Genomic DNA, 49,294 nt, shown 5'->3' on the forward strand with positions numbered 1-49,294 from the left:
TCGCCCTGACCGGGCTGCTGCTGCCCAAGCTCCTGGCCACCCCCGGCGCCCGGGTGGTCACCGTCTCCAGCATGCTGCACGTCCTCGCCGACCTCGACTACGACGACCTCAACAGCGAGCGCTCCTACCGCCGCTGGATCGCCTACGGCCGCTCCAAGAGCGCCAACCTCCTCTTCACCCACGAGCTGACCCGGCGGCTGGCCGCGGCCGGCTCCCAGGTCGTCGCGGCCGCCGCGCACCCCGGATACGCCGCCACCAACCTGGCGACGGCGGGCGTCCGGATGGAGGGCCGCACCTCCGCCGAGCGCATGGTCGACCTGGCCAACCGCGCGCTCGCCCAGTCCCCGGAGGGCGGCGCCCTGGGCACCCTCTGCGCGGCCACCGCCCCGCACATGCGGCCGGACTCCTTCCTCGGCCCGCGCAGCGGACTGCGCGGCGCGCCCCTCCAGTCCTTCCGCGGCCCCTGGACCAGGAAGGCCGCGAACAGCGAACGCCTGTGGGCCGCCTCGGAGGAGCTCACCGGCGTCCACTACGACTTCTCGCCGCCGCCGACCGTGCTCTGACGGCGACCGGCGGGAGGCCAGCTCCTTCGGCCTCCCGCCCTCCACTCCCCTCGCGTCTCCTTCGCCCTGTCCCCGCGTCAAGAACCCGTGAAGAACACCCCGCCCCCCGCCAAAGGGCCGCCAAGGCCCGGCGACGCGGCCGGTCGCGCCCCGCACGCTGAGCTGGTCCCGCACGGTGTTGCACGGAGGTACGACGACAGATGTCGATGGTTTCCCAGCCCGATGGCCGGCCCGAGGAACCGCCGGACGGCACCAGCGGCGGCGTCACCACCCGGCGGTACGGCGCCGACGCCACCCCGCCGTACGGCGCCGGCAACGGCTCAGGCCGGCGGCCGGCCCACGCCCCGGGGGAGGCCACCGCCCATGCCCCTGCGCACGCCCCCGACTCCGCAACCGCCCCCGTATCCGCCGTGCCGCCCGCCCCGGCATCCGCCCCCGCCGCCGGCGACCGACATCGCCTCACCGCCCTCCAGGGCCTGGCCGCCCTCTCGCTCGACGCCATGGCGTCCGTCGCCTACGGCCCCGAGTCGATCGTGCTGGTCCTGGCCGCGGCGGGCGCCTACGGCCTCGGCTTCACCCTCCCCGTCACGCTCGCCATCGCCGCGCTGCTGGCCGTCCTGGTCGCCTCGTACCGCCAGGTGATCGCCGCCTATCCCCACGGCGGCGGCTCGTACGCGGTGGCCAAGACGCACCTCGGCCGCCGGCCCGCCCTGGTGGCCGCCGCCTCCCTCCTCCTGGACTACGTCCTCAATGTCGCGGTCTCCGTGACGGCCGGGGTCGCGGCCCTGACCTCGGCGTTCCCCGCGCTCTACGACGACCGGACGGCGATCTGCCTGGCGGTGCTGCTGCTGATCACCGGCATCAACCTGCGCGGCATCGTCGACTCGGCGAAGGCCTTCCTCCTCCCCACCGCCGTCTTCGTCGCGGCCGTTGGGACGATGATCGTCGCCGGTCTCTTCCGCGACGCCCCCGCCTCCACCGTCACCGCCGACGGGCACCCCTCCGCCCTCGCCCAGAACGCCACCGCCGTCGGCGCCCTGCTCCTGCTCAAGGCGTTCGCGTCCGGCTGCTCGGCGCTGACGGGAGTCGAGGCGGTGGCCAACGCGGTGCCGTCCTTCCGGGCTCCGGCGGCCAGGCGCGCCCAGCGCACCGAGGTCGCGCTCGGCGCCCTGCTCGGCGTGATGCTGATCGGGCTGTCCGTACTGATCGGCCGCTTCCACCTCCAGCCGGTCGAGGGCGTCACCGTCCTCGCCCAGCTCGCGGACGCCTCCCTCGGCCACAACGCGGCCTTCTACGTGGTCCAGTTCGCCACCATGGTCCTCCTGGCGCTGGCGGCGAACACCTCCTTCGGCGGGCTGCCCGTCCTGATGGGCCTGCTCGCCCGGGACCACTACCTGCCGCACGTCTTCGGCCTCAAGGCGGACCGCGAGGTCCACCGCCACGGCGTGCTGGCCCTCGCCGCCGTCGCCGCGGCCCTGCTGGTCGTCTCCGGCGGCGACGTCAACACCCTCGTCCCGCTGTTCGCCATCGGAGTGTTCGTCGGCTTCACGCTCTGCCAGATCGGCATGGTCCGGCACTGGCGCCTCGACCGGTCCCCGCGGTGGCGCGGCAAGGCCCTGCTGAACGGTTTCGGCGCGCTGCTCACGGGCGTCTCGGCGCTCGTCGTCACCGCCACCAAATTCACCGAGGGCGCCTGGCTCCTCGTCATCACCCTGCCGCTGCTGGTCCTCGCCTTCGAAGCCGTGCACCGCGCCTACGCCCGCATCGGCGAGCGCCTCGGCCTGGGCCGCATCCCCGAAACCCCGCACCGCGCTCCCTCCCTCGTCGTCGTGCCCGTCTCGCATTTGTCCCGGCTGACCTGCGAGGCCCTGAACGCGGCGGTGTCGCTGGGCGACGAGGTGGTGGCCGTGACCGTCACCCACGACGCCCCCGAGGACCGCCCGGCGGCCGAGGCGCTGCGCCGCGACTGGGAACTGTGGAACCCCGGCGTGGCACTCCTCGAACTGCCCTCCGCCACCCGCTCCCTCGGCCGCCCCATCGCCGCCTGCGTCAGCGACCTGACGACGCGCCGCCCCACCACCCGCATCACCGTCCTGATCCCGGAGGCCGAACCCGCCCACCGCTGGCAGCGCCTGCTGCAGAACCGGCGCGGCGCGGTCGTCGCCCGCGCGGTACGCCGGGACACGGACGCCGTCATCTGCCGGCTGCGGTTCCGCCTGGAACGGAGCGACCGCTCGTGAGGCGGAGCCGGGCATGCGGCCGCGCCGGGGCGTGAGAGGAGTGGCTCGCGACGCGGAACGGTCCGTGACGCGGAACGGTCCGTGCGGCGGAACTGCTCACCGCCCGTGACACGGAACCGCTCGTGGTGACGCTCCGTTGTCAGTGGTGCGTCCTACCGTGAGGACATGAACTCCGCAAAGCCCGCCATGGATTACGACGGCCACTGCGCCGCCCTCGTCGACCAGGCCGTCCTGCTGGCGTCCTGCCTCACGGAACGGGACGCCGACCTGACGACCACCGTCCCCTCCTGCCCCGACTGGAACCTCGCCCAGCTGCTCCGGCATCTGGGCGAGGCCCATCGCTGGGTCGAGGACCTCGTCCGGACCCGGGCGACCGAACCCCCGCCCGACAATGCCCTCCGCGTCCTCCCCCGTGACACCCACCAGTCCCCCGCCGAGGTCGCCGCCTGGCTCACCGAAGGCGCCCGACGCCTCGCGGACACGCTCCGCACCGCGGGCCCCGACGCCCGGATCTGGACCCCGCTCCCCTCCGGCTCCCCGCGCTTCTTCGCCCGCCGCATGGCCCACGAGACGGTCATGCACCGGGCCGACGTGACACTCGCCCTCGGCAGCGACTTCACCGTCGACCAGTCCCTCGCCCTGGACACCCTCGACGAGTGGATGGAACTCGGCTCCCTGCCCGAGATGTTCGACTTCCACCCGGACCGGCGCGAGCTCCTCGGCCCCGGCCGCACCCTCCACTTCCACGCCACGGACACCCCACCGGAAGCCGGCGCCGACTGGCTCGTCGACCTCACCGGTGACGCCCTCGCCTGGCGCCGCGCCCAGGAACCGGCCGCCGTGTCCGTCCGCGCCCCCCTGACCGACCTCCTGCTCCTCATCTACGGCCGCACCCCCGCCGACCACACCACCTTCGAGATCACCGGCGACGCGGAGCTGCTGGAATTCTGGCTGGCGCGGGTGCTGTTCGGATGAGGGCGGGCGTGCGGGAGGGCAGGGCCGGTGCAGGGGAGGACCGGCGTACGGGAGGGCAGGGCCGGTGCAGGGGAGGACCGGCGTACGGGAGGGCAGGCAGCGCATACGGGCACCGCGGCCGACGGCACAAGGCTGGACGGCCTGCGCCCGCGGCAACGGCCCCGCTCGGCCCTCGATGCGGCCGCCGCCCGCCGGCCGGCAAGCCCGGACGCGAACCGATCGAGCCACCGCAGCGTGAGTTAGGTTGACCCCCGCCCACAAGAACCAGCGCCGAGGAGACAGCACCATGACCGAATCCGAGCGGCCGGCCGGCACTCCCGGCCTGCCTCCCACGCCACCTCCGTTCCGCCCGCGACTCGGCCCGGAGCCCCTGCCGACGAACGAGGCCGAGGCGCTGGCGATCGGCCGGCAGCACTTCCCCGAGGTCGGCTCGCCCAGCGGCCCGTCCGCCCTTTTCGTCCATGAATTCGACATCGGCTACCTGGTCCACGCGAGCTGGCCGCGCCCCGAGGACCCCACCGCCCCGCCCGCGGAGCCCGGGGGCAGCAACGTCGTCATCTCCAAGATCGACGGCGAGGTGACGTCCGTCCCCAACTTCCCCCCGGAGAGCGCGGTGGAGCTCTACCACCAGATACGCAACCGGAGGGCCTCCTGAGACCTTCCCGGTCGAAGCGCCTGGGCCTGCGGAGAGGGACGGACCCCCCTCCTGCACCTGGTGGGCCGTCAACACGGGAAGCTAAACTTTGGCCTGAAATATCATTCGACAGCCACTACCAACACGGGGGACATCGTGGCCGGAGCTGGCGGATTCCAGACCGATGTGGAGAGCCTCAAGGCCGAGGGAACGAACTTCGTCAAGCTCGGCGAGGACTTCTACTCCTCGGTGGCGCGGCTGATGGACGGCCTGCACGCGCTGGGGGCCGGCCCGCCCAGCAACGGTAACGAGCAGGCGCCGCCGGAGAAGTCGTTCGGCCAGCAGTTCATGAGCGGCCTGACGACGTTCGACAGCAAGGACGGCGCCCCGCCGTGGGGGGACGACGACCTGGGCGAGAAGTTCGGCGTCGTCTACGAGGGCGTGCGGGACGGCATGTACGAGTCGATGGGCCACCTCTCCTCGAAACTCCAGGAGATCGGCAAGGCGCTGACGTCGATGTCCAGGAACCATGCGGAGAACGAGGACTTCAACGACTCGCTGATGAAGCAGCACGTCAAGAACGAGCAGGCGTGGCAGGACCCGACGGCCCAGGACAATGCCGTCGTCCGCACGGCGTGGAGACCTGCACAGCACTGATTCCACCTACTGGCTGCGAACACTCTGACGCGGTGGCCTTCCGACGGGCCCCGCATCCGTCACACGCCTGAATGCACGTTTTTCACGGGGGAGCTCCATCGTGTCCGTCATGCTGCCGGATCCACTTGAGTGGGTCCTGGAGATGCTCGGCTTCAACTGGCCGACCGCAGATGAAGACAAACTCATCGAATGCGCCCAGGTCTGGCGGACCTTCGCGGCAGAGGTCCAGGGACACCAGTCCCGCGGCAACACCTATGCGGGCAATGTGCTCGGGGAGAACTCCGGCGACGCCATCGAGGGCTTCAGCAAGGCCTGGGACAAGTTCGCCGACGGGTCGGGCTATCTGAACGATGCCGCGGAGGCGGCCGAGGTCCTCGCCTTCACCTTCGAGGCCGCCGCCGCGCTGGTCATCGGCATGAAGGTCGCCGTCATCGTCCAATTGGCGATCCTCGCCGCCGAAATCATCGCGGCGCAGGCCGCGGCCCCCTTCACCCTCGGGTTGTCCGAAATCGGCGGCGCGGCCGCGACCCTGGCGACCCGTGAAATGGTCCGCAAGATCCTCAAGGAAGTCGCCAAACAGGTTCTGGACGCCATCCTGGAGGCCGCCAAGGAACCGGTGATCTCCGCGCTGGAGGCCATGGCCTCCGACCTGATCGCCCAGACCGTCAACCAGAACTTCGGCGCCCAGAACGGCTACAACGTCGGCCGGACCCTCAAGGAGGGCCAGAGCGCCGCCACCGACGCGATCAAGAACACCGGAGAATCCCTCGGCGAGAGCCTCCGCGACGGCGCCGGCCACCGCGCGGGCCACCGCGCCCGCGGCGGGCTGGACCACGCGGCGGGGCGCGGCGGCGAACACGGCGACGGCGGCGGAGACGACAGCAGCGGCTCCAGCAGCTCGGACAGCGGCTCCGGCAGTGGCTCGCGCAGCGGCAGCGGGGACAGCGGCGGGTCGGGCTCCGGCGACAGTTCCGGATCCGGGTCCGGGTCCTCCGGGGATTCCGGAAGCAACACGTCCAGCGGATCGGGCTCCGACAGCGGCTCCGGAAGCACGTCGGACGGCGGCTCCGACAGCGGCGGTGCCTCCACCACCTCCAACGACTCCAGCGGCACCGGCAGTGGCACCGGCAACCGCGGCGGCTCGGACGGCGGCGGCTCCACCACCCACAGCCCCCGCGCCTCGGACAACGCGGGCACGGGCACGGGGAGCGGACCGGACAACGGTGGCGCCGGCACCAACCCGTCCTCCTCCGACAACCCCTCCCACGGCTCCGACCCCGCCCACCACGTCCCCGACGCGCAGCCCCTGCCGCCCCCGGAGCAGCGCTCCCCCTTCGACGAGGGCTTCCAGGGCGGTAACGGCAACGACAGCCCGTACGACGGCTCCCACACCCCGGACGCCGGACACACCCCCGACGGCGGGCACACCCCGGAGTCGGGTTCCACCGCGGACACGTCCCGCCCCGACGCGGACGCCCCGAGCACCCACCCCACCCCCGACACCACCCCGGACGCGGCCCGCCCCGACCCCGACGCGGTCAGCACCCCACCAGCGCCCGACCACACCCCCGACGCGGCCCGCCCGGACGGGGACCCCGTCAGCACCCAGCCCGCCCGGGACAACACCCCCGACTTCGCGCGCCCGGACGCGGACGGCGTCAGCACCCACCCGACGCCCGACCACACCCCCGAGGCAGCACGCCCCGACGCGGACGCGATCAGCACCCAACCGGCCCACGACAACACCCCGGACGGTGCCCGCCCCGCCCCCGCACCCGACCAGTCCCCCCAGCACGCCGCGCCATCGCACCCGGACGCACCCCCGTCGGGCGGCCCCGCACACCCCGACGCCACCCAGCCGTCCCCGGCCCCCTCACAGGCCCCGGACCCCGTAGCCGGCAACCCGCCCTCCTACGGCGACAGCCCCCACAACGCCCCGGACGGAACCGGCAACGCCAACGGGAACGGCGCCCACTCCGGTGACAACTCCGGCACCGGTGGCGGCCGTCCCTCGATGCCGCACGTCGGCGCCCCGCCCCAGGGCGCCCCCGTACAGCACACCCCGTCGACCGGCCAGCCCGTCCAGCAGCGCGACCCGGCGCCGGGCGACCCCATGCCGACCGTGGACGACCCCGACGACACCACCGTCACCACCCAGTCCGCGGACACCGCAACCCTCCCTCCCCCCACCCAGCACGCCCCGGACGCCGGCCCGTCCCCCACGCCCGGCCCCCAACAGTCCCAGCCCAACAGCCCCCAGGCCAACGGCCCGATGATGATGGGCGCCGTGCCGCCCCAGGGCGGCCCCGGCACCACCACACCCCGCGGCGGCACCCCGCCCACCGGCAACGGCGCCACGTCCACCCGCCCGACCAACCGCCGACCCGACGGTTCCCAGGCAATCCGCGACGTCACCCAGCAGCCCGCCCCGGACCGCCCCGCCTACAACCCCCGGCTCGACGGCCCCCGCCGGGAAGAGACCTCCCGGCCCTACAACCCCCGCCTGGACGGCCCCCGCCGCGACGCCCCGGCCACACCTCCCGGCGACAACCGCCGCCCCGACGGCTCACAGGTCGTCCAGGACCACACGCAGCAGCCCACCCCCGAGCGCCCTCCGCACAACCCCCGCCTCGACGGGCCGGCTCCCCGCGACAATTCCCGGCCCGACGGCTCCGACAGCGACCGGCCGGACTCCCCCCACCAGGACGACACCCGCCCGCCGGCCCCCGCCAACCCGAGCGGCGCCACCACCACACACCCGGACACCGCGCACCAAACGGACCCCACCCGCGCGGACCAACCTCAGGCGAGCACCCCCCACCAGGCCCCGCCACACCCGGATGCGGCAACCCCCGGCGCTCCGACCCCCAACTTCCCGCAACCACAACCGCACCCGCAGCAGCACCAGCCGCAGCCGCAGCCGCAGCAACAGCCCCAACACCAGTCGCAGCCGCAGCCGCAGCCGCAACATCAGCAAAACCCACAGCACCACCAGCAGAACCCGCACCAGCCCACGCTGCAGAGCCACACACCCCCACAGCAGCACCCCCAGCAGCAGACGCCCCAGCACCACCAGCCGCAACACCAACTACAGCCGCAGCCGCAGCATGTCCAGCAGCAGCACCCGGCTCCCCACCAGCAGCCCGCACCGCACCAACAGGGCCAGCACCCCGACCACACCCAGCCCATGCCGGACCACCAGCCTCAGCACGAGGCGCCGGTCCCGCAGCCCCCGAACCTCCGGAGTCACACCGACGTACGGATCGGGCTCAACATCCAGCCGAGCGGCCTCTATTCACCGTTCCCGCACGACCAACAGGCGCTGGAAGCGAGCTTCCCCCGGAACCCCGACGGCACGCCGCGTCCGTTCAACGACCCGTTCCAGCCCTGGGCGCAGCTCCAGAACGACGGCGGCATCGGCGTCCTCGGCCGTTCCAACAACTGCGCCGACTGCACCCGCTCCTTCATGGAGTCCTGGTACGGCAACCCGCAGGTGTCCTCGCCCCGCACCTACGACCCGGACGGCAAGGGCGGCATCGACCGCCAGTCCGGCGAACGGAACGGCACCGCCAACATCCAGGACTACGCGGGCACCACGTTCCGCAACTCCGGCCCGAACTCCCAGGACGGCTACGCCCGAATAGCCGACGAGCTCCGCAAGGCCGGCCCCGGTGCCGCGGCAGCGGTCCTGGTCACCTGGCCCGACAAGCCCAACGGCGACCCCGGCGGCGCACACGTCTTCAACGCCGTCAACCACAACGGCCGCGTCGTCTGGGTCGACAGCCAGTCCGGCAAGGTCAGCGAACAGCCCATCAACACCCAGGCCAAGAACGTCTGGCACCTGGTCCTGGACGCCAACCGCAAGCCCTTCGACCCCGCCACGGCCCAGAACCAGACCCCGCAGCAACACACCACGCAAAACCACCCCCAGAACCAGCAGCATCAGGCACAGGCTCAGCAGGCCCAGGCCCAGCAGGCCCAGGCTCAGGCTCAGCAACAGGCACAGGCACAGCAGGCCCAGGCACAGCAGGCTCAGACCCAGCAGGCCCAAGCCCAAGCCCAAGCTCACGCCAACCAGCAAGCACAACAGCACCAGCAGAACCAGCAGAACCAGCACCAGGCCTACGCACAGCAGCAGTCGCAGGCTCCACAGCAGCCGCACCCATACGCCCAGCAGCCGCAACCGAGCCCCCACACTCAGCAGCCGCAGCCTCACCAGCCCAGCCCGTACGCCCAACCGCACCAGCAGGCTCCGTACGCACAGCAGCAGCCGGGGCCGTATCAGCAACCCCACCAGCAGCAGGCTCCGCACCCCCAGCAGCCGGGCCCGCAGCAACACCAACAGCAGCAGCACAACCCGTACCAACAGCAGCCGGCACCGCACGTCCAGCAGCCCAACCCCTACGCGCAACAGCCGCACCAGCAGCAGGCTCCCCACGCGCAGCAGCAGCCCAGCCCGCACCAACAGCAGCACCCGTACGCCCAGCAGCCCCACCAGCAGCAGGCTCCGTACTCCCAGCAGCCGGGTCCGCAGCAGCAGTCGCCCCACCCGCAGCAGAACCCCTACGCTCAGCAACCACCGCAACAGCAACAGCAACAGCCGTACGCGCAGTCGCCGCAGCCTGCTCCGCACCAGTCGCAGCCCGGGCCGTATCCGCAGCAGCCGAGCCCCTACGCGCCCCCGCAGCAGCAGCCCTACACCCAGCAGCACTCCCAGCCGAACCCGTACGCCCAGCACCAGCAGCAGGCCCCCCACTCCCAGCTGCCGCAGCAACAGACGCCACAACAGCAACAGCCCAGCCCGTACGCCCAGCCGTACCAGCAGCAGAGCCCGTACGCCCCTCAGCCGCACCCACAGCAGGCTCCGCACACCCAGCAACCCAGCCCGCAGCAGCCGAGCCCCCAGCAGCAGTCGCCCTACGCGCAGCCGCAGCCTCACTCGCAGCAGCAGGCCCCCAAGACGCAGCAACAGTCGCCACAGCAGCAGGCGCCCCAAAACCAACAAGCACCACACCAGCAACAACCCCACCACCTACAGCAACAACAACAGCAGCAGCAGCAGCAGAGCCCCAACGCTCAACCGCACCAGCAGCAGCCCCACCACCAGCAGCCGTCCCAGGAACCGCCCGCCCAGGACAAGCCGTCCGCCGGCGAGGAAGGCACGGCAACTCCGCAGAACGATGCGGAGAACCCCCACAGCCTGGGCGCGATCCGCAACGACCTCCATCAGGACACCGGCGGTCTTCTCCCGCCCCACCCGCACGACCAACAACTGCTGGAGAACGCGCACCCGCGCAACCCCGACGGCACACCACAGCGTTTCGCCAACCCCTTCGACCCCTGGGGCCAGCTCCAGAACGACGGCGGCAACACCGTCCCCGGACGCAGCAACAACTGCGCCGACTGTTCCCGCTCCTTCCTGGAGACCTGGTACGGCAACCCGCAGGTCTCGGCTCCCCGCACGCCCGACACCGACGCAAACGGAAACCCGGACACCTGGTCTCCCGAGAACGACGCGAACGAGAACCAGATCCGCTGGAGCGGCGCCAGGCACACCTACGCCGGCCCGGGCAACGACCCCAACACCCCTGCCCGTATCGCCCACGACCTCCAGCAGGCCGGCCACGGAGCGGCGGCGATCGTCCAGGTCGACTGGCCCGACGACGGCGGCGGCCATGCCTTCAACGCCGTCAACCACCACGGCAAAATCATCTGGATCGACACCCAGACCGGACAGGTCAGCCACGACCCCATCCACATCGCCAACGCAGAGCACGTCTGGCACATCCCCCTCGACGCCAACCGCCAGCCCCTCCACCCCCACCAGGCCGTACCAAAGCCCGAGCCCTCACCCACTGGTCAGCAAGAGCCCCTCTCCTCCCCGAGCAACCCCGACAACGCCCCCAAGAACGGCAGCGCGAAGATCTCGCAGCACCTTGCCGAGACGCTCCGCAACGATCACAACCCGCTGCTCTACGGCAAGACCGCCCCGGCCCCGGCCCCGTCCAACGACCAGTCCACCGCTTCAGGGCCGCATCAGCAGCACGGAGCCACAGGACCGCACGCCGGCCACTCGCCCCGGACCCCCGAGGCCGATTCCGTCACCTCCGCAGCAGATCGCTCCGCCGAACAGCATGCCTCGCACCCGCCGCACCCCGACGGGGATGAACACAAGGCACCCGAGGAACCAGGTGGCGCCCCGGAAGAATCCTCCGAAGAACGATCGAGCATTGCCGAGCGCCGCAGTCAGGCCGAGGACATACTCGGTCCTACAGCTTCGAGAATCCTCGACCTGGACGCCTGGCTGGAGTTCCACCAGAAAAAGGCAAACACCGAGTTCGATCAAACACTCAACGAAATGCGCGAAGCAAGGAGACTCCTCGAGGAGAACCCAGAACACGTCCTGCACACGGCTTTGGAGCTGAACGCGCCCGTATCACCTTCCAACGAGGCACTTGCCGAATTCGACCTCGGCCTTTCCGAACCCAACGGCCCGATAATTCGCCGCGTAGAGGTGACTACCGTGGAAAGGGAAATCGAGAAGCCGAGCGACATCAGAAACGCCGTCGCTCACGGATTCGATAAGATCAACAAGCGAGAAGCGCACGGCTTCCCGCTTCCCCGTCCGCGCGATGTCAGCATTTACCTCAAGGTGAAGGCCGAGGAAAAGTCCAAGAAGGGCCTGACCACCCAGAGGAGCGCCGACGGGAGCGTCAGACTCAGCAGGCCGGATGGGACACTGATCAACGAAAGGAACCTGTTCGATGACATCATCGAAAATTTGAACAAGACACCTGATGCCAGTAAGCTGGACCGCATCATTTGCTCGGACCCGGATATAGGCGTACTCGCGGAATACATTCACAACGGCACTTCGTGGGAGCGAATTCGATGACAGACGCCAGATTGCTTGATTTCCCAGGGTCATCGATCCGCCTGGTGAAAGACGTGGAGGACTTGCCCCTGGAGCACCCTCGTCTGGCCAGGGAGGCACTTGCCGCGGCCTTTGACATGTCGAACGAGCTATGCATTCCGCTCTCCATGGAGATTTCGACGGCCTACTGGGAGGATGAATTCGACCTGCCGGTCGATTCCCCGGTACCCTCGCGCGAGTTCGGGATGCTGCGCCGGTTCCCCCTCCCTGATCGGGTATCCGCGGAACCACGTCTGCAGAACGAACAGGTGGTCACTACCGACGAGGTCAGCATGAACGCTGCGGTCGACTTCCTCGACGACTACCTCACCCCCTCCCCAAGCGACACCAGCGGGCGTTCCATCGGCTGGCAAGAGCTGCAATTCAACGCAACCATGGCGCGCCTGCCCGACGATTACCCCACGAAGGACCCGCAAGCGATCCAGCTTGAGGTCGCAAAAGGGATTGTCGTGTATCCCGTGGAACGCCACGGCGACGCGAACTGGGTTTCCGGGCCGATAGGGGCATCTGTCGTCCATGCACCGTTCGAGTATCGACTCCACAGAAATCCAGGCGAAATCGTATTCGACTTCTCCACCTACTGGTCCATCTGGGCACCCGGCGGCCCGGGTAGGCCCGCAGTAGAGAAGGGAGTGGAATTCCTTTTGGGGAACGGCTGGGAAATGGAGTGAATCACTCCGGATACCCCGGCCGAGAGTGAGCCATCCGGGCCGTTCCAACACCACAGGGAATCCAAGGCGTGAGCCCCTTCAGTCCGCAGGGCAGCCACAAAGCCCCCGGACCCCGATTCCCCTGTTGCCAGACAATGAGAGCGACAATTCTGTGACTCAAAATACCCCCGCACCGCCTTCCACTCCCGAGGAGGCGCTTGCCATCGTCCGCAGCCGCTATGCCGAGCCCAAGCTGCCCGACGGTTCGCCCGCCCCGATGCACGTGCACGAATTCGACATCGGCTACCTCGTCTACGCCACCTTCCCCCGCGTCCCGGACGCATCCGGCCGACCTCAGCCGGCCCAGCCCGGCGGGTCGAAGATCATCGTGGCCAAGGACACCGGCGAGACCGTCACCGTGCCCAACTTCCCCACCGAAGCGGCCATCGAGCTGTACCGCAAGCAGCGTCAGGCCAACACCTAGCGGGACCCGTGCCCAGGCTGGCTCCCTCGCTGGAGCGGCATGGCGCATCGAAGAAAGACGACACCGACACCGGCGACGACCTGCGCCTCTATCACCAGGGTGGACGAGTCATACCCGGCTCACGACGAAGCAAAGGGAACGATTTCACCGGTAGGTTTGCTCTCAGCCGAGGGCCGGCCCGCTCGAACTCGGCTGGGTCGGCGTGTAACTGCGTAGTGGAAGCGGCGCCCCCACACACAGATTCTGCTTGACGGAATGGCCATGCGCATCGACTACGAAGACTCCTACCGCGACGACGACATGCGCGTCCACTACGAAGAAGAGCCCTTCACCGGCGAAGTCGTCCACCGGGATGCCGAGGGCCGGATGAGTGCCCTTGTCTCCTACGTAGCGGGAGTGCCGTCCGGGCCGCAGATCAAGTGGTACCCCGATGGGTCGAAGCAGAAGGAAGGCCGGGCCAGGTGGGGTATCGCCGTCGGTGATTGGCGCAGATGGCACCCGAACGGCCAGTTGGCCGAGCATTCCGTTTTCAGTCTCCAGGGCAGGCGTGAGCGGCGCCGGCGGTGGGACAAGGACGGCAACCTCACGGAGGACAGATCATTCGCCTCCTGATCGCTCTCCGCACTCGCGAGGCCGCACATGACCAAGATCTCCCGGCATGACTTCCCCACGCGGAACATCAGCATCCTCGTCGAGATGCTGAGCCCGAAGCTCCAGCGGAAGATTGAGGGAGCTTCAGGAGATCCGGCATGGCTCACCAGCGCACTGGCCGCTGCGGTCCAGATGCTCAACGTGCGCTGCGCCGATGACCCCACGGCCGCGAAGCCCTGCTCCGCCTCGCCAGACGCAGGGCCGGCGTTCTGTTCGCGATGCCTCGCGACGGTACCCTCCACGAACCCCAGCCGCCCGGCCTCAGTCACCTGACCAGCGGCTCGGTGAGGAGCACGACTCGATCGGCCTCGACATCGAAGCCGAGCACCGGATGGCCGCAGTCGCCTTCCGGGTCCATCAGCACCGGCTTGCCCAGCCGACGCCCGATCTCCTGAAGAAGGCCGCAGAACACATCAAGTCGCACCCCGCCATGCTGCCCGGCTCACCGACCGGCGCACCCCCGTTTCCCTTGGCCCAAGGGATAGGGCACCCCGCCGCCCCCTCACGTCACCTCATCCGCCAGCAGATCCATCAGCAGCCCGTCCGCCCAGCCGCCCGTCCGGTAGTCGCGGCCGTACGCGCGCATGATGCCCACGGGCTTGAAGCCGACCTTGCGGTAGCTGCGGATGGCGGCGGTGTTGGTGGCGGCCGGGTCGATGGTCAGGCGGTGGTGGCCACGCTCGCGGATCAGCCAGCGGGCCAGGGTGCGTACGGCGTCGGTGCCGAGGCCCTGGCCGTGCCGGTGTGCCGTCAGGAAGATGTCGATGCTTGCGTGACGGAATTCCGGGTCGGTCTCCTCGTCGAACTGGATCGCCCCGATGACCTCGCCGTCAACGACGACGGCGAGCATGTCCCCGTAGTCGTCCGGCACCGACCACCAGGCCGCGACCTCCGGCTCCCGGACGATGCGGTCGAGTCTCTCGACATCGGCGTCCGCTGTCGGCCGGAGGACGACCGAGGCTCCGCGAAGCGGTTCCATGCGGTCCGGTTCCACTCGGTCCGTGCCGTCCATTTGGTCCCTACGATCCATCCGGTCCGTGCCATCCGTCCGGTCCGTGCGGTCCCTACGATCCATCCGATCCGTGCGATGTACGCGGTTCATGCTCGCATTGTCCTGCCGGCCGACCCGGCGGGGACGAGGACGAGCCACCGCTGAAGCGCGGCGACGGCTGCCGATCCACGGCGACGACTGCCGCTTCACGGCGGGACGGACGGCTGCCGCCCCCTGCCCCGTGTGCCTGTGAGCACCCGCCGACGGCCCGCCTCCCCCGCGCGCCCTTTCGTCCAGATGCCATGCGCGCTGCACAGTCGTGCGGCAGAGTGGACGGTCGCACCGTCGGTGATCGACGGTCACCGGGAGGTTACGAGCGCAGGGGGCGACGTGCCATGGCGGAGATCGGCAGGCGGCGGCTGTTGGCGGCCGGTGGTGGAGCGGTCCTGGCCGCGGGGCTGGCGACGGCGTGTGGGTCCAACACCGGGCGGGGCGGCGGTGGTTCGGGGCCGGGGATCAGTCAGTGGTACCACCAGTACGGGGAGCCGGGGGTCGAGCGGGCCGTGAAGCGGTACGCCGCCGCGTACCGGAAGGCGGACGTCGCGGTGCAGTGGCGGCCGGGCGACTACGACCGGCAGACGGCGGCCGCCCTGCTCACCGACTCGGGGCCGGATGTCTTCGAGGTCAACGGGCCGCTGCTGGAACAGATCCGGGGCGGGCAGGTCGTCGATCTGACCGCCGAGGTCGAGCCGGTCAAGGACGACTTCCACCAGGCGGTGCTGGCGCCGAAGATCTGGCAGGACAAGATCTGGGGCATTCCGCAGGTCGTCGACATGCAGGTGCTGTATTACCGCAAGAGTCTGCTGAAGAAGGCCGGGGTGCGGCCGCCGCGGACGCTCGACGAGTTGGTGGACGGGGCGAAGAAGCTCAGCGACAAGCAGGCCAAGGGGCTGTTCCTGGGCAATGACGGCGGGGCCGGAGTGCTCGGCGGGACGCCCTTGTTCGCCGCCGGGCTGAGCCTGATCACTCCGGAGGGCACGGTCGGGTTCGACGATCCGGCGGCGGCCCGGGCGCTCGGCAAGATCCGACAGCTGTACGCGGACAAGTCGCTGCTGCTCGGTGCGCCCACGGACTGGTCGGATCCGGCCGCCTTCATCCAGGGCCTGACCGCGATGCAGTGGTCGGGGCTGTGGGCGCTGCCGCAGATCAAGAAGGCGCTGGGGGACGATTTCGGGGTGCTGCCGTTCCCGGGGGACGGGAGCGGAGGGAAGCCTTCCGTTCCGGTGGGGGCCTATGCCGCCGCGGTCAGCGCGCGGAGCCGGCGCAAGCAGGAGGCCAAGGCGTTCGCCAAGTGGCTGTGGGTGGACCGCGGCGACTTCCAGCAGGACTTTGCGCTGTCGTACGGGTTCCACATCCCGGCCCGGATCTCCCTGGCGAAGAAGGCACGGCAGCTGCGGAGCGGGCCGGCGGCGGATGCGGTCCGGTTCTCGAACGAGCACGGCTATGCCGAGCCGCTGTTGTGGACGACCGGGAGCCGTACCGCCTATCAGGACGCGCTGAGCCGGATCATCAAGGGCGGCGCCAACCCGGAGAGCGAGCTCAAGGCCGTGGTGCGCAAGGTCGGCGCCGAGCTCCAGCGGGTCAAGAAGCAGTGACGGCGGGCGGGACCGAAGAGGCGGTCACAGACGTACCGGCCCCGCGTGCCGCGGCGGCGCCGGGTGCCGAGCCCCGGTCGTTCGGCGCCCGGCTGCTCGGCCCGCAGCGGCGGAACCTCTGGTTCTGGCTCTTCGTCGGGCCGTTCGCGATCGGGCTGGGTCTGTTCACGTACGTGCCGCTGGCGTGGAGCGTCTACCTGAGCTTCTTCGACGCGCACAACACCGTGAGCCCGGCCGGCTCGGACTTCGTCGGGCTCGGCAACTACGGCGCGATGCTGGGCGATGCGGCCTTCCTCGGCAGCCTGGGCACCTTTGTGCTGTTCACGGCGTTCATCGTGCCGGCCACCTATGTGCTGTCGCTCGCGCTGGCGCTGATGGTGAACCGGCTGCGGTTCGCCCGGGCGTTCTTCCGGTCGGTGTTCTTCCTGCCGACGGCCTGCTCGTATGTGGTCGCGGCGGTGATCTGGAAGCTGTCGATCTTCAACGGGGTGCGGTTCGGGCTGGCCAACACCGTGCTGGGGTGGTTCGGCACGGACCAGACCGCCTGGCTGTCGACGACCGATCCGCCCTGGTACTGGCTGGTCATCGTGACCGTACGGCTGTGGCTGCAGGCCGGGTTCTACATGATCCTTTTCCTGGCCGGGCTGCAGCGGATCTCGCCGCAGTTGTACGAGGCGGCGGCGGTGGACGGGGCACGGCCGGGCTGGCAGGTCCTCCGGCACATCACCCTGCCGCAGCTGCGTGCCACGTCCGTCGCGGTGGTGCTGCTGTTGGTGATCAACGCGTTCCAGGCGTTCGACGAGTTCTACAACCTGCTGAGCGATGCGCGCGGCTACCCGCCCTACGCCCGGCCCCCGTTGGTCTACCTGTACTACACGGCACTCGGACGGGACCAGAACCTCGGGCTGGGCAGCGCGGGTGCGGTGATCCTGGCACTGATCATCGCGGTGGCGACGGTGGTGCAGGCCCGCTGGTTCGGCCTCGGCCGCAAGGAGGAGTGAGCACCGATGCACGACGCGCTGACCAGGGCCGGACGCGCACTGCGGCTCGCCTCGCTGATCGTCCTCGCGCTGCTGTTCCTCATCCCGTTCTACCTCCTGGTGCGGAACGGGCTGGCGACCGAGCGGGACATCACGGCCCCCGGCTGGACGCTCTTCCCGCACACCCTGCAGTGGTCGAACCTGACCGAGGTCTTCCGGGACCCGAACCTCCCCCTGGGGCGGGCGCTGCTCAACTCCACGCTGATCGCGGTCTCGACGACCCTCGGTACGGTCCTGCCGGCGTCGCTGGCGGGGTACGGCCTGGCCCGCATCCCCTTCCGGCGGGCCAATGTGGTCTTCTACGCGATCCTGGGGACGCTGATGGTCCCGGCGGCCGTGACGTTCGTGCCGAGCTTCGTCCTGGTGTCGTCGCTCGGCTGGATCTCCACGCTGCGCGGACTGGTCATCCCGACGCTGTTCAGCGCGTTCGCCTGCTTCGTCTTCCGGCAGTACTTCCTGGGCTTCCCGAAGGAACTGGAGGACGCGGCGCGGGTGGACGGGCTCGGCTACTGGCGGACGTACTGGCGCATCGTGGTGCCCAACGCCCGGCCGGTCTTCGCGGCCGTCGGCACCATCGTCTTCATCGGCGCCTGGAACGCGTTCCTGTGGCCGCTGGTGATCGGGCAGGACCAGGAGGCCTGGACGGTACAGGTGGCGCTGTCGACGTTCACCACCGCGCAGAACCTCAATCTGCACGAGCTGTTCGTGGCCGCGGGGGTCTCGATCGTCCCGCTGGTGGTGGTCTTCCTGCTGCTCCAGCGGTACATCGTCGCGGGGGTGGAGCGCAGTGGGATCGACGACTGACGGAGGGGCACCGACGGATTGAGCACACCCGCCCGAGGAGGTACGGTGCGTGGCATGAGCACGCACCCGACCGTCCGTGAGGTGGCACCGCGCGAGCGCGGCCCCCGCGGCGAGTGCGCGCCCCGCGGCCTGAGCTTCCTGCGCCGCCGCGGCCGGGTGGGGTCTCCCCCGGCCCGCTGTCTCTGTACGGCCTGACGGCTTCCCGCGCCGACGTCCGGCGGCCGCTGGTTCCACGGCCCCAGCCGCCTACGCCGGGGCCACCGCGGCCGCACGACGCTCCCGCCCTCCCCGCGCGCCACCTCCCGCTCCGCTCCCGCTCGTCAGGAGCACGGCCGCCGGCGCGCGCTCCCCCTCCCGCCGCCCCTTCTCCCGTTCAGGAGGACCAGTTGACGACGCTCGCCCATTCCGCGGCTCCCCCGGCCCCCGCCCTGCGCCCCCACCGCATCCCCGCCGACGGCCTGTACGAAGGTCACCGCATCCTGCGCCGGACTCCCGAGGACTGGGAGGACCGGCCGTACGAGCGCTTCGAGGTCGTGCCACAGGCCGCCACCATCGGGGCCGAGATCCGGGGCCTGGACCTGTCCCGCCCGCTGTCCGACGGGCTGCGCGCGGAGCTGAACCGGGCGCTCCTGGAGTGGAAGGTGCTGTTCTTCCGTGCGCAGCATCTGAGCTCCGCGGCACAGCGCGAATTCGCCCGTAATTGGGGTGAGCTGGAGAGCAACCCGTTGCTGGCGCGCGGTGATTCGAAGGATGTGGTGCGGTTCGACAAGGCGGCCGGCGGGGTCGCGACGTTCGAGAACGTATGGCACACGGATGTCACGTTCCGGGAACGGCCGGCGCTGGGCGCGGTGTTGCAACTGCGGGAGGTGCCGCCCGCGGGCGGGGACACGATGTGGGCCGATATGGCGGCGGCATACGACAATTTGCCTCCGGAAATCCGGGCACGGATCAATGACGCGCGGGCGGTGCACGACTATCTCCCGGGTTTCGGGCGCTTCTACTCCGCGGCTCAACTGGCGCCATTTCAGGAGGAGTTCCCTCCGGTTGAGCACCCGGTGGTGCGCCGGCACCCGGAGACCGGGCGGCGGATGCTGTTCGTCAACGCCTCCTTCACCACGCGGATCGTGGGCCTGGCGGAGGCGGAGAGCGACCGGCTGCTGCGGCTGTTGTTCCAGCAGGCGCAGGTGCCGGAGTTTCAGGTGCGGTGGCGCTGGCGGGCGGGGGACCTCGCGTTCTGGGACAACCGCGCCACCCAGCACTACGCGGTGAACGACTACGGGCCGCACCGCCGGGTCGCCGAACGCGTCGCCATCGCGGGCGACCGGCCCTGCTGACGGATGGCCACCTCGTGCGGCCGGCACCCGTCGGGACGTATCGGACGGGCGCGGGGACGTCCCAGGAGGGCGTCCGGACGCCCCCGCAGGACGGCGGGACGTCCCCGGAACACAGCAGGACGCCCCCGCAGGACGGCAGGACGCCCCGGTACGCCCTGGGCAGGACGAACCCCGCGCCCAGGCCGCCCCCGGCGCGCGGCCCGAAGCGTCCCGCGCGCCCGGTGGCGTCCTTGGCGCCGCTCACCCCAGGCGTTCGTACGCCGCCGCCTCCGCCGGGCGCGCGCCGCGCAGCAGGGCCGCACCCAGCGGGGTGAGGGTGTGCAGCACCGCGTTGCCCTGCCGCAGGGTGACCAGCAGGCCGGCGTCGCGGAGCACCGTCGCGTGCTGGCTGGCGGAGGCCAGCGACACATCGGCCCGGCGGGCGAGTTCGCTGGTGGTGCAGCCGACGCCGACGCCCTGGAGTATCGCGGAACGGGTCTGGCCGACGAGCCGGCCGAGGGAACGTTCCGGCGGGACCTGCGGGGTCAGCCGCGGCGTGTGGTGTTCCACGGGGTAGACCAGCACCGGCGTCAGATCCGTGTTGTGGAAGGTGACCGGGGTGCGGCGGCAGAAGTACGACGGCAGCAGCAACAGCCCCCGGCCGCCGAGGTGGAGGTCGCGGTCCACCGGATAGTCGGCCTCCAGGACGGGCGGGCGCCAGCGCATCATCGGCGGGAGCGAGGCCAGCAGCCGGTCCGCGCCGCCGTCGAGCAGCGCCCTGCCGCGGGCGGCCCGGTCGGCCTCGATACGGCTCTGGACGCGCGGCCAGTACGGGGCGACGGCCGCCTCGTAGTAGCGCTGGAGGATGCCGGCCAGCCGGCCGAGGGCACGGGTGTCGCCCTCGGCCATCTCCCGTATCCACGACGGGAACGGGCGGGTGGCCGTGGAGAGCCGGGCGAGTTCCTCGTGCAGCCGGGCGGCGGGCGTCTCGCGCAGCGCGGCGAGCGCGTCGGTCATGCCGAGGAGCCCTTCGGCGGGCGTCAGGAAATCGGGAAAATACCCGCGGGTGGGCACGAGCGGCGCCAGCAGACGCGCTTCGCCATTCAACCTTCCGCGCGTTTCCGATCGCCATTTGCCGAACGCCGAATCGTCCCGGCGGTCGCGCAGGCGGTGAAAGCTTAAGACGGTCTCCCACAGTGCGTCCGGGCGTGCCGCAATGCGCACGCGGGCCAGATCGAGTCCACTGAAATGGACGCGTAACACCGAACCCCACCCCTGGTTTGCTCCGTCGGCCCCCGGCACGCCTGAGTATGCACGCCAACACGTGCGGTCACCATGCCCTTTTGGCCAGACTTGAAAGTGCTCGCGCGTCCGGGCAGGTCAGAGGAAAGCTTGTACTCAATTCGGCGGCGGCGCGAACGGACCGGGTTGCTCGATCCCGTGGGGGGTGATGGGCAACCACCCGGTCGCTCGCCAGCCCCGCTGAAGGCCGCCTTCCCGCGCCGACCGGGGTGGCGGCAGCTCCCGAGGGGGGAGTCCGGAGAAAGCGAGGGCGGCACCTCCGCACAGGTGCCGCCCTCGTCCATCTGACCTGCGAAAAATACCGAACTGCGGAGCCTGTGGGTGCTGCGCAGCCCATGGGCGCTTCGGCGGCACACCACTCGGACCGCGTACGGAAGGGCCCGCATCCATCGCTCGGATGCGGGCCCGCTTCGGCGCCTGGGGTCAGTTGGTGCCCCGGACCCCACGCTGACGGCGCACGGCGAAGACCGCCCCGGTGCCCAGCAGCACGGCGCCGCCGCCGGCGAGGGCGAACTGCGGCACGGCGGGCGACGCACCGGTGGTGGCCAGGCTTCCGCCGGTGACGGCCGACGCCGGCTGGGCGGCGGAGGTGGAGCCGGCGGAGGTGGAGGAATCGGCCTGCGCGGCCGGCTTCGGCTTCGGGCGGTCCTTGTCCTCGATCTTGCCCGGCTTCGCCGCGTCGACCGTGCCGGGCTTGCTGCCGGCCGGCAGCACCGTGAAGTCGTAGCGCTTCATGGGTCCGTGCACGCACGGGTTGTACGCGTCGGAGGCGTCTCCGGCGAAGAGGGCGAAGCCGTCGATGGCCGGGGCCGCCGCTTCGAGCGTCATCCGCATCTTCACTTCGGTGCGGGCGCCGGGCTTCATGTCCTTGAGGCCGGCGAGGTGGGAGGGGCTGTTGGGGTCCAGGTCGTGCCAGCCGGAGCCGTCGGCCCACCGCACCTTCATGAAGTGCTGCTCCTGGTCCGTGGAGTTCAAGCGGAAGAACACCAGCGGGTCCACGTCCAGCGTGCGGTCGGTGGCGTTGGCCACCGTGAACGAGAAGTCGACCGTGGTCCCGGCGACCGCCTTCGAGGGCAGACGGTTCGCGAGGACGGTCAGGCCCGGCACGCGTACACAGTCGGCGGCAGCGGCGAGCGCGCGGTCGGCCGCGTCCTTGGCCTTGCGGGCCTCGGCCGAGGCGTTCAGGACCTTGTTCCACTCCCGCAACGCCGCAACCCGGGCGTCGTCCCACGCGTCCTGGGCCGTCTTGCGTTTGGCGTCCGCGTTCGCCTTGGCCTCGGTGGCGGTCTTGGCGCGGGCCTCAGCGACGCCGAGCGCCTCCTGGGCCTTGGCCTTCCCGGCCTCGTCCTCGGCCCCGTCCAGGGCGGCCCTGGCGTCCGTGACGGCCTTGTCGGCGGCGGTCTTGTCGGCGGCGGCGGCCGTGGCCGCCCTGTCCGCGGTGAGGAAGGCCGCCTTGAGCGGGTGGGAGTCCTTGTCCAGGGCCGTCATGGTGGCGTCGATCTTCTCGCGGCCGGCCTTCTCGGCGGCAACCGCGTCCTCGTACGCCTTCTTCGCGTCGTCGGCGGCCTTCTTCAGTTCCGCGTAGGTCGGCTTCTGCTGCGTCTGCGCCGGAGCCTTCGGGGCGGCGGAGGCAGCGCTCGCGGAGAGCAGGACCGCGGGCGCGGTCACGGCGGCGACGGCGGCGGTCGCGAGGGTACGGCGAAGGTTCACTGGAGACCTTTTCCTGGTCAAAGAGGAGGGAACCCGCCGCGTGGGCGTGGCGCTCAGGCGTGCGGGATGCCTGGGATCTTATGACCGGCATAAGGCCTGACGGCCAGGAAATTACGTGGCACATGCGCTCCCGTACCGCGCCTCCGCGGGGTAAATCGGGGCAATACCGAGCAGTTGCCCTCTTTGCCGCAGACATTTCTGTGATCTAGCCAACGGGTCCTGCCGACCGGCCTTCGCCTGGCCCCGTCCGCCCTTCGACTGCGTGGCACCGCTGAGGCGTTGCGTCACCCCGAACCGGCCGGAGCACGCCGGCCGGCCAAAGACCGAGGGCGGCACCTCCGCACAGGTGCCGCCCTCGTCGGGGTTCCGGAGCCGACAGCCGGGAGGCTGAGGGTTGGACCCGTACCGCCGGCTCCGGTGGTGGTGTCAGGCCACCGCAGGCGCGCTCGGCGCCCGCGGCGACCGGTGGGGTCGGCGGTGAGTACCGACCCCGGTGCGGTCAGCGGCTGTCGCTGCCCTTGGACTCCGCCGCCGCGCGGCCCGCCTCCAGCCGTGCGACCGGAATGCGGAACGGGGAGCAGGAGACGTAGTCCAGGCCCGCCTCGTGGAAGAAGTGGACGGACTCCGGGTCACCGCCGTGCTCGCCGCAGACACCGAGCTTGAGGTCCGGGCGGGTGGCCCGGCCGGCCGCTGCGGCGTTGCGGACCAGCGAGCCCACGCCGTCCTTGTCGATGGTCTCGAACGGGCTGACGCCGAAGATGCCCTTCTCCAGGTACGCGGTGAAGAAGCTGGCCTCGACGTCGTCGCGGCTGAAGCCCCAGACCGTCTGCGTGAGGTCGTTCGTACCGAAGGAGAAGAAGTCGGCGGACTCCGCGATCTGACCGGCCGTGAGGGCGGCGCGGGGCAGCTCGATCATCGTGCCGAGGGTGAGCTTGAGGCTGACGCCGTGGGCCTTCTCGACCTCGGCGATGACCTGCTCGGCCTCCTCGCGGACGATCTCCAGCTCCTGGACGGTGCCCACCAGCGGAATCATGATCTCCGCGCGCGGGTCGCCCTTGGCGTTCTTGCGCTCGGCCGCGGCCTCGGCGATCGCCCGTACCTGCATGGCGAACAGACCGGGGATGACCAGGCCCAGGCGCACGCCGCGCAGACCCAGCATCGGGTTCTGCTCGTGCAGCTTGTGCACGGCCTGGAGCAGGCGCAGGTCGTTCTCGTTGGCGTCCTTGCGGGCCTCGGCGAGCGCGACCCGGACCGACAGCTCGGTGATGTCGGGCAGGAACTCGTGCAGCGGCGGGTCCAGCAGCCGCACCGTCACCGGCAGTCCGTCCATCGACTCGAACAGCTCGATGAAGTCGGCCTTCTGGAGCGGCAGCAGCTGGCTGAGCGCGGCGTCCCGGTCGCTCTCGGTGTCGGCCAGGATGAGGCGCTCGACCATCTCGCGGCGCTCACCGAGGAACATGTGCTCGGTGCGGCACAGACCGATGCCCTGGGCGCCGAACCGGCGGGCGCGGGCGGCGTCCTCGGCGTTGTCGGCGTTGGCCCGCACGCGCAGCCGGCGCACCCGGTCCGCGTACGCCATGATCCGGTGGACGGCCTTGACCAGCTCGTCGGCGTCCTCGGCGCCGGCGTGCATCCGGCCCTCGAAGTACTCCACGACCGGGGACGGCACGACCGGCACCTCACCGGCGTAGACCTTGCCGGTGGAGCCGTCGATGGAGACGACGTCGCCCTCTTCGATGACGGTGCCGTCGCTGGTCGTCAGCCGGCGGGACTTGGTGTCGACCTCCAGCTCCTCGGCGCCGCAGACACAGGTCTTGCCCATGCCCCGGGCGACGACGGCGGCGTGCGAGGTCTTGCCGCCGCGGGAGGTGAGGATGCCCTCGGCGGCGATCATGCCGTTGAGGTCGTCGGGGTTGGTCTCGCGGCGGATCAGGATGACCTTCTCGCCGGAACGCGACCACTTGACCGCGGTGTAGGAGTCGAAGACGGCCTTGCCGACCGCCGCGCCCGGGGAGGCGGCGATGCCGCGGCCGATCGTCTCGGACTTCGCACCGAGGTCGAAGCGGGGGAACATCAGCTGCGCCAGCTGCGCGCCGTTGACCCGCTGGAGGGCCTCGGCCTCGTCGATCAGGCCCTGGTCGACGAGCTGGGTGGCGATCCGGAAGGCGGCACCGGCGGTGCGCTTGCCGACCCGGGTCTGCAGCATCCACAGCTTGCCGCGCTCGATGGTGAACTCGATGTCGCACAGGTCCTTGTAGTGCGTTTCGAGCGTCTCCATGATCTGCATCAGCTCGTCGTACGACGCCTTGTCGATGTTCTCGAGGTCGGCGAGCGGCACGGTGTTGCGGATACCGGCGACGACGTCCTCGCCCTGCGCGTTCTGCAGGTAGTCGCCGTAGACGCCCTGGTGGCCGCTGGCGGGGTCGCGGGTGAAGGCGACGCCGGTGCCGGAGTCCGGGCCGAGGTTGCCGAAGACCATGGAGCAGACGTTGACCGCGGTGCCGAGGTCGCCGGGGATGCGCTCCTGACGGCGGTAGAGCTTGGCGCGGTCGGTGTTCCACGAGTCGAAGACCGCGCGCACGGCGAGGTCCATCTGCTCGCGCGGCTCCTGCGGGAAGTCGCGGCCGGTCTCCTTGGACACGATGTCCTTGAAGTGCGCGACCAGGCTCTTGAGGTCGGCGGCGTCGAGGTCGATGTCGACGCGGACGCCCTTGGCCTGCTTGGCCTCCTCCAGTGCCTCCTCGAAGAGCTCGCCGTCGACGCCCAGCACGGTCTTGCCGAACATCTGGATGAGGCGGCGGTAGGAGTCCCACGCGAAGCGCTCGTCGCCGGCCTGCGCGGCGAGGCCGGAAACCGACGCATCGGAGAGGCCGATGTTGAGGACCGTGTCCATCATGCCGGGCATGGAGAACTTCGCCCCGGAACGGACCGATACGAGCAGCGGATCGTCGGCCTGGCCGAGCTTCTTGCCCATCTGCTGCTCAAGGGCGTCCAGGTGCTCGGAGACCTCGGCACGCAGTGCCGCGGGCTCGGTGCCGCTGTCGAGGTAGACCTTGCAGGCTTCGGTGGTGATCGTGAAGCCGGGAGGGACGGGAAGTCCCAGGTTGGTCATCTCGGCGAGGTTCGCACCCTTGCCGCCGAGGAGGTCCTTGAGCTCCTTGTTGCCCTCGGTGAAGTCGTAGACGAACTTCACGGACGAAGGCTGGGTTACGTGGGGATCTTGCGTTTCCGGCACGGCACTGACTCCTCGCCGACGGGCTGCCCTGACGGCGAGGAACATACCCAGATCGAAGGCGTATGGGTACGTCCACTTGGTCGACATACCCGTGTAACCAGTCGTCCGCCACCAGATCGAAAGTGATCATGCATTTGGCGGTCACTTCATTACCTGAATGCATCATTGCGCTGCGCATCCGAGGATGGCTCGTATGCTACTCAGCGCAACGAAATGCATCATGAGTCAAACGCACTAGCGGTGGCACCCGGTGCCACCATTGGAGACATGGAACCCCGCACTCACCGCTCATCTGAGCGCACCCCCTATCAGGGGTGGCGAGAATCACGCGCTCATGTGTGACCAGGTCCCATCATTTGGACCCTCGTCGCCAGCTCGCTCCACCCCCTGATCAAGGAACGCGTCGACCGGAACGCGCACCCTTTCCCGCACGGCCGGCAGATCCACCCGCAATCCGGCCACCCGCGGCTCCCGGTGGAACCGCACCTCCGTGTCGGGATCAGGCCATAGTTCCCGGGTGCCGGAAGCCCGGCACACCCGCCACGCCGCAAGAGCCCGCCGCGGACACGGAAAGGCGCCCGGCCGGGGGTGTCCCGGCCGGGCGCCTTCTTCCTGGGGAGCGGAGCGCCTAGTTGTAGTCGGCCGTCCACCACTTGCGGCTGGTGCGATGGCCCGGGGTGCAGACCACGTTGCCCTTCGCCGTCACCTTCAGGAAGCAGCGGGCCACGGGGTTCCCGTAGGGAGTCTTGTCCCCGTCATGCATCGAGCCGACGCTCCACGACAGCGACCACTTCCGCCCGTCGGCGTTGCACGCCTTCGTGTAGACGTAGCCGCCGGTCGGCTTCCGGGTCGTCAGGCACGGGCCCCAGGTGGAACTGGAGGCCGTCGAGATGATCTGCTCGCCGGGGTTGGGCGCCCAGTTCTGCTTCGGGTCGCTGGTGCGGCACTTCACTGCCGTGACGCGCGTGTCGAAGCCGTTGAACTTGAGGCACTTCTTCGTCGCCACGTTCTTGATGTTGAACCCCGGCACCGGCGCGGCGGTGGCCGAGGTCGCGGTGACAGCCGTCATCCCGACCGCCGCGACACCGGCGATCAGCAGGCTGGCCCTGCGCTTCATATGTCCCCCTGAATCACGTGGTTCGTCGGTCCCCCGAGCTGGTCGGCCTCGAGGAACGGTCGTGCCGGGGGCGCCGGAAGCGGTCGCCGTGCGGACGCACACGCTGCGCCGACGGCTCCCCCGAGACGCAACGATGGTATCCACGGCGCCGGGAAATTGATCAAGAAACGAATCAGCCAACCCGGGGCTTGAGACCGGTGGCGGCTCGGGCGGGGACATGGGTGACGGCACAGGTGGTGACGCCCGCAGCGGGGCGCGAGGGCAGGTGCCCGGCCCCCTCTCCCGGCCACTCTCCCCTCCGCTTGCCGTCCTCCCCTCCCCCTACACCCCGTCTGCCCCTTGCGCCCCCCTCACTTCCTGTCCCTCGCGCCCCGTCGACTCCGGGGTCTTGGCGCGTCGGCCGCTGCGGCGTGGGCGGGGGTCCTGGCCGTCCAGCAGTTCCAGGCGGCGGTCCTCGCCGCGGGTCTCGACCTGCACCACGATCCGGCGCAGCAGGTCCGCGAGGTCCAGTGCCTCGTCGTCGCTCAATCCCTGGGTGACGAAGACCTCTTCGGCGTTGAACTCCGGGAAGACCCGGTCCATCAGCCGCTCGCCCTCGGGGGTGAGCGCGAGCAGGGCGAGCCGCCCGTCGTTCGGGGGGACCTTGCGCTCCACGAGGCCGCGGGCCTGGAGGGTGCGGGCGACGCCGGTGAGCGTGCCCTTGGAGATGCCGGCCTCCTCGGCGACCCGGCGGGTCTCCATCTCGCCCCCGATCCACACCACCCAGAGCACCACGAAGGAGGTCCAGGTCAGCTCGGCACCGCGCAGCACGGAGTTCTCGAAGTGCTGCCGTACGGCGGCCGCGGCGCGGTAGATGTTCGCGACCGCGGCCATCTGCTCGTGGCGGACCGGGGTGTCGCCGAGCTTGGCCCGGACGGCCTTCTCGGTGTCGTCGGTGGAACGGTGCCCGCTCACCACGGCGTCTCCCTCAGCGTCGTCCGCGATCCCGCCCGACGCGCGCCGGAGCACGGTCAGGGCCGTGCGGGCTGTCGGCGGGCTGCCGCGGCCCCGCTCCCGCGTCCCGTATCCGGGAGACGTTCCGGTACGCGCGCAGCCCCGTAAGGACTCAAACGGTATCGAGCGCCGGCCGGTCCGCCCCCGCTCGTCGCACCGACACGCCGACAGACCGCCCGCTGCGCCCACGGGAGCCGGGCTCGCGCTCGGTCTCCCGTCCGCCGCCTCAGCCGCCCGACGTGTCCAGCTCCGCGTCCGCGTCCACGCCCGCGCAGTCGTAGGGGTCGTCGAGCCAGCCGTCCGGCAGGACGACGCGGTTGCGGCCGGAGGTGCGGCCGCGGGGGCCGTCCGCGCCCGTCGGCCACGGCTGGTCGAGATCCAGCTCCGACAGCAGCGCGTCCAGCTCGTCGAGGGACGAGGTCACCGCGAGACTGCGGCGCATCTCGGAGCCGATGGAGAAGCCCTTGGTGTACCAGGCGACGTGCTTACGGAAGTCGATCACGCCGCGGGCCTCGTCGCCGATCCACTCGCCGAGCAGCGTGGCGTGCCGCAGCATCACCGCGGCGACCTCCTTGAGCGTGGGCCGGGCGTACCCCTCGGAGGGGTCGCCGCCGGTACCCGTGCCCTCGAAGGCGGCGACCAGGTCGCCGAACAGCCACGGCCGCCCCAGGCAGCCGCGCCCCACGACCACCCCGTCACAGCCGGTCTCGCGCATCATCCGCTTCGCGTCGTCGGCCGACCAGATGTCGCCGTTGCCGAGCACCGGGATCTCCGGGACGTGCTCCTTGAGGCGGGCGATGGCGTCCCAGTCGGCGGTGCCGCCGTAGTGCTGGGCCGCGGTCCGGCCGTGCAGGGCGATCGCCGTGATGCCCTCCTCCGCGGCGATCCGTCCGGCGTCCAGGAAGGTGATGTGGTCGTCGTCGATGCCCTTGCGCATCTTCATGGTCACCGGCAGCGACCCGGCGTTCGCCACCGCCTCGCGCAGGATCGAGCGCAGCAGGTTCCGCTTGTACGGCAGCGCCGAGCCGCCGCCCTTGCGGGTCACCTTCGGGACCGGGCAGCCGAAGTTCAGGTCGATGTGGTCGGCGAGGTCCTCTTCCGCGATCATGCGGGCGGCCTTGCCGACGGTGTCCGGGTCGACGCCGTAGAGCTGGATCGAGCGCGGCTTCTCGGTCTCGTCGAAGTGGATCAGCTGCATGGTCTTCTCATTGCGCTCGACCAGCGCCCGTGTCGTGATCATCTCGCTGACGAACAGGCCCTTGCCGCCGCTGAACTCCCGGCACAGCGTCCGGAACGGGGCATTGGTGATCCCGGCCATGGGCGCGAGGACCACGGGCGGCTGCACCGCGTGCGGACCGATCTGCAGCAGAGTCATGACGGCAATACCTTCGGCTTTCTTCGGCGTCCTTCGACCGGGCGGGCGCGGCGCTCACGGGCGGCCGGCCGCTGCGGTCTCCCATTGTCCCGCACCGCGCGAGTGGCCCCGCCAGGGCCGGAGGCACGGGATCGTTGTAGCGTTCAACCATGCCTGAGCTCAGCCGTCGACGGCGTCTCCTGGTGCTGGCGATCTGCTGCATGAGCCTGCTGATCGTCAGCCTCGACAACACCATCCTCAACGTCGCCCTGCCGTCCATCCAGCACGAGCTGCACGCCTCGGTCTCCGGCATGCAGTGGACGATCGACGCCTACACCCTGGTCTTGGCGTCGCTGCTGATGCTGGCCGGCTCCACCGCCGACCGGCTCGGCCGGCGACGGATCTTCCTGGTCGGCCTGGTGGTCTTCGCCGTCGGCTCGCTGCTGTGCAGCCTGGCTCCCGGCCTGGAGTGGCTGGTGGTCTTCCGGATGGTGCAGGCGGTCGGCGGCTCGATGCTCAACCCCGTCGCCATGTCGATCATCACCAACACCTTCACCGAACCGCGCGAGCGGGCCCGGGCGATCGGGGTGTGGGGCGGCGTCGTCGGCATCAGCATGGCGGCCGGGCCGGTGATCGGCGGGCTGCTGGTGCAGAGCGTCGGCTGGCGCTCGATCTTCTGGATCAACGTGCCGATCGGCGCGCTCGCGTTCTTCCTGACCCTGCGCTACGTCCCGGAGTCCCGCGCCCCCCGGCCGCGCCGCGTCGACCCGGTCGGCCAGCTGCTGGTGATCGCGCTGCTCGGCTCGCTGACGTACGCGATCATCGAGGCCCCGGACGCCGGCTGGACGTCCCCCGAAATCCTGACGTTCGTGCTGGTCGCGCTGGCGTCCTTGGCCACGCTGGTCGTCTACGAGCGGCGCCGCCCGGAACCCCTCATCGACCTGCGGTTCTTCCACAGCGCGCCGTTCAGCGGGGCCACCATCGTGGCGGTGTGCGCCTTTGCCGCGCTCGCCGGCTTCCTCTTCATCAACACGCTGTATCTGCAGAACATCCGTGGCCTGTCCGCTTTGGCCGCCGGTCTCTACATGCTCCCCATGGCCGGGATGACGCTGGTCTTCGCACCGGTCTCCGGGCGGCTGGTCGGCAACCGGGGACCCCGGCTGCCACTGCTCCTCGCCGGGACGGCAATGGGGGCGAGCGGGCTGCTCTTCGCGGCGTTCGACGCCCAGGCGACGAACCCGTTGCTGTTCACCGGCTATGTCCTGTTCGGCATCGGGTTCGGCCTGGTCAATGCGCCGATCACCAACACCGCGGTGTCCGGGATGCCCCGCACCCAGGCCGGGGTGGCCGCCGCGGTGGCCTCCACCAGCCGGCAGGTCGGGCAGTCGCTGGGCGTCGCGGTGATCGGCGCCGTATTGGCGGGCGGGGCACACGCCGCCGCCGGCGCGAGCGCCTTCGTCGCGGCCGCCCGCCCGGCGTGGTGGATCATCGCCGGCTGCGGCGCGGCCGTTCTGCTGCTCGGCGCCCTGACGACCGGCCCGTGGGCGAAGGCGACGGCCGCCCGTACGGCGGCGCTGTTCGACGACGAGCCCCAGGGGCGGCGGGCGGCGGACGCGCGGTCGTAGGGGGCGGGCGGTTGCGCCTCCTACGAGCGTGCACGGCCCGCCCGGTCCCCGGCACGCCCGTCTTGCGGCAGCTTGATCGAAGACCGCCCCGGAGCGAGCTCCGGCTGGCAGGATCACACCATGGCGACATCTCCCACCGTCACCTGCATACGGGTGGCCGAAGTCCTCACCGGCCTCGGCATGATCACCCGGGAGACCGCGCACAGCGTCGTGGACCGCTTCGGCGACCTCGCACACGGCGCACTGACACTGCGGCACCACGTCGCGAGCGCCCTCGAGGCCTTCGGCGTGGCCGTCAGCATCCACGCCGATGACGTCGACTTCGCCGATTCGCACTACGCCTGGCTCCTGGAAGAAGCCGCGGCCCTCACCGGAGGGAAGGTCACCGTCGGCAACTTCCGCTTCGACAAGGAGGACGAGGACGACGCGGAGGCCGGCCGCGGAACGCTGTACTTCGACCGCAACGGCAAGCAACTCTCGTTCCTCATCGAGCAGGAGTCGAACGACTACCTCGACATGGGCGCGGCGCGGGCCGCCATCGAAGCACTCGGCCCCGACGACGATCCCCGGTCCTTCCGCTGCGTCGACAGCAGCCGCGAGAACCCCTTCGGCGGCAACGACGACATCATGGTCCTGGCCACGGCCGAGCAGCGCGAGGGGCTCCACCGGCACCTCGGCCTCACGTTCTGCGAACCCTGGTGAGGCGGGCGCCGGCCGGAGCACGGCCGCCGGGACCGGGCTCCGCCCTCACACCGTGACGAGCCCCGCCGTCTCCGCCGCCAGGCGATCCAGCCGCTCGCGGGTCTGCTCGTCCACGGGCGTGTAGGAGATCAGCTTGGGGCCGGGGTTGGGCCCCGTCCACAGGCTCGTGGAGGACAGTTGCAGCACACCCACCCGGGGGTGCCGGAAGAGTTTGACGGCGCTCATCGGGCGGATCACCTCATGCTGCGCCCAGATCTCCCGGAACTCCGGCGACGCCTCCGTCAGCCGCGCGACCAGCGCCTTCCAGGCAGGCTCCGCGACATGCTCGGCCATCGACGCCCGGAACTTGGCGGCCATCACCCGCATCGTGGCGTCCAGGTCGACGACGCTCGCCCGCCACTCGGGGTGGGTGAACGCCAGCCACATGCAGTTGCGGTCCTCTTCGGGCAGCGCATCGAGGTCGCACATCAGGCGGCCGTAGGTGGCGTTGTAGGCGAGGATGTCGAAGCGGCTGTTCTGGAGGACGGCGGGGAACGGCTCCAACTGGCACATCATCTGCCGCAGTTCGCGCGTGACGCCCCCGCACTCTTTGCCCGGCGCCGGGTCGATCGCCCCGGCCAGCGCGAACAGATGGCTGCGCTCGGCGCGGTCGAGCAGCAGCGCACGCGCGACCGCGTCCAGGACCTGCGGCGATACGTGGATGTCCCGGGCCTGTTCGAGCCAGGTGTACCAGGTGACCCCGACCGCTCCCAGGTGCGCGACCTCCTCCCGGCGCAGACCGGGGGTGCGACGGCGGGTGCCCCGCGGCAGCCCGACCTGCTCCGGGGTGATCCGTTCCCGCCGGCTGCGCAGGAAGGCGGCGAGTTCGGCCCGGCGCACGGCGTCGTCGCCCGGGGCGGTGCCGCGTCGCGGGGCGGCGGCGCCACCGGGGCCTGTGGCAGTCTGCGTCGGAGGCGTGTCCACGGTCATGCCTCCAGCGTGCCGCAGGTCGGACCCGGTTGCCAGGTAGCGCCAGTACCAGGATAAAAACACTCTGGTACCAGCTTGGGCGGTCGACGATCGTCGAGTCCGTGAGCGATACCCGAGCACAGACGACCACCGCGGAAGCCACGGCCGCGCCCCTTGAAACCCAGGCGCCCCTCCCGGGGGCCGCCACGTCGAAGGCACCGGCGGCAACCGGCCCCGCCGCCCCGCAACGGGACCCGGCCACGACCGTGCTGACCCCGCTCGGCCTGCTGACCGTGCTGCTGGGCGCGGCCCTCCCGATGATCGACTTCTTTATCGTCAACGTCGCACTGCCGACCATCGACCACGACCTGCACGCGGGGCCCGCGATGCTGGAGATGGTGGTGGCCGGTTACGGGGTCGCCTACGCCATGCTGCTGGTGCTCGGCGGCCGGCTCGGCGACATGATCGGCCGCCGCCGGCTGTTCCTGTGGGGTCTGGCCGCCTTCGGCGTCACCTCGCTGGCCTGCGGTCTTGCGCCGGACGCCGGGACGCTGGTGGCCGCCCGGGTCGCCCAGGGCGCCGCGGCCGCGCTGCTGCTGCCGCAGGTGCTGGCCACCATCCAGGCCACGACCACCGGCAAGCGGCGCGCCAAGGCGGTCAGCCTGTACGGCGGCACCGCCGGGGTCGCCAGCGCCGTCGGGCAGGTTCTCGGCGGTCTGCTGGTCTCCGTCGACCTGGCGGGCACCGGCTGGCGCGCGGTCTTCCTGGTGAACGTCCCGATCTCCGCCGCGGCCTGGCTGCTGGCCGCCCGTACGGTCCCCGAGACCCGCTCCCCGCACCCGAGCCGGGTCGACGGCACCGGGACCGTGCTGCTCGCCGCCACGCTGATCACCCTGCTGCTGCCGCTGACCGAGGGCCGGGCGGCCGGCTGGCCGGTGTGGTCGTGGGTCCTGCTGGCCGTCTTCCCGTTCGCCGCCGCCGCGTTCTTCCTCGTCGAGCACCGGGCCGAACGCGCGGGCCGCACCCCGCTCGTCCCGCCCTCGCTGCTGCGCATCCCCTCCGTGAACAGCGGACTCACCATGATCATCCCGTTCACGCTGGGCTTCGGCGGCTTCATGTTCGTGGTCGCCGTCGCGCTCCAGAACGGCCTGCACTACGGCCCGTTCGCCGCCGGGCTGTCCCTGGCGCCGCTGTGCGTCACCTTCTTCTTCGCCTCGCTCGCGGGTCCGCGGCTGGTGCTGCGGTTCGGGCGGCGGGTGGTGGTCGCCGGTTCGCTGATCCAGGGCGTCGGCCTGATCACCCTGGCGTTGACCGTGCACACGGGCTGGCCCGGGATATCGGTGGCCGGGCTCGCGTCGAGCATGGCGATCCTGGGCCTCGGGCAGGGCATGGTGCTGCCGGTGCTGATGCGCATCGTGCTGAGCGAACTGCCGGTCGCGCAGGCGGGCGTGGGCGGCGGCGTCATGGTCACCACCCAGCAGTCCGGCCTAGCCCTGGGCGTGGCCACCCTCGGCACCCTCTTCCTCGGGCTGCTGCCGTCCCTCGGCATCCGCGACGCGATGCTCGCCGCCCTGCTGACGCAACTGGCGATCGTCGCGGGCACCACGATGCTGGCACTGCGGCTGCCACGGCGCGTGCGCTGACCCGCCCCTGCTTTCGGCGGCCTTCGACGGCCTTCGCCGGGCCTTCCCGGCTGGACCGACCTGGGCTGACCTGGGCTGACCTGCGAGGGGGCAGGCGGGGCGAGAGGACAGGCGCCGGGGCGCACACGGCATGACGGCTGACAGATATTGAAATCTGTCAGCCGTCATGCCATAGTGAAGCCACGGCAGCCGTACCTTCCCCCTCTCCCGTTCTTGAGGAGCACGCAGTGCAGACCCGCACCCTGGGCACCAGCGGCCCGCAGACCTCCGCCCTCGGCCTCGGCTGCATGGGCATGTCCGCCCTCTACGGCGACACCGACCGCGGCGAATCCATCGCCACCGTCCACGCCGCCCTCGAAGCGGGCATCACCCTGCTCGACACCGGCGACTTCTACGGCATGGGCCACAACGAACTGCTGATCAACGAGGCCCTGCGCACCGCCCCCGCGGCGGCCCGCGAAAAGGCGCAGCTCAGCGTCAAGTTCGGCGCCCTGCGCACCGTCGAAGGAGGCTTCACCGGCTATGACGGCCGGCCGAATGCGGTGAAGAACTTCGCCGCCTACTCCCTCCAGCGCCTCGGCGCCGACCACATCGACATCTACCGGATCGCCCGGGTCGATCCCGACGTCCCGATCGAGGAAACCGTCGGCGCCCTCGCCGAACTCGTCGAGGCCGGGCACGTCCGGCACATCGGCCTCTCCGAGGTCGGCGCGGAGACCCTGCGCCGGGCCGCCGCCGTCGCCCCGATCTCCGACCTCCAGATCGAGTACTCCCTCATCTCCCGCGGCATCGAGGAAGCGATCCTGCCGACCGCCCGCGAGCTGGGCATCGGCGTCACCGCCTACGGCGTCCTGTCCCGCGGCCTGATCAGCGGCCACTTCAGCCGCGACCGCAAGCTCGCCGCCAACGACTTCCGCGGCAGGAGCCCGCGCTTCCAGGGCGAGAACCTCGACCGCAATCTCGACCTGGTGGACGCGCTGCGCAAGATCGCCGAGCAGAAGGGCGTCTCGGTCGCGCAGACCGCCATCGCCTGGGTGCTCTCCCGCGGCGAGGACATCGTCCCGCTCGTCGGTGCCCGCCGCCGCGATCGGCTGACCGAGGCCCTCGGCGCCCTGGACGTCGTCCTCGACGCCGACGATCTGGCCGCCGTCGAACGCGCCGTCCCGGCCGATGCCGCCGCCGGCGACCGTTACCCCTCCGACCAGATGGCCCACCTGGACAGCGAACGCTGACCGTGAGGGCCGCGTGACCACCGGAGCGGGTACGGGGCACGGCCAGGTACCGTCCGTACGTACCCGGTGCACGGATCCGTACGCAGCCGGCGCACGGTTCCGGTGTACGGGGGCCCGTACGCCCGGGGAACCGGCACCGCCCGGGTGCCACCCGGAGCCGCTCGCGGCCCCGCCCGCCCCGCTCTCCCGAAAGGCCGACCCGCCCCATGCCGCCCGAGACGTTGACCCCAGAGCGCATCCTCGAGGCCACCGAGGAGGTGCTGCGCCGCTACGGCCCGGCCAAGGCCACGGTCGTGGATGTGGCGCGCGCCCTGGGCGTCAGCCATGGCAGCGTCTACCGCCACTTCCGTACGAAGGCGGCCCTGCGGGAGGCGGTCACGGAACGCTGGCTGAACCGTACGAGCAAGGAGCTCTCGGTCATCGTCTCGGCGGAAGGACCCGCTCCGGAGCGTCTGGACCGCTGGCTGACCGCGCTCTTCGAGGCCAAGCGGCACAAGGCCGGCGACGACCCCGAACTCTTCGCCACCTATATGACGTTGATCGGGGAGAGCGGCGGCGTGGTCGACCGGCACGTCAGCGATCTCGAAGCCCAGCTCACCACCATCATCGAAGCCGGCGTCGGCCAGGGCGCGTTCCACACCCCCTCCCCCGCCACCACCGCCCGCGCCGTCTTCGACGCCACCGGCCGCTTCCACGACCCGTGCTACGCCCCCGAGTGGTCCCGCCCCGAGATCACCGCCGACTTCGAGGCCGTCCGCGACCTGGTGCTACGGGGCCTGCGCGGCTGAAGCACCCCGGCGGTGCGCGCTCCCGTGCGCACTCCCGTGCACGCCCCTCGCCCCTCGCCCCTCGCCCCTCGCCCCTCGCCCCTCGCCCCTCGCCCCTCGCCCCTCGCCCCTACGACGATGCGCCCTCTTGAGAGCTGTCGCCTCCCCGAGAGCTGTCGCCTCCCCGAGAGCCGTCGACCTCCTGAGAGCCGTCGACCTCCGGGGAGCCGATGTCTTCCAGGGAACCGTCACCCTCCCAAGAACCGCCGTTCTCCGGGGAGCCGCCGTCCGTCGTCCTACCCGTCCCCGACGGGTCCAGGACCGCGGCCGCCAGGCGGTCACGGAACCAACGGTGCCCCGGGTCGGCCGAGTTGCGGGGGTGCCAGGCCATCCCGAGGTCGAGGGGGGCCAGGTCGAGGGGGACGGGGAAGGTCCGCAGGCCGAGTGCGGAGAGGGTGTCGGGGAGCCAGTCGGCCAGGGTGAGCGCCACGAGGTCGGTGTTCCGGGCGAGCAGCATCGCACTCGTATGGCTGGGGACGACGACCGCGACGCGGCGCCGCAGCCCGCGTTCCGCGAGTGCGCTGTCGATGGGCCCGAGGCGTTTGCCGAGGCGGGAGACGCCGATGTGATCGGCCGCGGCGAAACGGCGGGCATCGATCCGCCCGTCGAAGAGGGGGTGATCGCTGCGGGCGACTCCGACCATCGTCATCCGGGTGAGCGGGCGGGTCCGGATCTCCGGGTCCAGGTGCCCCAGGACGCCCAGTTCGATGTCCACCCAGCCCTGCCGCAGCGCCGGGCCGCCCTCCAGCGCCTCCGGCAGGAAGACCACATCCACCTGCGGAGCCTCCCTGTGGATCCGCTCGGTCAAGGTCCCGGCCAGCTCCACCAGGAGCAGGTCGGCGGCCTGCACGGTGAACGTGCGCTGCAGATGCACGGCATCGAAACCCGCTCCGGGCCGCAGGACGTTGTCGCAACCGCGCAGCAACGCGCCCACCTCGTCCCGGAGTTCCAGGGCGCGCGGGGTCGGGACCATGCCCTGGCCCGCGCGGACCAGCAGAGGGTCGCCGACGGCACGGCGGAGCCGGGCCAGGGTGCGGCTGACTGCCGCGGGTGACGTGCCGAGTCGCTCCGCGGCGCGGGTCACGCTGTTCTCCTGCAGCAGGGCGTCCAGGGCACGCAACAGGTTGAGATCCATCATCGATCAGCGCTCCTGATCTGCACTTTTACGCCTGAGTCAACTATTGAGTGCTCATCTTTGCATTGCTCCGCAACCCGCTCCTGCCGAGAGTGGAGATGTCCGCGGAGACCCGTGCGACATCCGTTCACCCCGCTGAAGGAGCCCGCTGTGCAGCAGTCCCCCCGCAACGGCCGAGAAGGCGATGTGCTGGCCGTGGTCAGTCAGAGCGGCCCGACCGTCTCGTTCTTCGACGCCGCCACCGACCGGCACCTCGGCACGGTGGAAGTCCCCGCCGAGCCGCACGAGTTGTGCTTCGACCCGACGCAGCGACTGCTGTGGTGCACCACGAGCTACCACTCGGGCTACTACCACGCGAACAGCGGCCGGCGTACCGAGCTGACCGCCATCGATCCCGACACCCGCCGCGTCGTCGAGGTCGTCGACCTCGCACCGGAACACGGGCCGCACGGGCTGGCGTTGGACGCCACGCGTGGCCGCCTCTACGTCAGCGTGGAGGGCTCCGCTGACCGGCCCGGCGGCGTCGTGGTGATCGACACGGCGACCCGTCGCCCCCTGGGCAGGATCGACACCGACGCGCCCGGCCCCCACTGGTTCGCCATCGACCCGGCGGGAAGGACGGGTTACGCCACCAACAAGGAGGCCCCGTTCGTGTCGGTCGTCGACCTCGAACGGGGAGTCCTCACCGCGAAGGCCGAAGTGCCGGGCAGTGAGGGGCTCGCCGTCTCCGCCGACGGCACGCACGCCTTCGTCGCCTCGCCCTACCTCGGTTCCTTCCTGGCCGCCGCCGAGGAACGCCCCACCGCCACCGGGCAGCGGCCCGCCCCCGGGATCCGGGTCATCGACGCCCGGACGGCATCCGTCGTCGACACCCTGCCCACGGACCACATCGTCCTGCCGGTGCACCTGACATCGACGGGGAAGCTGCTCGCGGGCGAAGTGCGCACGGCACCCGACCCGGCGTCCCGGCTCGGTCGCCAGGAGCCGGGCCGCCTCACGGTGTTCTCCGCCGACACCCGCAAGCACCTGGGCACGGTCGAGGTGGGCCACTTCCCGCTGACCCTCGCCTCGTCGCCCGACGGCCGGATCGCCTATGTGTCCTGTGTCGCCTCGTCCACCGTCGACATCGTCGACCTGGAGGCGCTGCAGACGCTGGCCCGGCTGGACATCGCCAAGCTCGGCGAGCCGGGCGCTCACGGCCTCGCCTACGTCCCCCGCCCCGCCTGACCCCCTGCGCGCCGCGCGCCGCGCCGGCAGCCGCAGGCCCCTCGAAGCTCTCCCCGCACTTCGAGGCTTCGCCCGCCACACCCCCACGAAGGGAAACCTCCATATGATCGTCCTCACCGCACCCACCAGCACCATCGGCCGCCTGCTCGTCGCCGACCTGCTCGATCGCGGGACACCGCTGCGCCTCATCGCCCGCGACCCCTCGCGGCTCGCCCCCGAGGTACGCGAGCGGACCGAGGTCGTCGAGGGCTCGCACGGCGACGCCGCCGTCATCGACCGGGCCTGTGACGGCGCCGAGGCGGTCTTCTGGCTCGCACCGGACGAGCCGGCCGCACCGAATGCCGCAACCGTCTACACCGACTTCACCCGCCCCGCGTGCGAGGCGTTCGCCCGCCATGGCGTCACGCGCGTCGTGGGCATCTCCGCCCTGGGCCGCGGGGCGCCGATGGCCGGCCGGGCCGGCCTGGTGACCGCCTCTCGGGCGATGAACGACCTGATCGCCGCCTCGGGCGTCGCCTACCGGGCCGTGAGCTGCCCGTCGTTCATGCACAACCTGCTCCACCAGGCCGGCGTGCTGAAGGAGCAGGGCATGTTCTTCCTGATGGCCGACCCGGACCGGAAGAACCCCATGGTGGCCGCCCGTGACATCGCCGCCACCGCCGCGCGGCTGCTGCTCGACGACGCCTGGGAGGGGTCCGGGGAGGTCGCCTGCCTCGGGCCCGAAGACCTGTCGCCCAACGAGATGGCGCGGATCATGTCCGAGGTCCTCGGCACCGCGGTCGGCTACCGCCAGGTCCCGGGCGCGGACCTCAAGCAGCGCCTCACCGGTGCCGGGATGAGCGACGCGATGGCACAGGGCATGGTCGACATGTTCGAGGCCAAGAACCAGGGCCTCGACAACGCCGAGCCGCGCACCCCGGAGTCGACGACGCCGACGACGTTCCGGCAGTGGTGCGAGGAGGTCCTCAAGCCGGCTGTGACGGCCTGAACCCGCAGCCCGCGTGGTCGCCCCGATGACTCCGCACCGACCGATCCGGCGTCGGTACGAAGTCATCACGCGGCGACATGGGAGCGTCCGGATATGTCCTGACGGCAGTGCCACGGCCCGATGGATCACGGCCGGGCGCCGCAGCACCCGGCACGGCAGCTCGCACCGAGCCGGCAGGGCCGAGCACGCCTTAAGTACCTGCCGCCCCCGCCGCCCCCGCCGTTCCGTGCAGGAAGAGCGCCCAGCCGAGCGCGCCGAAGGCGGCGGTGTGCGCGAGCGCGCGCACCAGGTTCCAGGTGACCCACCGGCCCTCGAAACCCTCGCGCGCTGCTCTGCTCCCGCCGGACCGGCCGCCCGGATCGCCCGGGGCAGCAGGGGCAGCCGGGCCCTCGCCCGCCGGAGCCTTGTCGAGCGCGTTGTTGAGCGGGACGTTGACGCCGCCGGTGACGAGGAAACCCGCCAGGTACAGCACCAGGGCGGCGAGGATCCAGGGCAGGGCGACCCGGCCGGGCCCGTTCCGGGCCAGGACCGTGGCGAGGACGAGCAGAGGCATCGGCAGCAGGAAGGCGAGCAGGAACCAACCGTTGACGATGGCCCGGTTGATGTTCCGCATGGCCTGCACGAACGTGCGGTCGTCGCATCGGCCCAGGCCGGGCATCACCGCGTAGGCGAAGGCGGTGAACAGGCCGGCCATCAGGCCCGCGCCGAGGGTCGCGACGAGGAGCGTGGCGGTCTGCAGGGCCCTCATGGCTAGCCGGCCCTCCGGTAGCTGCTGCCGTCCTTGGGCCGGGTCAGCAGGCCCGCCACGACGAGGTAGCGGCGCAGCGCCGAGCAGTCCTCGTGCACCGCCAACAGCGCCTCGTTGACCTCGCGTTCGCTGTACTCCCGGTCCCGCTCGAACAGCGTCTCCGCGAGATGGACGAGCAACTGCTCGCGGCGGGCCGCCTTCCGCGGGATCGCCGTCAGCCGGCCCCGGGAGAAGAGGGCGGCCACCCCCTGTGAACCGCTCGACTCATCGTCAGACATCCCGGCAGCCTCCCGCGCCGCCGTCTCCCGGGCAACGCATTTTCCCGGGAGACGACCGCGCGGACGCCCCGGCTAGGGCCGGACGTAGGGCCGGGTCATGATCTCCATGTTGTGGCCGTCCGGGTCGTCGAAGTACGCACCGCGGCCGCCGAACAGGCGGTTGATCCGGCCGGGTTCGGTGTGGTGGGGGTCGGCGTAGTAGGTGACCCCGACCGCCTCCAGCCGGGCGATCATGCCGTCGAACTGCTCGTCGGGCACGAGGAACGCATAGTGCTGCGGCTGGACGGGCTCGTCGCGCTGCTCGTAGTAGTCGAGCGTCACGCCGTTGCCGAGGTCGACGGGGAGGAACGGCCCGAAGGGCGCGCCGAGCGCCAACCCCAGTATCGCGGCCAGGAATTCGGCCGACAGCTGCCGGTCCTTGGCGTAGACGGCGGTGTGGTTCAACTGGACGGAGGTGGTCGGCAGCCCGGCTGCCTCAGGGTGCTGCTGTTCGTGCGGCATGTGTGGTGGGTGTCTCCGGGTCTCGGTATCCGCTGGGAGGGGCGCCGCATACGGGCGCTGCGCAGAAGACTCGGAAGAAGGGCGGGGCTCTGGCCCGCCTCGCGCTCACGCCGAGGCCGGGAACCCCACTCGTGCATGGCCCAAGGCCGACCCGGCAGTCACCCGACGGACTTTAAGGATCAGCACGGGGCGGGGCAACGCCTTTTCCCGGCCGGCGCTCGTAGAGCCGTCACCCTGCCCGCCGGCCCTACCGAGCGCGAACATGGTCAACAGCCCACCCCGAGGAAGTGCGGCACCGCCAGCACCCGACGGTGATCGGCGTCGGGGCCACGACGCGCAGGCGCGGAGAGGCATTCCCGCAGCCTGGGGGGCGCTGGGGAGCATTCGCGCAGCCCGGGCGGCGCGAGGGTGCACTCCCGCAGCCCGGGGCCCGGAGAGTCCCCTCCCCACCCCCACCGCCCCACACCAAGGCACCACCAGCACCACCAGCACCAGCACCAGCACCAGCACCAGCACCAAAAAGCGCCGGCCAGGCCCGGAAGAATCCGAACCCGGCCGGCGCTCAAGGCCATACGGGGGGCACCGCCCCTCAAGGGGCCGGCGCCGTCCGCCGGGGAACGAGCGCCGCCCCACCTGGGACTGCCCCCGCCCCCGGAGGACTAGCAGCCCAGCAGTCGCGCACCCAGGTACGCCTGGATCTGGTCCAGGCTGACCCGCTCCTGCTTCATGGTGTCGCGCTCGCGGACGGTCACCGCGTTGTCGTCGAGGGTGTCGAAGTCGACGGTGACGCAGAACGGCGTGCCGATCTCGTCCTGGCGGCGGTAGCGGCGGCCGATGGCGCCCGCGTCGTCGAACTCGATGTTCCAGTTCTTGCGCAGGTCGGTGGCCAGGCCCTTCGCCTTCGGCGACAGCTGCGGGTTACGGGAGAGCGGCAGCACCGCGACCTTGACCGGCGCCAGGCGCGGGTCGAGCTGCATGACGGTGCGCTTCTCCATCTTGCCCTTGGCGTTGGGCGCCTCGTCCTCGATGTACGCGTCGAGCATGAAGGCGAGCATCGCGCGGTTCACGCCGGCCGCCGGCTCGATGACGTACGGAGTCCAGCGCTCGCCGGCCTCCTGGTCGAAGTAGGAGAGGTCCTGGCCGGACGCCTTGGCGTGCGCGGACAGGTCGTAGTCGGTGCGGTTGGCCACGCCCTCCAGCTCGGAGAACTCGGTGCCGCCGAAGTTGAAGCGGTACTCGATGTCGGCGGTGCGCTTGGAGTAGTGCGAGAGCTTCTCGGCCGGGTGCTCGTACCAGCGGATGTTCTCCTCGCGGATGCCGAGGTCGCGGTACCAGTTCCACCGCTCGGCCATCCAGTACTCCTGCCACTTCTCGTCCTCGCCCGGCTTGACGAAGAACTCCATCTCCATCTGCTCGAACTCACGGGTCCGGAAGATGAAGTTGCCGGGGGTGATCTCGTTGCGGAAGGACTTGCCCATCTGCGCGATGCCGAACGGCGGCTTCTTGCGGGAAGTCTGCTGCACCTGGGCGAAGTTGGTGAAGATGCCCTGGGCGGTCTCGGGGCGCAGGTAGGCGACCGAGGCGGTGTCCTGGGACGGGCCGAGGTGGGTGGAGAGCAGGCCGGAGAACTGCTTCGGCTCGGTGAAGCCGCCCTTGTTGCCGCAGTGCGGGCAGTTCACGTCCGCGAGGCCGTTCGCCGGCAGCCGGCCGTGCTTGGCCTCGTACGCCTCTTCCAGGTGGTCGGCGCGGAAGCGCTTGTGGCAGGAGGTGCACTCGGTGAGCGGGTCGGTGAAGGTGGCGACGTGGCCGGACGCCTGCCACACCTCGGGGGCCAGGATCACCGACGAGTCGATACCGACCACGTCTTCGCGCGAGGTGACCATGGCGCGCCACCACTGGCGCTTGATGTTCTCCTTGAGCTCGACGCCCAGCGGACCGTAGTCCCAGGCAGCGCGGGAGCCGCCGTAGATCTCACTGCAGGGATAGACGAAGCCACGGCGCTTGCTCAGGCTGACGATGGTATCGATCTTGTCGGCGGCCACGGTGCTCTCTTCATTACGACGACGAACGATGGATGGGCAGCGCCCTAGCGCCTCGCTGGGGGGTGGTGGTCGGGAGACGGGTGGGCGAATAGTTCAGGGTACCGGCGGCCGTACCCTCTGGATCAAATCGGTTCCGGCCCCATTGTCGTCCCGCTCACACCGCCCCACCTGTTGTTGACAATCGTTTCCAACATTGTTGAAAATGAGTGTCATGAACATACGCCGTCGCATATCCACCGCGGCCCTCGCCGGGGTCTCGGCACTCGGCCTGCTGGCCCTCTCCGCCTGCTCCCCCGCCGGCGGGGCCCGCACCGAGGACGGCAGGCTGCGCGTGACGGCGTCCTTCTACCCCATGGAGTTCCTCGCCCGGCAGATCGGCGGGAAGCACGTCGAGGTGACCGACCTCACCAAGCCGGGCGTCGAGCCGCACGACCTGGAGCTCACCCCGAAGCAGACCGGCCAGCTCGGCGAGTCCGGCGCGATCGTCTACCTCAAAGGCCTGCAGCCCGCCGTGGACGACGCCGTGGCGCAGTCCGGCAACAAGCACGTCGCCGACGCCGCCGCGCTCACCTCCCTCGAAAAGCACGGCACCGAGGTCGACGGCCACCACCACACCACCGGCGACAACCACTCGCACTCCGAGGCCGAGGGCGGCGACGACCCGCACCTCTGGCTGGACCCCGTGAAGTACGCCGAGGTCGCCCGGGGCGTCAACACGACCCTCGCCAAGGCCGACCCGCACCACCGGGCCGACTTCCAGAAGAACACCGACGCGCTGGTGAAGAAGCTGGACGGGCTGGACAAGGAGTTCCGGGACGGGCTGAAGAAGCGGTCCTCGGACACCTTCCTCACCACCCACGCGGCCTTCGGCTACCTCGCCGAGCGCTACGGCCTGACCGAGGAGGCCATCAGCGGCCTCGACCCCGAGTCCGAGCCCAGCGCCCACCGCATCAGGGACCTGCACACCCTCGCCGACCGGCACCACGTCTCGACCGTCTTCTTCGAGACGATCGCCAACCCGGTCACCGCGAAGACCCTCGCCGGCGACCTGCACCTGAAGACCGATGTCCTCGACCCGCTCGAAGGAATCAACGGCAAGTCCCGCGGCACGGACTACTTCGGGGTGCAGCGCGCCAACCTCGCCGCGCTCCAGAAGGCGCTCGGCAGCAAGTGACGGACACCGCACAGCACGTGACGGAGGTCACCATGAACCAGTCGCCCGCCCAGCCGGTCATCGACCTGCACGGGGCCACCGCCTCCCTCGGGGCCCGCCCCGTGCTGCGCGGCGTCGACCTGACCGTGCGCTCCGGCGAGGTCGTGGCCCTGCTCGGCGCCAACGGCTCCGGCAAGTCCACCGCCGTCCGCTCCGTGATCGGCCAGGTCCCGCTCACCGGCGGCGAGCTGTCCCTCTTCGGCACGCCCTTCCGCCGGTTCCGCGACTGGGCCCGGATCGGGTACGTACCCCAGCGCACCACCGCCGCCGGCGGCGTCCCCGCCACCGTCCGCGAGGTCGTCACGGCCGGCCGGCTCGCCCGTACGAAGCTGGGCATCCTGCGCAAGGCCGACCGGGCCGCGGTGCACCGCGCCCTGGAGCTGGTCGGCATGGCGGACCGCGCCAAGGACTCCGTCAACGCCCTGTCCGGCGGGCAGCACCAGCGGGTGCTGATCGCCCGTGCGCTGGCCGGTGAGCCGGAACTGCTGATCATGGACGAGCCGATGGCCGGCGTCGACCTGGCCAGCCAGGAGGTGCTCGCCTCCGCACTGCGCGAGCAGGTCGGCCGCGGCACCACCGTCCTGCTCGTGCTGCACGAGCTGGGGCCGCTTGAGCCGCTGATCGACCGCGCGGTGGTGCTGCGGGACGGCTGTGTCGTCCACGACGGCGCGCCGCCCGAGGCCGTGGGCCAGCATGCGCTGCCCGGCCATGACCATGTCCACCCGCACGCCGATGTGGCGGCGGAACCGATCCGGACGGGGCTGCTGAGCTGATGGAGATCCTCGACTACGCCTTTATGCAGCGGGCCCTGATCGCCGCGCTGATCGTCGGTGTCACCGCCCCCGCCATCGGCATCTACCTCGTCCAGCGCCGCCAGGCCCTGATGGGCGACGGCATCGGCCATGTCGCGCTGACCGGCGTCGGCCTCGGCTTCCTGCTCAACACCAGCCCGGTGTGGGTCGCCACCGCCGTGGCCATCGCCGGCTCCGTCGTCATGGAGCTGATCCGCTGGTACGGCCGCACGCGCGGGGACCTGGCGCTGGCCATGCTGTTCTACGGCGGCATGGCGGGCGGCGTGATGCTGATGAACCTCTCCGACGCCGGCTCCAACGCCAACCTCGGCACCTACCTCTTCGGCTCGATCACCACGGTCTCGCCGCAGGACATGACGACGATCTACGTGCTGGCCGCCCTGGTGCTGGCGATCACGATCGGGCTGCGCCGCCAGCTGTTCGCCGTCTGCCAGGACGAGGAGTTCGCCCGGGTGACGGGCCTGCCGGTGCGGCTGCTCAACCTGCTGGTCGCGGTCACCGCCGCGGTCACCGTCACCGTCGCCATGCGCGTCGTGGGGCTGCTGCTGGTCAGCGCCCTGATGGTGATCCCGGTCGCGGCCGCCCAGCAGATCAGCCGCAGCTTCGCGGTCACCTTCGTGGTGGCCGTCGCCATCGGTGTCGCCGTCACTCTTACGGGCACCGCCACCTCGTACTACGTGGACGTGCCGTCCGGCGCCACCATCGTGCTGTTCGCCATCGGACTGTTCGTGGTCTTCACGGCGCTCGCCGCGCCCCTCGCGAAAAAGCGCGCCAGGGCTGCCGCGGAGGGCAGCGAGGGGTGCACTCTGGAGGTACCCGGCAGCCGCACCGCCGCGGACGAGGTGAGGGTGGCCGGGTGAAGACGGGTAGAGATGTCCTGGAAGGCACTGTGCGATACGGAGCGATGCGCGTAAGCGTTCCCCCGGTGGTCCGGTCATCACCTGGCACAATGGCGGGACGCACGTACAGGGGGAAGTCCTGACGTCCTAGGGAGGCAACGGTGGCGACGAGCGCGGGATCTCCGGTACGCGGCCGGTCGACGCGGCAGCGGACCGCGGTGTCGGCCGCACTCGACGAGGTCGACGAGTTCCGCAGTGCGCAGGAGCTGCACGACATGCTCAAGCACAAGGGCGACTCCGTCGGGCTGACCACCGTCTACCGGACGCTGCAGTCCCTCGCCGACGCCGGCGAGGTCGATGTACTGCGCACCAGTGAGGGCGAGGCGGTCTACCGCCGGTGCAGCACCGACGATCACCACCACCATCTGGTGTGCCGGGCCTGCGGCAAGGCCGTGGAGGTCGAGGGCCCCGCGGTGGAGAAGTGGGCCGACCAGATCGCCGCCGAGCACGGCTTCCAGGACGTCGCGCACACCATCGAGATCTTCGGGACCTGCGGGGAGTGCGCGGCAGCGCCGGCCGCGGAGAAGAAGTAGCCGAGAAGCAGCAGCAACGCCGCGCGAAACGGGCCGCCTCCCCACGGAGGCGGCTCTTTCGTGCGTCCGGCCCGTCCGTCCGTGCCCCGGATCCCCGTCCCGTCCCGGGCCGCGCCGGCGGACGACGTGGGGCCTCCGCGGACCGCGCCAGGGGATGACTGTCAGGTACACGCTGGTGCTAGCCTTGCCGCGGCAACAGCGTGGAGGACACGCATACACGGGGGTAGAACATGGGCGTTCTCGGGGAACTCTGGGACGACGGCACGAAGCTGGTCGGCGACGTGGTCGAGATCGGCAAGGACGTCATGATGGCGCCGGCCGAGATCGCCCATTGGGTGCTGACCCAGATGTTCGGCGGCGGCGAGGCCGACCTGCAGAAGATCGCGACCGAGCTGAAGACGCTGAGCACCGAGCTGGACGGCCTGACCAAGGAGATCAACTCCGCCCTCGGCCACCTCACTTGGCACGGCCCGGCCTCCGACGCCTTCGTCCGGGTCGCGCACGGCCGCGTCAAGGAGATGAACCAGATCTCCGACGACCTCTCCACGCTGAGCACGTCCGTCACCCGCCTGTCCCAGGTCTACTGACGACGGCCTGCTGACGGCACCTCAGCTTCGCAGCTTCTTTCGGGGCGCTGCGCCCACGGAGTCCGCGTCCGCCGGACTCCACGTTCACCCGGCTCCCGCTGCTCGGAGCCCGAGGCCTTCGAATCGCGCCACCCGGTACGCCGGGTGCTTTTCGCGGTTCACCACCACATCACGGGGGTTGTACGGATGGCAGGCGACACGTTCGGCGTGGAGACGGCGGAACTCGCCAAGATCGAGAAGGACTGGCTCTCGGTCAGCCGGCGGATGGCGGAGCTGAACCAGCGGCTCGGCGAGATCAAGGAGACGCTGATCACCGCGGCGGGCATCGACCTCGCGGCCGCGCCGCTCGCCTCGCTCCCCGGCTTCGGCATCGCCTACCAGGTGCTCGCGGACGTCAAGGACATCGCCGAGGTGAGCGGGCGCCTGGAGGAGAGCAAGAAGAAGCTCCTCGACGAGCTGGCGGGCGACGCCGAGAAGATCAAGAAGGTCAAGGCCGAGTACGAGGCCAACGAGAAGAAGATCGAGGACGAGCTCCAGAAGATCAAGGACCGGAAGAAGGACCACGACGCCCCCCGCTCCCCCGGGCACACCGGCGGCGGCAGCACGGGCGGCGGCAACGGCGGCTCCTCCGGTGGCGGCGGTGGCGGCGGTGCCACTGGCGGCGGGGGCGGTGGCGCCTCCGGTGGCGGGGGCGGCCCGGCCCCCGAGCAGGGGCACGGCGACGGCAAGTGGGAGACGAAGGGCGACTGGGACGCCTGGTCGCCGGGCAAGCACCACACGACCACCGGTGCGGGCGTCGAGACCGCGCCCGACACCTCCGGTCTTCCCGGCGAGCGCAAGGACATCATCGACCGCGCCCTGGAGCGGGTGAACCACCGCATCGGCTACAGCCAGTCCGCCACCACCAACGGCTACCGCGACGACTGCTCGGGCTTCGTCTCCGCCGCCTGGGGTCTGGAGCCGCCGGGTCTGAACACCTACGGCCTGATGGGCAACAACACCGCCCATGTGATCACCAAGGACGATCTGCAGCCGGGCGACGCGCTGATCGCCGGGGACCACACCGTCCTCTTCGGCGGCTGGGCCGACAAGGAGCACACCAAGTACATCGCCCTGGAGGACAACGGCTCCCAGGGCACCGTCTCGCACGTCATCCCGTACCCGTACTACTCCGGCGACGCCGCGCACGAAAGGTCGATCGGCAAGCCGTACGTGCCCTACCGCCGCAACGGCCTCTAGGACGCGTCCGCCCCACCGGCCCCGGGGCCGCGGCGCCCCGCACCGCGGCCCGCCCCGGGCCGGTCCCGGCGCGCCCCGGCCCGCACACGAGAGAGAACGCCTGCATGTTCACCCGCCGCCTGCTCGCCGCAGCCGCCGCCGCTGCGGCGCTGGCCACGCTCACCTCCTGCAAGGGCGAGGACCCGGCCGCCGCCCCGGAGACACACACGTCCGCCGCCGCGTCACCGCAGTCCACGCCGACCGGCGGACAGACCGCTCCCCCGACCGCAGCGCCGACCGACGGCCCGTCCCCCGCGGCGTCCGCCTCCGGGCAGAAGGACCTGCCGATCGACCCGGAGCCGTCGTCCGACTGCACTCCGGCGCGGCTCGCCAAGGGGCACCGGATGGTGCAGGTCACCGGGGCGCCGGCCGGGGGCCGGCTGTCCGTCAAGGAGGCGCGGTTCGCCTGCGACCCCAACGGCGGCGGATACGCGGGTACGGGCAAGGCCGCCGCGTACCGGCTGGCCGCGGGCGCCACGGCCGAACTGACCACCAGCGCCACCGGCCACCGCACGGTCCCCCTCGCCACCCTCACCGGGCACCTCACCGCCTGCCTGCGGCACGACCAGGTCGAGCCGCCCCTCGCCTGCTCGGGAGACATCTACGAGCTCACCCTGAACGGCTCCGGCGCCGTGACGCACCTGCGCGAGATCTGGCACTCCTGACGGGTCCCGCGGCACGGAAAAGGGGCCGGCGGCGTTCGTCCGAACGCCGCCGGCCCCTTTTCCGTGCCGGCCCACGCCTAAGTGGGCCGCCCGGCGAGCGCCACCCGGC

41 protein-coding genes and 1 pseudogene (1 of these 42 only partly in view) are annotated in these 49,294 nt (G+C 71.0%); 28 read left to right on the top strand and 14 right to left on the bottom strand.

The genetic code is table 11. The features are described 5' to 3' along the window. The 9 genes from AB0411_RS28355 to AB0411_RS28395 all read left to right on the top strand — a co-directional run. Positions 1–563, top strand: the 3' portion of a protein-coding gene (locus AB0411_RS28355; RefSeq protein ID WP_366420119.1) for an oxidoreductase. 382 nt of this gene lie to the left of the window's left edge; the window shows 563 of its 945 coding nt (coding positions 383–945); its start codon lies beyond the left edge, outside the window; the stop codon is at positions 561–563. Positions 564–763: 200 nt separating this feature from the next. After that, a complete protein-coding gene (locus AB0411_RS28360; RefSeq protein WP_366420120.1) occupies positions 764–2,803 on the top strand; it encodes an APC family permease in 2,040 nt (679 codons plus the stop codon). Between the two features lie 165 nt (positions 2,804–2,968). Then, complete coding sequence (locus AB0411_RS28365) at positions 2,969–3,778, top strand: maleylpyruvate isomerase family mycothiol-dependent enzyme (RefSeq protein ID WP_366420121.1); 810 nt, start codon at positions 2,969–2,971, stop codon at positions 3,776–3,778. Positions 3,779–4,064: 286 nt separating this feature from the next. After that, positions 4,065–4,433 carry a hypothetical protein gene (locus AB0411_RS28370; protein WP_366420122.1) on the top strand — a complete coding sequence of 123 codons (369 nt, stop codon included), beginning with the start codon at positions 4,065–4,067 and terminating at the stop codon, positions 4,431–4,433. A 165-nt stretch (positions 4,434–4,598) separates the two neighbouring features. Next, the gene (locus AB0411_RS28375) at positions 4,599–5,069 is read left to right on the top strand and encodes a hypothetical protein (protein WP_366420170.1); all 471 of its coding nucleotides are present in this window, start codon (positions 4,599–4,601) and stop codon (positions 5,067–5,069) included. Between the two features lie 109 nt (positions 5,070–5,178). Then, positions 5,179–11,964, top strand: coding sequence for a toxin glutamine deamidase domain-containing protein (locus AB0411_RS28380; RefSeq protein ID WP_366420171.1), 6,786 nt, complete (start codon positions 5,179–5,181; stop codon positions 11,962–11,964). Further along, the gene (locus tag AB0411_RS28385; protein WP_366420123.1) at positions 11,961–12,674 is read left to right on the top strand and encodes a hypothetical protein; all 714 of its coding nucleotides are present in this window, start codon (positions 11,961–11,963) and stop codon (positions 12,672–12,674) included. Before AB0411_RS28380 ends, AB0411_RS28385 begins: the two co-directional genes overlap by 4 nt. 151 nt (positions 12,675–12,825) lie before the next feature. Beyond that, on the top strand, positions 12,826–13,137 hold the full coding sequence (locus tag AB0411_RS28390; protein ID WP_366420124.1) for a hypothetical protein: 312 nt from the start codon (positions 12,826–12,828) through the stop codon (positions 13,135–13,137). Between the two features lie 255 nt (positions 13,138–13,392). Next, positions 13,393–13,749, top strand: a complete 357-nt coding sequence (locus AB0411_RS28395; RefSeq protein ID WP_366420125.1) for a toxin-antitoxin system YwqK family antitoxin — start codon at positions 13,393–13,395, stop codon at positions 13,747–13,749. Between the two features lie 304 nt (positions 13,750–14,053). Here AB0411_RS28395 and AB0411_RS28400 read toward each other — a convergent pair whose 3' ends face one another. Together AB0411_RS28400 and aac(6') are read right to left on the bottom strand one after the other, a co-directional pair. After that, positions 14,054–14,212 (bottom strand): hypothetical protein, encoded by a 159-nt coding sequence (locus AB0411_RS28400; protein WP_366420175.1) that lies wholly within the window; start codon positions 14,210–14,212, stop codon positions 14,054–14,056. 78 nt (positions 14,213–14,290) lie between these two features. Continuing rightward, entirely contained in the window at positions 14,291–14,767 is a 477-nt protein-coding gene (gene aac(6') / locus AB0411_RS28405; protein ID WP_366420126.1) for an aminoglycoside 6'-N-acetyltransferase, read from the bottom strand. 407 nt (positions 14,768–15,174) lie between these two features. Between aac(6') and AB0411_RS28410 the strand changes: the two genes are divergently transcribed. The 5 genes from AB0411_RS28410 (at position 15,175) to AB0411_RS28430 (ending at position 19,612) form a co-directional block, all read left to right on the top strand. Beyond that, a complete protein-coding gene (locus AB0411_RS28410; protein ID WP_366420127.1) occupies positions 15,175–16,434 on the top strand; it encodes an ABC transporter substrate-binding protein in 1,260 nt (419 codons plus the stop codon). Then, complete coding sequence (locus tag AB0411_RS28415) at positions 16,431–17,435, top strand: carbohydrate ABC transporter permease (RefSeq protein WP_437043668.1); 1,005 nt, start codon at positions 16,431–16,433, stop codon at positions 17,433–17,435. Before AB0411_RS28410 ends, AB0411_RS28415 begins: the two co-directional genes overlap by 4 nt. Positions 17,436–17,441: 6 nt before the next feature. Further along, positions 17,442–18,278 carry a carbohydrate ABC transporter permease gene (locus AB0411_RS28420; protein ID WP_366420128.1) on the top strand — a complete coding sequence of 279 codons (837 nt, stop codon included), beginning with the start codon at positions 17,442–17,444 and terminating at the stop codon, positions 18,276–18,278. A gap of 54 nt (positions 18,279–18,332) precedes the next feature. Beyond that, positions 18,333–18,473 carry a hypothetical protein gene (locus AB0411_RS28425; RefSeq protein WP_366420129.1) on the top strand — a complete coding sequence of 47 codons (141 nt, stop codon included), beginning with the start codon at positions 18,333–18,335 and terminating at the stop codon, positions 18,471–18,473. 191 nt (positions 18,474–18,664) lie between these two features. Then, the gene (locus AB0411_RS28430) at positions 18,665–19,612 is read left to right on the top strand and encodes a TauD/TfdA dioxygenase family protein (RefSeq protein WP_366420130.1); all 948 of its coding nucleotides are present in this window, start codon (positions 18,665–18,667) and stop codon (positions 19,610–19,612) included. Between the two features lie 240 nt (positions 19,613–19,852). Here the strand turns inward: AB0411_RS28430 and AB0411_RS28435 are convergent, their stop codons facing one another. The 6 genes from AB0411_RS28435 to dusB form a co-directional block, all read right to left on the bottom strand. Beyond that, positions 19,853–20,698, bottom strand: coding sequence for an ArsR/SmtB family transcription factor (locus AB0411_RS28435; protein WP_366420131.1), 846 nt, complete (start codon positions 20,696–20,698; stop codon positions 19,853–19,855). A gap of 618 nt (positions 20,699–21,316) precedes the next feature. Then, positions 21,317–22,603, bottom strand: coding sequence for a hypothetical protein (locus AB0411_RS28440; RefSeq protein ID WP_366420132.1), 1,287 nt, complete (start codon positions 22,601–22,603; stop codon positions 21,317–21,319). Between the two features lie 499 nt (positions 22,604–23,102). Then, a complete protein-coding gene (gene ppdK / locus AB0411_RS28445; protein WP_260639952.1) occupies positions 23,103–25,796 on the bottom strand; it encodes a pyruvate, phosphate dikinase in 2,694 nt (897 codons plus the stop codon). Between the two features lie 670 nt (positions 25,797–26,466). Continuing rightward, entirely contained in the window at positions 26,467–26,955 is a 489-nt protein-coding gene (locus tag AB0411_RS28450; protein ID WP_366420133.1) for a ricin-type beta-trefoil lectin domain protein, read from the bottom strand. Between the two features lie 321 nt (positions 26,956–27,276). Beyond that, complete coding sequence (locus AB0411_RS28455) at positions 27,277–27,909, bottom strand: MarR family winged helix-turn-helix transcriptional regulator (protein WP_437043674.1); 633 nt, start codon at positions 27,907–27,909, stop codon at positions 27,277–27,279. Between the two features lie 265 nt (positions 27,910–28,174). Beyond that, on the bottom strand, positions 28,175–29,323 hold the full coding sequence (gene dusB / locus AB0411_RS28460; protein ID WP_366420135.1) for a tRNA dihydrouridine synthase DusB: 1,149 nt from the start codon (positions 29,321–29,323) through the stop codon (positions 28,175–28,177). Between the two features lie 149 nt (positions 29,324–29,472). Here dusB and AB0411_RS28465 point away from each other — a divergent pair, with 149 nt between their 5' ends. Both AB0411_RS28465 and AB0411_RS28470 read left to right on the top strand, forming a co-directional pair. Beyond that, complete coding sequence (locus AB0411_RS28465; protein WP_366420136.1) at positions 29,473–30,927, top strand: MFS transporter; 1,455 nt, start codon at positions 29,473–29,475, stop codon at positions 30,925–30,927. A 120-nt stretch (positions 30,928–31,047) separates the two neighbouring features. Beyond that, positions 31,048–31,629, top strand: a complete 582-nt coding sequence (locus tag AB0411_RS28470; RefSeq protein WP_366420137.1) for a hypothetical protein — start codon at positions 31,048–31,050, stop codon at positions 31,627–31,629. Between the two features lie 45 nt (positions 31,630–31,674). On the opposite strand, the gene AB0411_RS28475 is transcribed toward AB0411_RS28470, so the two are convergent. Continuing rightward, positions 31,675–32,598, bottom strand: coding sequence for a helix-turn-helix transcriptional regulator (locus AB0411_RS28475; protein ID WP_366420138.1), 924 nt, complete (start codon positions 32,596–32,598; stop codon positions 31,675–31,677). Positions 32,599–32,699: 101 nt separating this feature from the next. Between AB0411_RS28475 and AB0411_RS28480 the strand changes: the two genes are divergently transcribed. From AB0411_RS28480 to AB0411_RS28490, 3 genes are all read left to right on the top strand, one after another. Next, entirely contained in the window at positions 32,700–34,220 is a 1,521-nt protein-coding gene (locus AB0411_RS28480) for an MFS transporter (RefSeq protein WP_366420139.1), read from the top strand. Between the two features lie 227 nt (positions 34,221–34,447). After that, positions 34,448–35,452, top strand: coding sequence for an aldo/keto reductase (locus AB0411_RS28485; protein WP_366420140.1), 1,005 nt, complete (start codon positions 34,448–34,450; stop codon positions 35,450–35,452). 206 nt (positions 35,453–35,658) lie between these two features. Continuing rightward, positions 35,659–36,240, top strand: a complete 582-nt coding sequence (locus tag AB0411_RS28490; RefSeq protein ID WP_366420141.1) for a TetR family transcriptional regulator — start codon at positions 35,659–35,661, stop codon at positions 36,238–36,240. A 289-nt stretch (positions 36,241–36,529) separates the two neighbouring features. Here the strand turns inward: AB0411_RS28490 and AB0411_RS28495 are convergent. Further along, positions 36,530–37,414, bottom strand: a pseudogene (locus AB0411_RS28495) (LysR family transcriptional regulator); the annotation flags it as partial. A gap of 150 nt (positions 37,415–37,564) precedes the next feature. On the opposite strand from AB0411_RS28495, the gene AB0411_RS28500 reads away from it, so the two are divergent. Both AB0411_RS28500 and AB0411_RS28505 read left to right on the top strand, forming a co-directional pair. Further along, complete coding sequence (locus AB0411_RS28500) at positions 37,565–38,641, top strand: YncE family protein (protein WP_366420143.1); 1,077 nt, start codon at positions 37,565–37,567, stop codon at positions 38,639–38,641. A gap of 103 nt (positions 38,642–38,744) precedes the next feature. Next, a complete protein-coding gene (locus AB0411_RS28505; protein ID WP_366420144.1) occupies positions 38,745–39,629 on the top strand; it encodes an NAD(P)H-binding protein in 885 nt (294 codons plus the stop codon). A 190-nt stretch (positions 39,630–39,819) separates the two neighbouring features. Here the strand turns inward: AB0411_RS28505 and AB0411_RS28510 are convergent, their stop codons facing one another. From AB0411_RS28510 to AB0411_RS28525, 4 genes are all read right to left on the bottom strand, one after another. Then, positions 39,820–40,377 carry an anthrone oxygenase family protein gene (locus AB0411_RS28510; protein ID WP_366420145.1) on the bottom strand — a complete coding sequence of 186 codons (558 nt, stop codon included), beginning with the start codon at positions 40,375–40,377 and terminating at the stop codon, positions 39,820–39,822. Between the two features lie 2 nt (positions 40,378–40,379). Then, complete coding sequence (locus tag AB0411_RS28515) at positions 40,380–40,655, bottom strand: DUF2087 domain-containing protein (RefSeq protein WP_366420146.1); 276 nt, start codon at positions 40,653–40,655, stop codon at positions 40,380–40,382. Positions 40,656–40,727: 72 nt separating this feature from the next. Beyond that, positions 40,728–41,156: a VOC family protein gene (locus AB0411_RS28520; RefSeq protein ID WP_366420147.1), complete on the bottom strand. Its 429-nt coding sequence runs from the start codon at positions 41,154–41,156 to the stop codon at positions 40,728–40,730. Between the two features lie 659 nt (positions 41,157–41,815). Continuing rightward, positions 41,816–43,198: a glycine--tRNA ligase gene (locus tag AB0411_RS28525; RefSeq protein ID WP_336049001.1), complete on the bottom strand. Its 1,383-nt coding sequence runs from the start codon at positions 43,196–43,198 to the stop codon at positions 41,816–41,818. A gap of 211 nt (positions 43,199–43,409) precedes the next feature. On the opposite strand from AB0411_RS28525, the gene AB0411_RS28530 reads away from it, so the two are divergent. From AB0411_RS28530 to AB0411_RS28560, 7 genes are all read left to right on the top strand, one after another. Further along, a complete protein-coding gene (locus tag AB0411_RS28530) occupies positions 43,410–44,372 on the top strand; it encodes a metal ABC transporter substrate-binding protein (RefSeq protein WP_366420148.1) in 963 nt (320 codons plus the stop codon). A gap of 32 nt (positions 44,373–44,404) precedes the next feature. After that, a complete protein-coding gene (locus AB0411_RS28535) occupies positions 44,405–45,184 on the top strand; it encodes a metal ABC transporter ATP-binding protein (protein ID WP_366420173.1) in 780 nt (259 codons plus the stop codon). After that, complete coding sequence (locus tag AB0411_RS28540; protein ID WP_366420149.1) at positions 45,184–46,083, top strand: metal ABC transporter permease; 900 nt, start codon at positions 45,184–45,186, stop codon at positions 46,081–46,083. The genes AB0411_RS28535 and AB0411_RS28540 overlap by 1 nt, the downstream gene beginning before the upstream one ends. A 140-nt stretch (positions 46,084–46,223) precedes the next feature. After that, complete coding sequence (locus AB0411_RS28545) at positions 46,224–46,655, top strand: Fur family transcriptional regulator (RefSeq protein WP_366420150.1); 432 nt, start codon at positions 46,224–46,226, stop codon at positions 46,653–46,655. 230 nt (positions 46,656–46,885) lie between these two features. Next, positions 46,886–47,242, top strand: a complete 357-nt coding sequence (locus AB0411_RS28550; protein WP_366420151.1) for a WXG100 family type VII secretion target — start codon at positions 46,886–46,888, stop codon at positions 47,240–47,242. Positions 47,243–47,428: 186 nt separating this feature from the next. Continuing rightward, positions 47,429–48,481, top strand: a complete 1,053-nt coding sequence (locus AB0411_RS28555) for a hypothetical protein (RefSeq protein WP_366420152.1) — start codon at positions 47,429–47,431, stop codon at positions 48,479–48,481. 104 nt (positions 48,482–48,585) lie between these two features. Next, positions 48,586–49,185, top strand: coding sequence for a hypothetical protein (locus AB0411_RS28560; protein WP_366420153.1), 600 nt, complete (start codon positions 48,586–48,588; stop codon positions 49,183–49,185). Positions 49,186–49,294 lie beyond the last annotated feature (109 nt).

Source organism: Streptomyces angustmyceticus (assembly GCF_040701845.1).
GTDB classification, from domain to species: Bacteria; Actinomycetota; Actinomycetes; order Streptomycetales; family Streptomycetaceae; genus Streptomyces; species Streptomyces angustmyceticus_A.

Coding starts and splice junctions, on each gene's coding strand:
- AB0411_RS28425 (WP_366420129.1), top strand. CDS start 18,333: ATGAGCACGCACCCGACCGTCCGTGAGGTGGCACCGCGCGAGCGCGGC.
- AB0411_RS28490 (WP_366420141.1), top strand. CDS start 35,659: ATGCCGCCCGAGACGTTGACCCCAGAGCGCATCCTCGAGGCCACCGAG.
- AB0411_RS28515 (WP_366420146.1), bottom strand. CDS start 40,655: ATGTCTGACGATGAGTCGAGCGGTTCACAGGGGGTGGCCGCCCTCTTC.
- AB0411_RS28450 (WP_366420133.1), bottom strand. CDS start 26,955: ATGAAGCGCAGGGCCAGCCTGCTGATCGCCGGTGTCGCGGCGGTCGGG.
- AB0411_RS28410 (WP_366420127.1), top strand. CDS start 15,175: ATGGCGGAGATCGGCAGGCGGCGGCTGTTGGCGGCCGGTGGTGGAGCG.
- AB0411_RS28380 (WP_366420171.1), top strand. CDS start 5,179: ATGCTGCCGGATCCACTTGAGTGGGTCCTGGAGATGCTCGGCTTCAAC.
- AB0411_RS28360 (WP_366420120.1), top strand. CDS start 764: ATGTCGATGGTTTCCCAGCCCGATGGCCGGCCCGAGGAACCGCCGGAC.
- AB0411_RS28475 (WP_366420138.1), bottom strand. CDS start 32,598: ATGACCGTGGACACGCCTCCGACGCAGACTGCCACAGGCCCCGGTGGC.
- dusB (WP_366420135.1), bottom strand. CDS start 29,323: ATGACTCTGCTGCAGATCGGTCCGCACGCGGTGCAGCCGCCCGTGGTC.
- AB0411_RS28550 (WP_366420151.1), top strand. CDS start 46,886: ATGGGCGTTCTCGGGGAACTCTGGGACGACGGCACGAAGCTGGTCGGC.
- AB0411_RS28540 (WP_366420149.1), top strand. CDS start 45,184: ATGGAGATCCTCGACTACGCCTTTATGCAGCGGGCCCTGATCGCCGCG.
- AB0411_RS28385 (WP_366420123.1), top strand. CDS start 11,961: ATGACAGACGCCAGATTGCTTGATTTCCCAGGGTCATCGATCCGCCTG.
- AB0411_RS28510 (WP_366420145.1), bottom strand. CDS start 40,377: ATGAGGGCCCTGCAGACCGCCACGCTCCTCGTCGCGACCCTCGGCGCG.
- AB0411_RS28505 (WP_366420144.1), top strand. CDS start 38,745: ATGATCGTCCTCACCGCACCCACCAGCACCATCGGCCGCCTGCTCGTC.
- AB0411_RS28395 (WP_366420125.1), top strand. CDS start 13,393: ATGGCCATGCGCATCGACTACGAAGACTCCTACCGCGACGACGACATG.
- AB0411_RS28560 (WP_366420153.1), top strand. CDS start 48,586: ATGTTCACCCGCCGCCTGCTCGCCGCAGCCGCCGCCGCTGCGGCGCTG.
- AB0411_RS28365 (WP_366420121.1), top strand. CDS start 2,969: ATGAACTCCGCAAAGCCCGCCATGGATTACGACGGCCACTGCGCCGCC.
- AB0411_RS28530 (WP_366420148.1), top strand. CDS start 43,410: ATGAACATACGCCGTCGCATATCCACCGCGGCCCTCGCCGGGGTCTCG.
- AB0411_RS28470 (WP_366420137.1), top strand. CDS start 31,048: ATGGCGACATCTCCCACCGTCACCTGCATACGGGTGGCCGAAGTCCTC.
- AB0411_RS28535 (WP_366420173.1), top strand. CDS start 44,405: ATGAACCAGTCGCCCGCCCAGCCGGTCATCGACCTGCACGGGGCCACC.
- AB0411_RS28555 (WP_366420152.1), top strand. CDS start 47,429: ATGGCAGGCGACACGTTCGGCGTGGAGACGGCGGAACTCGCCAAGATC.
- AB0411_RS28370 (WP_366420122.1), top strand. CDS start 4,065: ATGACCGAATCCGAGCGGCCGGCCGGCACTCCCGGCCTGCCTCCCACG.
- AB0411_RS28420 (WP_366420128.1), top strand. CDS start 17,442: ATGCACGACGCGCTGACCAGGGCCGGACGCGCACTGCGGCTCGCCTCG.
- AB0411_RS28465 (WP_366420136.1), top strand. CDS start 29,473: ATGCCTGAGCTCAGCCGTCGACGGCGTCTCCTGGTGCTGGCGATCTGC.
- AB0411_RS28520 (WP_366420147.1), bottom strand. CDS start 41,156: ATGCCGCACGAACAGCAGCACCCTGAGGCAGCCGGGCTGCCGACCACC.